We start from the raw sequence: 57,671 nt of genomic DNA, 5'->3' as shown, positions 1-57,671 counted from the left end.
CGTCCTTCCACATCCGGCATTCGAAGCAGTTGCATCCGCAGGCGTCAGCGGCGGCGGCGGTCACTCCCGGCACGAACCGGGTGAGGAGCCGGTCGCTCAACCGATTGATCATCTTGGTCATGACTACTCCTTCTCAGGGCGGATCGCGCCCGTTCGGGTGGGGGGGTGGAACCTTGTTGGAGCGGGCGGGCCGGACGAGATCCTTGAGGTGCGGATCCGTCCGGCCCTGCCCGCCCGGCGGTCGTGGGACCGGGTGCGCCCACGGCTGGTGAGGCGGTTGGCGTCGGCGGGGGCCGGACCGCGCCGTGGTCTCGGCGAGGGTGGGTGGCGGGGGTCAACGCCCGCCGAGATCAGGGACCCGCCCCGCTGGGACGGGGGTCCGGCGGTCACGGGGAGCCTGGCACGGCCGTGCCGGTCCGAGCAGCCTTCGACGCTCGGATGGGCCTGGAGGTATAGACCCGTCCGACGGTCGTTCACCGGAAACGGTCACGGCCATTCCGCGGCCACATCACGCTGCGGGCTCGTCCGGCCGGTGCCGGATGCGGCGATCTCTTGCTCAGATCGGACGGCGGGGACCGCGACACTCACTTCCGGAACGATTGATTCGCTCACCTTGCTGAGGGTCACGATCACGGCTCCTCGCTTTGTAGATCCCCGTCCGACGCCGGGTCGTGTGCGCACCCGGTTGGGGACCAGACTTCCTCCGCGAGCGGCCGGGCGTCATCGCCAATATGCGCCTCACTCTTGAATATCCGCGCAATCCGGTCCGATCGCGACCACCTTTCTGTACTCGCCGGGAGTGACCCCGAACGCCGACTTGAACAGCCGGCTGAAGTGCGGCCCGTCGACGATGCCCCAGCGTGCGGCGATGGCGTGAATGGGGCGGTCGGCCAGCAGGGGATCGGCCAGGTCCCGGCGGCAGCGCTCCAGGCGCTTGCGCCGGATCCAGGCCGACACGCCGACCCCTTCAGCCTGGAAGCTCTTCTGCAGCTGCCGCAGCGAGATGCCGTGCGCGACGGCGACGGTCGCGGGCGAGAGCCCCGGATCGCTCAGCCGCTGAAGCATGAACCGCTTCATCTGCTTGAGCTGGACCCGCTTGCGTGCCTCGGGAGACAGCGGGGCCGGGACGGCGGCGCGCTGCGAGCACGCCACCAGGATGAGGGCCATCACGGCGTCGGCGAGAGCCGCCTCGTCAGCGTCGGCGCACTCCTCCCCGCGGGCGATCAGGGTGGCAAGGTGCTCGGCGAGCAGGGCCGCGCCCCCCTTGGCCGAGGAGAAGGGCCGGCCGACGAGCCGGTCGATGGCCTCACCGGAGAAGGGCAGCCACCGGCGCGGTATCTGCACCAGCAGGGCCGACGCATGGGAGCCGACGGCCGAACGCCAGCCCTGGAGCGGGTAGGAGCTGTCGCACAGCACGAAGTCGCCGCCGGAGAGCGTGACCCGCCGGTCGCGGTGCTCGATCCCGCCGCGCCCCTGGGTGAGGAGGTTGAGCTGGAACACCTCCGGATCGTCCTGCCGGATCAGCTTGGGCGTGCGTTCGACTTGGAGTGAGGGATAGGTGAGCGCCGTCACCACCAGCCCGCCGAAGGTCAGCGAGCGCACGGACGCGACGAAGTCGCGCTCATGCTCGCTGCGGATCCAGCAGCGGACATGGGCTCGTGACGACATCTCCCACCAGAAGGGAAACCTGTTCTCCGGTTCGAGCATCGTCGTGTTGTAGCCGGTCATGTACATTTCGCACCCCGTCGTAGACCGCATTCGTCGCTGAATCGCACCCCTGTGGGAAACGTGACGAATGGGATGGTAGACGGCTGATGCCCCGCTTAGCCGCTGAATTTCCGAATGTGTGATCTAATGAATGGAAACGGCTAGATATCCGAAAAAGCGCACCTCGATCGGCATTACGGCCGGTCGGCGTCCGCCACCACGGTGAGCACGAACTCGCCGGCGAGCGCGGGCACGCGGGACGGCGACAGCGAGCCCGGCGGCGGCTCGCCGTCAAGGTGGGCGAGCCCCGCCCGGATCAGCGGATGCCACCGCGCCGGGAACGTGTCGAGCGCGTACGGCCCCGCCTGCTGTTTGGAGATCACCTCTCCGGTGGCCACCGTGCGGTGCAGCCGAACCGGGGCGAGCAGGCTCGCGAGCGCCACCCGGTGCGGCGGGACCAACGGCTTGCGCGGCGGCCTTGCCGACATCGCCCGCTCCCCCCATCGCCGCCAGTGGCCGTTCAGGTTCTCCAGGTTCCAGGCGCGCAACCGGCCCGGCTCCGGATCGAGCCCGAGATCCGCCGGGACGGGCCCCCTGACCGCGATCCCGCGCTCGGCCAGGATCTTCCACATCACCGGGTTGACGTCGAAGCCATGCCCGCGCCGGTAGCGCCACCCACTGTGCGAGGCCAGCGGCCGGATCCGCGTCACCGGCAGCCCGAGGTCGTGCGCCGCCACGAACACCCCGTTCATCGTCTCCGGGATCGACGGCCGCCGGTGGCGCACGGCCCGCGCGACGGTCGTGAGGTTGCCGAGGACGTGCGTCGCGCGCACCCGCTCGCCGACCCGCCCGTCCACGACGGCGACGAAGTCGATGTCACTCCGCCCCGGCCGCCACGCCCCCAGCGCGGCCGAGCCCACGACGTAGAAGCCGGTGATCCGGCCCGGCAGCACCCGGTCGGCGACGGCCAGATAGCGGGTGACGATCGGCTCTGCGGCGGGATGCAGCGGCATCGGTGGAGTATGCCACGGCCGCACGCCCGGCGATCGAGGCTTTCGGCTGGTTCTGACTGGGTTTGCGGGTCGCTAGCCGCAGTGCTTCCACTTGCCTTCCGGCGTGCCGCCGCGGACGAGGGGCTTGGTGCCGATCCTGACCGCCCCGGAGAACCGCACGCACAGCTTGTCGGCGAACTCCACGAACACCGGCCCCGCGAACCACTTGTACTTCTCGCTGCCGCTGGCCACGCCGGTGTCGGCGGCGTCGTACTTCTTGTTCTTGTTCCGGTCGATGAAGAGATCGGCGTAAAGGTACTTGGTCTTGCCGATGTATTCGGTCGCCACCCGCGAGATGATGCACTTCCGATGGGCCGTGGGGCTCTGGTAGAGGCTGACCGTGCCGAAGGACTTGCCGCCCTTGGCCCCCTCCGTCAACTGGTAGGTGGCCACCTTGCGGTAGGAGCCCCCGCAGGAGCCCTGGGGAAGGGCCTGCGCGGGAGCCGAGGACGAGACGAGGGTGAGGGCGGCCACGGCGGTCAGGGTCATCCCGCTCGCGGCCCAACGCATGGTCTTCATGTGCTCTTCGCCGCCTGACTGCTCGGGGAATTCACGTTAATCATCCGTATTATGCAGTTCTGCGACACCGAAGAGCAGGGCCATATGGCCCTCGGCATACGGATATAGACCTTCGGGGTCAGGGGTCGCGACCGCCGTCCACGGGAAGATCGACGAGTCGGGCCATCAGGTCCGGCCACCAGACCGCGCCGACGTGCGAACCGGGAGACCACCATGGACGGCTCCGCCGAATTCACCCCCGTCGTCATCGACCCCACCGGCCGCGACCTGCACGGCGAGGCCGAGCGCATCCGCGCGCAGGGCCCCGCCGCCCGCGTCGAACTGCCCGGCGGAGTGCCCGCCTGGGCGGTGAGCGGCCAGGCCCTGCTGCGCGACCTGCTCACCGACCCCCGCGTGTCAAAGGACGCCTACCAGCACTGGCCCGCCTGGCGGAACGGCGAGATCACCCCCGACTCGCCGCTGTTCGCGTGGGTCGCCGTGCGCAACATGTTCACCGCCTACGGCCCCGACCACCGGCGGCTGCGCGGGCTCGTCTCCAGCGCGTTCACCGCCCGCCGCACCGCCGAGTTACGCCCGCGCGTCGAGGTGATCGTCGCCGAACTGCTCGCCGGACTGGCGCGGGTACCGGCGGGCGAGGTCGTGGACCTGCGGGAGCACTACGCCTACCCGCTGCCGATCCGGGTGATCTGCGACCTGTTCGGCGTCGCCGACGAGGACACCCGTCAGGAGATCCGCCGCTGCGTGGACGCCTTCTTCCACACCTCGGTGGCCCCCCACGAGGTCGCCACCGCTCTGTCCCGCCTCCAGGCGATCCTGCGCGACCTCGTCACCGACAAGCGCCGGACCCCCGGCGACGACCTTTCGTCGGCCCTGATCGCCGTCCGCGACGAAGCCGAGTCTCCGCTGTCGGAGGACGAACTGGTCGACACGCTGGTGCTGTTCCTCAGCGCCGGCCACGAGACCACGGTCAACCTGCTGGACAACGCGATCCACGCGCTGCTGACCCACCCCGACCAGCTCGCCCTGGTCCGCGCGGGCGAGGCGACCTGGGAGAAAGTGGTGGAGGAGACCCTCCGCAGCCGGTCCCCGATCACGAACCTGCCGCTGCGCTACGCCGTCGAGGACATCGACACCGGCCACGGCGTCACCATCCGCGCCGGGGAGGCGATCCTCGCCTGCTACGGCGCGGCCGGTCGCGACCCCGACGTGCACGGCCCCGACGCCGCCGCCTTCGACCTCACCAGGCGGACCACCGACCACCTGGCCTTCGGCTACGGCGCGCACCACTGCCTGGGCGCCCCGCTGGCCCGCCTGGAGGCGCTGATCGCCCTGCCCGCCCTGTTCGCCGGTTTCCCGGCCATGACCCTGGCCACGCCCCCGGACGGCCCGCCTCCCCTGGAGTCCTTCATCGCCAACGGCCACAGCACCCTTCCGGTCAGACTTCGGTAGCCGAACAATCACCAAGAGTCACCGATCCGCCGTAGAATCCGGGCAGCGAAACGGCGGCGGAGGAATGCCGACAATGCTGCAACCGGACAACCCCCACGAAACGTCAGCCGCGTCGGCATCGGCCGCGGCGGAGGCCGCAGCGGAGGCCGCCCGTTCGCTGGCCGCCGCCCTCCGCCGCCACCGGGGCCTCATGCCGCTGCGGCGGCTGGCGTTGATCGCGCACATCCACCACAGCGCGCTCTGGCGGTTCGAGAAGGGCCTGCGCATCCCGCCCGCCGACACCACCGCCCGGCTCGACCGCGCGCTCCGGGCCGAAGGAGAGCTGATCCGCCGCCGCGAACTCGCGGTCGAACTGAAGATGCGCGCCGAGGAGAGCATCAATCCCGGCGATCCGGGCGATGATGAAGATATGGAGCGCCGCCGTCTCTTCCAGGCCGCCGCCGGTGTGGGGCTGAGCGCGATGGTCTTCGACGACCGCGAGCGGCTGCGCCGCGCGCACACCCGCGACATGGGCGACGACACCCGCAGCGTGGACGACTGGGAACGCACCTGCGAAGACCTGCGGCACATGTTGTGCACCCGCCCGGTCGTCAAGTCCGGCGCCGCCATCGGCGCCGAACTCGCCGCCCTGCAGCGGCAGCGGCAGCGCGTTCCCGCCGCCCGCCGTACCGACCTGCGCCGTATCCAGGCGGCGCTGTCCGCCCTCTACGCCAACGCCCTCGGCCGGGTGGGCGAGCACGAGGCCGCCATCCGCTGGTGGCGCACCGCCCGCCGCGCCGCCGACCTCTCGGGCGACTCCTACCTCGCGGTCGGCATCCGCGCCACCGAGGCCGGCTGCGGCATGTACGGCCAGCGCCCGGTGCCCGCCGTCCTCGACATGACCCGCGAGGCCCGCGCCCTGGCCAAGGACGCCCCCTCATGGGGCCTGGTCTTCGTCCTCTGCGCCCAGGCCCGCGCCGCCAGCGTGCTCAAACACCACGACGAGGCCATCGACGCACTCCGGCAGGCCGAGGCCCTGGTGGCGCCAACACCCTCGTCGCTCAGACCGGTTCTTTCCTGCTCCGCGCCGTTCCCCCGGCATACCGCACCGTCCCGGCCGCCGCCGACCTTCGCTCCCTGCTCGGCCTGCTCACTTGAGGCGTCTCGGCGACCTCCGCCGCGGAACGGAACCTGTGCCGAGATTTCCGACATTCGCCCTGTCGGAGCCGGTGCGGTGCCGGGGAACCTGATCAGCGGACGCATCCGGCCCGACCGAAGAAGGTGCCATGGTTTCCACAACCCGTACGGCCATCGCCGAGCGCCCCACCACGGTCGTGCGCCTGCCGGCGGGCCCGGTGGAGTATCGACTGGAAGGCGACGGTTCCAGAACGGTCCTGGTATTCCACGGCGGTCATATGCGGGCGGGGCTGGCGCTGGGCGAAGAGGTCTACGCCGACGCCGGTTTCACCGTCCTGGCGCCCTCACGCCCGGGTTACGGCCGCACGCCGCTGACCACCGGCACCTCGGCGACCGGCTTCGCCGACGTCGTCGCCGACCTGTGCCGGACCCTGGGCATCGAACGCCTCGCCGCCGCCGTGGGCATCTCGGCGGGCGGACGCACGGCACTGACCATGGCCGCCCGCCATCCGCAACTGGTCGAACGCGTCATCCTGCAGAGCGCGGTCGGCTTCCTGCCCTGGCCCGACCGGATGACCCGGCTGGGCGGCTCGGTGCTGTTCGACCCCCGGGTGGAGGCCGGCACCTGGACGGCCATGCGTGCACTGCTCCGGGCCGCGCCGTCCGTGGCGCTGCGCATGCTGCTCCGCGACCTGTCCGTCCTCCCGGCCGGTCACGTCCTGACGCGCCTGTCGGCCGCCGACCGGGCCACCCTGACCGGGCTGTTCGCGCTGATGCGTTCCGGCGGCGGCTTCGTCGCCGACATGCTCCCCGTACCGGACTGCGCCGCCCAGGTCGGCCAGCCCGCCCTGCTCATCGCCACCCGCAACGACCGCTCGGTGTCCTTCGCCCAGTCCGAGTCGCTGGCGGCGACGATGCCCAACGCCGAACTGCTGGACACCCAGGCCGACAGCCACATGATCTGGTTCGACCCCGGCTACCCGCGCGTCGCCGCCAAGATCCGCGACTTCCTCGGCAAGGACTGAGGCCGCTCCCATCAGTTATCGGGTGAGGATGCTGATTCCCAGCATGCGCGCGCCGATCTCCGTACGCGGACGATGCGTACTGCCCGGAGCGAACACGACATAGCTCCCGGGCCCGAGGCGATGCCCCCGGTCGATGAACTCACCCGAGATCACGTAGTAGCGTTCCTCGCCCTCGTGTACGTCCACCTCGGGCCATTCGGTCCCCGGGGCGAAGTCGTACATCCAGCCGCGCGCCCAGTCCGTGGCGGGCAGCCGCCGCCGGATGATCCCGGGCGCGACCTCGACCGCTTCGACCTCATCCACGTTCAGGATCTGGACGTCATGCGAATCTCGCGTCATGCCCCCATCGTCGCCGTGGGCACACCGCCCGGCCCAGCGTCTGGATTGACGCTTTCAGGTATTTTCCTGCCATGAGCCTCCACCGGGTGGTCGCCCTGGTCATGCCGCCGCAGTCCACGTTCGAGCTGGCCTGCGCCGCCGAGGCCTTCGGCGTCCGCCGCCCCGGCCTGCCCGCCCGCTACGACTTCCGGGTGTGCGCCGAGCGCCCCGGCGCCGTCCCGACCCTGGCCGGATACGACATGGCGGTCACCGAAGGCCTCACGGCGCTCCGCACCGCCGACACGGTGGTGATCCCCGGATGGGAACGTCGCGGCGAAGCCGCGCCACCCGCCGTGATCGACGCGATCCGGCAGGCCCACCGGCGCGGCGCCCGCGTCGTCGCGATCTGCTCGGGCGCCTTCCTGCTCGCCGAGGCCGGACTGCTGGACCACCGCCGGGCCACCACCCACTGGCGGCTCGCCGCCGAACTCGCGACCCGCTTCCCCGACGTCCACGTCGAACCCGACACGCTGTACATCGACCTGGGCGACATCGCCACCAGCGCCGGCACCGCCGCCGGCATCGACCTGTGCCTCCACCTGACCCGCGCCGACCACGGCGCCGCCTACGCCGCGCACATCGCCCGCCATATGGTCATGCCCCCGCACCGCGAGGGCGGCCAACTGCAGTACAGCACCGTGCCCACCACCGACCACCGCCCGGAATCACTCGCGCCGATCCTCGACTGGACCGCCGAACGGCTCCACGAACCCCTCACCATCGACGACCTCGCCGCCCAGGCCAAGCTCTCCCCCCGCACCCTCGCCCGCAGATTCGCCGACCAACTCGGCACCAGCCCCGGCCGCTGGCTACTCCACCAGCGCGTCCGAGCGGCCCAGGCCCTACTGGAGGAAACCGACCTCCCCGTGGAAACCATCGCGACCAAGGTCGGCCTATCCTCAGCCGCCAACCTCCGCCGCCGCTTCCACACCCTCCTCCACACCACCCCCGCCGCCTACCGCCGCTCCTTCACGACCAAGCTCCAGGTAGAGAACGCTGCTCGTTGAAGCAGTGGCGAATATGCAAGTCAGGTTGCCTAGCAGCACGCAGACGGGCGGAGAGACGGGCACGGGCGGGCTGTAGCAGGTCAGGCGCGCGGGAGATGTGTCAGTGGGCGGATTGGAGGCCGGTCAGGGCGGCGCGGGTGCCCTGGTCGCTGCGGGTGATCACGTGGATGTCGAACGGCTCGCCCAGGTACGGGGCCAGGGCGCTCCACAGGTAGTCGAAGGCCGTCCCCGCCTCCAGGCCGCCCCGGCCCGCGCCGAACAGTGGGAAGCAGATCGACCGCATCCCCTCATGTGCCGCGAGTCCGAAGACGTTCCGGACCGCGCGTACCACCGCGACCGGCTGGACGTCGTAGCGGTCGGCGCCCGGTCTGGGGACGACCGTGGCCGCGTGGTAGACGCGGCGGACGCCGTTCCCGGCGAGTTCGCCCGGGGAAGTGGGGACGACGGTGCCCGCGATGACGGTGCCGCCTTCCCTCCCGTGGGCGCGCATCCAGGCGCGCAGTTGCCGGGGCAGCACGTCGTCGACGACGTCCCCGGCCTCGTTCCGCACCGCGGCGGCGTTGCGGAGCGTCGCCGACAGCGAGGACTTGTAGGTCTTCGACATCTCCAGGTAGGTGTTCTCGGAGGAGACGATCACCTCGACGCCCCGCAGCGTCTCCACCGGCCGCCGGTGGAGGGTCACGGCGGTGCCGCCGACCGGGATGCGCCGGGTCGTGCCCAGTGGGAGGCCGGTCCCGGTGTAGCCGTAGCCGTCCACCAGCTTGATGATCTCGTGGGCGAGGTTCTTCAGGATCAGCTCTTCCTGGGACTTGCGGAAGGCGTCGGGGCTGACCCCGTACAGTTTGGCGGCCTGTTTGCGGCGTTCCTGGGCGGGCCAGTCGCGGGTGCCCGCGGCCAGTCCGAAGGTGTAGGCGGTGGCCTGGGCGAGGTTGCCGTCGAGTCCGGCGACGACGCGGTCGAGCAGGTCGTCGATGGGCAGGCCCGCCGCGTCGGCGGCGCCGGTCAGGGCGGGCAGTTCGTGGTCGCGCAGGCGCAGCAGGCCCGCGCGGCGCAGCACCCGGAGTTCCTCCGCGAGCGCGCGTGGGTCGAGGGGAGGCTCTGCCACCTGACCATGGTGACAGTCCACGAGCGGACGGACCTGTCAACGCGCGGGTTCGTATATCACTCGAAACCCATCGGCTCCGGCCGGTTCACCGACGCCCGGAACGGCCGGAGCAGTTCGTTCACCTCCAGGTGACCCTCGGGGCCGTCCAGATCGACGGCGGGCAGGTCGGCGGGTTCGAGACCGAACGCGCGGTCGCCGAACAGCACGACGCTGCGGCGTACCAGGTTGCGGCGCGTGGTCCAGATGATCCCGGCGGCGGCCGGGTCGACGCCGCGCAGCCAGCGCGCCCACTGCCGCGTGTATGCGAAGTCCTTCTCCGCGGAGTGGATCAGCCACTCGTCCTGGCACACCGCGCCGAGCCCGCCCCCGGAGATCAGGTTGACCAGCCGCAGCTCGCCGGTGACGCGTAGCGCGGTCAGCCGCCGTCCCCTGATCGTCTCGTACGGCAGGTACCGATGCCCCCGCCGTTCGAACGGCAGGCTGCGCAGCAGCACCTCGGTCAGCGCGGTCGTCTTGTCGAAGGCCACGTAGAGCGACGGGTAGGGGTCCTCCTCGGTGCAGTCGAACCGTCCCGTGGACAGTTCGACCCTGGCCGGTTTGAACGATCCCGGGGCCCGGGTGGCGCTGTGGACGCGCCACAGCACCGTGTCGGGCGAGAGGAGCATCCCGTGCGGAGCCCCGTCGTAGTCCAGCGGCGGAAGTTCACGCCCCACCTCTCACTCCTCCCCTCGTACGGCACGCGCCGCCGCGACCAGTTCCCCGTCCGGCACGGTGCCGACGAGCCCGGCCGGCACCGCGTCGAGCCAGCTGTTGCCGCACATCCACCAGTCGGCGACCCCCCATGGGTCGGTGTCGGCGCGCAGCAGTTCGTTGATGACCAGGACCACCGCCGGTACCTCGCCCCGCTCCCCGAACTGGAAGGCGGGCAGGCGGTGCCCGCCGCCGGGCAGCGGCAGCCGCAGCAGGCCGGTGCGTTCGGGGTCGCCGCCGAGGTCGCGCACCTCCTGTGGGGTGTAGCCGGGTTCGGCGAGCAGGTCGAGTTCGGCCAGCCGCATGGCCCGGCGGGCGGCGGTCTCGGCGAGCAGCCCGGCCGCGGTGTCCCGGTCCTCGTCGGCGGGGGCGACGGAGCGCTCTCCTTCGCGGATGGCCTGCCGCACGGGGTGGTCGGCGGGCAGCGACTCGCGCAGCAGGCGGATCAGTTTGAGGCGGAGCCGCAACCTGGCCGAGCGTTCGTGAACGCCCGCGAGTTCGGCGGCGAGGTCGTCGAGTTCGGCCGAGCGTTCCGGGCCGACGGCGGCGTGGATGCCGTCCCAGTGGTCGGCGGCGGCTTTCAGTACGGGGTCCACGGTTCACATCCCCTGGTGGGTGAAGGCGGCCCAGGCTCGGATGTCCGCGAGGCCGGCGTCGGCGGCGGACAGGTCCTCGCGCAGGGCGTCGGGCATGGTGGCGGGGTAGACGCGGGCGGGGTCCAGCATCCAGAGCTGGGCGAGCCGCAGCGCGTCGGCGGGCCGTTCGGTGCGCAGGTGGTGGTGGAACATGAAGGTCAGCCCGGCGGCGCGCAGGTCGCCGACCCGCCATCGGCTGCCGACGACGGTGGCGGCTCCTGCGGCGAGGAAGGCGGTGGCGAGGGTCAGCGCCTCATCGTGCGCGCCGGGTGTGCGGTCGGTCTCGCAGGCGGACAGCACGACCAGGCCGCCCGCAGCGCCGGGGTCGCGGCCGAGCGCCTGCCGCAGGATCCTGCCGATGGCCAGATCGGAGTGCCCGCCGCCGTCGAACTCCCCGGCGAGTTCCAGTGCCAGTTCAAGGGCGGAGCGCTCGGGGGTGGCGCCGGTCCTGGCGTGGCAGGCCAGGTGCAGCAGCGACGCCCCGCGCCGGTCGCGGGTGGGCAGGTGGCCGAGCACCTCGCCGGGCGTGCCCGGCCCGGCGGCGAACGGCTGTTCCGGCCCGTAGACGGTGGCCATCGGGTAGAAGGCGGCGTGCAGCGCCTGCACCTCGGGGTCGGCCATGCTCAGCGTGAGCGTCGGGTTGGCGATCATGACGACGTCGGCGTCCAGCGGACGGCCCGGCCGCCGCGCGACCTCGGCGAGCTGCCTGCCGGAGGCGATGAACGAGATCACCGCGTCCTGGCAGGCGTATCGCCCGTCGAGCCGGGCCGCGTGCCAGGGGATCCGCCCGACCGCCTCCATCGGCACGAGCACCAGCCTGGGCGGCCGGTCGCCCGCCCAGGCGCGGGCCGCGCGCAGCAGCGGGGCGAGCACGGTCCGCCCGGCCCACTCGCAGAGCCCGTCCAGGTCGGCGGGGTCGATGCCGGTGCCGGGGTCGTCGCCTTCGGGCTCCACCAGGTGGAACGTCCCGTCGGCGCGGAGCGCGAGCACGGTCTCGACCAGCCGGTCGCCGCCCGGCACCAGGTAGACCAGGGCGTCCATGCCCGCCCGTTTAACCGCCTGGGCGATGGCCGCCGACGACGGTTCGGGCAGCGCCCGGCGTCCGGCTCGGTCGAGCGCGACGAGCACGCGGTGCCGCAGGTCGCTGGGGATCATGACGCCCGCCTGCGTGTAGATCAGGGCGTCCACCATCTCCTCGTACGGCCGGTCGCGCAGGGTCCGCCAGGCCGTCGTCTGGAATCCGCCCGCGGTGTGCCGCCACTGCGCGGCCAGGTCGTCGTGCCCGGCGTCGCGCAGCAGGTCGGGGACGCCCGCGGCGGCGGTGGCGGCGTTGAGCACCAGGCCCCGGCCGCGTTCGAGGGCGGTCAGCGTCCCTTCGTGGTCGCCGCGGGCGAGGCACCATCCGGCGACCCGGCGGGCGAACTCGGCGGCGCCGCCCGCGACGGCCAGGCCGTACTCGACGTCGGTCTGCATGAGCACGTCCTGTTCCAGGGCGGCGAGCGCGGCGAGACCGGATCCGACGGCCCGGTCCCGGTCGCCGGGGCCGTCGCGCCGCATGAGCGCCTCGGCGAGGTCGCGGTGCAGCGCGGCGGTGACGGGGTGCGTCCCGTCGTCCCCCAGCAGGCCCACTGCCCGGCTCAGGTACTCCACGCCCTCGCCGAGGTACCGCTCGGTCCCGGTTTCGCGGTACTGGGTGAGCAGCAGGCCGCCCATGGTGTGCAGCATCCGGATCTGGTCGCCGGGCAGCGCGATGCCGTCGTCCTCGGTGGCCTCGCGTACCATCTCCAGTCCGCGTTCCACCTGGCCGATGTCCTCGGCGACGGTTCCGGCCACCATCATGCCCATGCCGCCCATGGCGCGCAGTTTGAGGCCGAGGCCGAAGACCGTCGTCTCGATCTCGGCGGCCTCGATGGCCAGGCGCGCGCCCTCCTTGATCTGCTCAAGGTCGCCGTCGCGCATGCCGCGCCGGAGCAGGGCGGCGCCGAGCCCGGAGGTGACCATGGCGCGCAGCGGGTAGCCGCCGGGGATCCGCTCCAGGAGATCGGTCAGCTCGGTGACCGCCTGGTCGAGGATCTCCGGCCCGTCGTTGAGGTCGCCGCGGACGGCCCGCAGCAGCCCGGAGACCGCCCGCATGATCAGCAGGTCGAGCCCCCCGGACGGCGTGCCCTCGGCGATCTCCCGCATGTGCTCCCTGGCGACCTTGAGGTAGACGTCCGCGGCCTCGGCGTCCTCCATCCCGCCCCGCCGCAGCCATTCGCCGCTGAGGCTGGCGCCGAGCATGGCGAGCGTGGCGGGCCACATCGCGTCGTCGGGTGTGACGCCGCTCATGGCGCGGGCGAGCGCGTCCACGGCCTTGCCGTAGCGCTCCTCGTCGCCGTCCCGGTAGGCGAGCAGGAGCCGGGCGACGCCGTTCATGAACCAGTCGCCGGCGACCTCGCCGGGTTCGCCGTCGGGCAGGGCCGCGACCTGCTCGGCGAGCCGCCAGCCCTCCTCACCCTTGTCCAGGCCGGGGGTGAGGGCGGAGTTCATGATGGTCAGTCCGGCGTTCCTGCGCAGCGCGTGCGACCAGAGAGGATGGTCGCGGTGCGGGATCATCTCGCGCCAGGCGCGGGACATCAGGTCGCCCGCGACGCTCAGCCCCTGTTCAATCTCGGTGAGGTCGGACCTGCGGGTTATCCCGACCGCCAGTTCGGCCAGCAGCATGGGGCGGAGCAGGTGGGCCTCGCCGAGCGCGTCGGCGGCCCGCTCGGCCTCGCGGACGGCCACGTCGGCGGGTTCACCGGCCGCGAGCGCCTCGGATGCCTTGGACCAGGCCAGGATGGCCTGCATCTCGGCCTGTCCGGGGCCGGGCTCGACGTCGCCGAGCGCGCGTTCCAGCAGGCCGCCGAGCGAGCCGATGTTGAGGTCGGCGGCGGCGTCGAGCAGTCCGGATGCCCCGGAGAGCAGCGCGGCGGTGCTGCGCACGTTCGGCGGGATCTCGGCGGACTCGGAGATGCGGCCCAGCAGGGTCCGCGCCCGGTCCAGGTCGGCGATGATCTCGGAGTCGGTCAGGTCCGCGAGCGGCGGCGGGCTGGCGAACACCCCGGCCACGGTGGTCTGAGGGCCGAGCGGCACCTGCACGACGCGCAGCATGAGCATCAGCCCGAGCAGGCATTCGGCGGCCGAGACCCGCTGCGGCGACAAACCACCGGCGGCGAGGACCTCCTCCAGGACGGCGATCAGCCGTTCGCGTTCCTCGGGGGCGCCGCCCTCGGTGACGAACCGGCGGCCGAGTTCCAGTTGCTCGTTGAGCCGTTCTTCTGGGGTCATCGGCTCATTCCCCGGGATCGATGGTGATCTGCGCGGAGAGCTGGGACGACAGCCGCAGCAGCGAGCCGTTGGGCAGCGGCGCGGAGCGTCCGGGCTCGACGCGGTGGCCGTCCAGGTAGGTGCCGTTGGCGGTGCCCTCCTCGGGGAGGATCCAGGCGGTGCCGTTGGCGCGCAGGCCGACGGTGGCGTGGCGGCGCGAGACGCGCGGGAAGGCGCTCAGCCATCCGGCCCGCTCAGACCAGTCGGGGTCGCGGCCGAGGCGCACCTCCTCGCCCGCCGGGACCTCGACCACCGTCCCGTCGTGGAAGGCCAGCCGCAGCGTCCCGGACGGCGCGGCGGCGAGCGGGGCGAAGTGGGTCGGGCACAGTTCGATCGTGTGGTCGTCGGTGACGAAGCCGCAGAAGGCGCATCTCCGGGTCATCGGACCTCCAGGGAGACGGTTCCCGCGCCGTCCTGCCGGACGGCGGTGACGTGAACGGTCGCGCCGGACGGCGTGCCGGCGTCGAACAGCACCCGGGCGAGCGGGTTGACGAAGCGGGTCTCCAGCGCCATGCCGATCCCGCGCCCGCCGTTGACCAGGCTGTCCGGGGCGACGCACCACTCGCGCAGCCGTTCCCGGACGGCGGGCGCCACCCCCACCGTGATCTGCTGCGCGTCGTGCACCCGCCGCACGATGTTCCCGAGGGTCAGGTCGAAGATCTCCCCCGCCGTGGCCTCATCGATGTAGCGGAACACCACGATGTTGTCGCCGAACCGGTTGAGCAGTTCGGGACGGCCCAGCTCCATGGTGAAGTGGTCGGCGACCGCCCGGCGGACCTTGCGGGCCAGCTCCGGGTACGGGTCCGTGCGGGCGGCGCTCTCGATCTTGCGACGGCCGTGCGGGTCGGCGGGGTCGGTGACCATGATCCCGAGGTTGGAGGTGAAGACGAGCACGCACTCGGAGAAGTAGGTGGTGACGCCCTGGCCGTCGGTGAGCCTGCCGTCCTCCAGGATCTGCAGGAACTTGTCGAGGATCTTGGGGTGGGCCTTCTCGATCTCGTCGAACAGCACCACCTGGAAGGGGTTGCGGCGGATCGCCCCGGTCAGCTCGCCGCCCTCCTCATATCCGACATATCCGGGCGGTGCGCCGATCAGCCGGTCCGCCGCCTGCTCGGCGGAGAACTCGCTCATGTCGAACCGCACCAGCTTGGCCGACGCCCCGAACAGGACCGCGCTGATCGCCTTGGCCAGCTCGGTCTTGCCCACCCCGGTCGGCCCGGCGAAGAACAGCACGCCGCGCGGGCGGGTGGCCGACGAGGTCGCCTGCGCGCCGGACAGGCCGAGCGCGGCCCGCTTGAGGATGTCCATGGTCTTGGTGATGGCCTCCGGCTGGCCCTTCACCCGGTCGGCCACCGCGCGCTCGCCGTCCTTGATCCGCTTGCGCACGTGGTCGCTCTGCCAGGGGTTGTTCTCGATGCCGAACTTGTAGACCCGTACGGCGTGCGGCAGCCCGGTGAAGTCCACGCCCCGGTCGGCGGCCAGTACGCCCACCTCGTGCATGGCCCGCAGCGTCATGCCGTCGGTCTGGTCGGCGAAGTGCCTCACCACCTCCTCGGCCTGCGGCGCGCCCGGACCGAGCCCGAGGCGGCCCGCCTCCAGCTCGGCGGCGGCGGTGCGCAGTTCCAGGTCGGGCAGCGGGATCCCGATCGGCCGGATCCGCTCGTTGCCCTTCACCATGCCGGTCGGCAGGTCCCGCTCCCCCTCCACCAGCCAGATCACCGGGTTGAACAGCCGCTCCGGCCGTTCGGGCGGGCCCGCGATCGGCTCGGCGACCTGGGAGAGCTTCTCCGCGAACCGGAACAGCACCCGCTCCTCCTCGCGCATCTGCGAGGCGCTGACCGCGATCCGGGAGGCGTAGTCGATGACGAACGCGGCCCGGCGCCGCGCCCCGCCGCCGGCCACCGCCGTGAGCACCGGCTCCAGTTCCTTCAGGGTGTGCGGGTGGTCCCACCTGATCCCCGGCAGCAGCTCCTCGGCCGCCTTGCGGACGGTCTCCGGGTTCGCCCCGAACGCGGGAGCGGTCAGCAGCCGGTCCACCGGGTCGTAGACGACCAGGCAGTCGTAGCCGTGGGCGCGCAGCGTGACCCACAGCGACGGCACCAACGGCAGCAGCCCCGGGCGGGCGGCCCCCTCGGGGGTGACCAGGAACCGGTCCCTGATGTTCCCGTAAAGAATGAACTGGGAGTGGACCGGCAACGTGGCGCACAGCTCCCGCAGGAAATGCGGCATCACAGGCATCTCAGGAGACGGCACCTGGGGTGCCTCGACACGGACCGTCACGGCATCCTCCTGGCCTTCGGCCGCTCGGCGGCGGGCGCCGACTCCTCTTCCGGCACGCCGAAGGGCTCGGCGGTGGGTTCGGCGACGGGCTCCAGGTTGACGTCCACGCCGACCAGGGCCTGCTCCATCTCCGCGCACAGCGCGCGCCACGCCTGGATGTGCTCGGGATCGGAGGACACCGCGCCGGAGGTCGTGCGCAGCTTGGCCGACATGGTGAGCCGGTCGTCCAGCTCCAGATGGACGGCATGCCCGCGCCAGTCCCGGTGCCCCGCCCGCAGATCGCCGGACGCGGTGACGTCCACGTCCAGGCCCAGCTCGGTGAGCGCGGACGCCACCGCCTCCATCGCGTAACGCCGCTCGCGCTCCCTGGTCTGCGCGGCGAGCGCGGCCTCCGCCTCCCCGGCGAGCCGGTCGTCCATCCGGGCGTTCCCGGCGCGGACCGCGCGCAGGCGGGCCACCAGGTGGTCGGGGCCGCCGTCCGGCGCGTCCAGCGCGGTCAGGTAGGCCGCCGCCACGTGCGCCTCCGCGACCGCCCGGTTCGCCTGCTCGACCCGGTCGTGCAGCTCGATCAGCCAGGTGGTGGCCTCCCCCTGCCTCACCCTGACCTGGGCGGCGGTCCACATGACGCGGGCGACGTCGCGGGCGCTCGCCTCCGGCGCCAGCAGGCTCAGCTCGGCGGCGATCTCGTCCTCGGCGCTTCCCCGAACCCGGGCCGGCGCCGGGGCGACCGTCTCTTCCAGTTCCTCAGGGGCCTCCAGCCACTCCTGCGGCACGTCCGTCCCCTGCGGCAGCAGGGCCAAGGCCGCGCGGCGGCGGAGCCTGGCGACCTCGGGGACGGCCGCCGCCAGCGCCCGGTCGGCGTCCTGGCACCAGGCCAGCAGGTCCGCGACGGTCTTGCCGTCCACCCGGCAGGGCGGCGGCAGGTCCGGCGGCGTCACGTCGTCCGGCAGCGAGGCCCGCAGGGTGGCGATCCGCGCGTTTCGGCGGGTCACCTCGGCCACCGCGTCCCGCCACAGCTCGTCGGCCTGCGACCAGTCGAGCATCCGGTCCCGGTCGCGGGCGGTCTGCTCGGCCAGTTCGGCGAGGCGGTCCACGCCGGCCCCGGCCAGGCGGGCGGCGGCATAGGTGACGAGCAGGGCGGCGGCGCCGACCGCGATTGGCGCGGCGACCGTTGCGGCCACGCTGATGCCGGAGTGGGCGCCGAGCGCGCCCGCCGTCCCGGCGGCGGTCTGGACGCCCGCCACGCCCATGGCGTTGGACGCGGCGGTGGCGCTCAGCGTCGCCATGTGGCTCGCGTGCGCGGCGGCCTGCGCCGCCGCTTGGGCCGCCGCCTGGGCGGCGGCGCCCGCCGCCGACGACGAGGTGGCCGCCACCATGCTCCCCAGGGACAGGAACCCCAGCTTGGCCCCACTCATGATCCGCTCCTCACGTGTTCGACGGCGGTCAAGCCCGCCGGGTCGGGTGACTCCGGCCGGGCCCGCCACCGGCGTGCCCGGAGCACCAGCCAGACCAGGTGCGCCACGATCGCCGCCACCGGCAGGACGACCGGCAGCAGCGACAGCGCCAGCCCGAGCAGTCCGGCCACCACGACGATCACCAGCAGCGACAGCCAGCGCCGCCCGCGCAACGGCCGTACGGCCCGGCCGCCCGCGGTGATCATGGTCGCCGCCAGCGAATGCCTCGGGTGGTACCGGCGGCCCAGCCAGGCGGCGAACGGGATCTCGGTGACCGCCATGATCAGCACGCACAGCGCCGCCCACAGCCAGGAGTGGCCGACGACCGCCGCCGGGGCGATGTCGATCAGGTCGCTGACCGTCAGCGCCACCACCCACAGCACCGCCGGGACGGCCACCGCCAGCGCCGCCCAGCCCAGCGCGGTGGATCGCTGGGTCCGGTCCAGCCACTCGCGCAGCGCCGCCCGCCGCCGCGCGTCGAGGTACTGCCGCCACACCTCGTGCCGCTCCAGCGCGTAGTCGATCGCCGCCGGGCCGAGCAGCGCCGCCGCGAGCAGGCTCACCTCGTCGTCGTCGGCGGCGGCGATCGCGTCGAACCAGGGCGGCGACACCCGCATCTCGGCCAGTGTGCGGCGCGTGGCCGCGACGGTCCGGCGCAGCTCGGCGGCCCGGCCCCGCGCGCAGGCCAGCAGCAGCAGTTCGGCCAGCACGACCGGGTGGTCCAGCTCGTTCATCGGCGCGCCCGCCGCCCGCAGGGTCGCGGCCACCTCGCGCCAACGCCGCCCGTGGTCCCGCCAGGCGTCGTCGAAACCGGCCAGGCCCGCGCCGCCCTCCGCCTGGTCGAGCACCTTGAGCAGGCGGTAGCGCCACAGGTCGCCGACGAGCCGGGTGGGCACGCCGAAGTGGTCGGCGGCGCGCCTGGCGATGGCGGGCAGGCTCTCCGGCGTCACCAGCACCGCGAGGTAACGGGGCGGGCTGCCGGGGCTCAGCGCCCGGATCAGGTGGAGCTGCCGCACGTCGAGCGAGTCGTGGTGGCGGCGCAGCGGGGTCTGGTCGATGTGCGGGAAGCGGTCCAGCCAGGCGGGCAGGGCCCTCCAGTTGGCCTCGGCCCAGGTGATGCCGGCCGTCCAGTCGCGGGAGAGCGCCACGGCGAGGTCGCGCGGCGTGCCGTAGGCGACGCCACCGAACGGCGGCGCGCCGGGGACGGCCTCCTCGGTGGTCTCGGGCTCGACGGGCGGCGGGTCGCCGTCCAGCCAGGCCCGCACCTGGCGGTGCCGCCAGCGGCGGTCCGGGTCGCGGCGCAGCAGCCCCTGGCACAGCAGCCGCAGGTCTGCGGGCTCGACCGCGCTCACGTCGATCGGGTGCGCGATCACGTGCGCGCTGTAGGCGGCGTCGCCGACCGGCAGCGGGTGATGCCCGAGCGCCAGTTCGGCGATGGTGACGCCGAACGACCAGTAGTCGTCGTCGGTGGACACCAGCCGCGCCACCGCCTGCGGAGACATGTAGCAGAGCGTGCCCGCGCCGCTCATCGTGCGGCGCACGGCGCCCGGACGATCCGCACGCGCGGCGGCCTCGGCGGCCCCGCCCCTGGCGATGCCGAAGTCGGTGAGCCCGATCACCAGCGGGTCCCGTTCGTGCACCAGGATGTTGTCCGGCTTGATGTCGCGGTGCTTGACGCCGCCCGCGTGCAGCTCGGCCAGCGCCCGCGCGCACTGCTCGACGACCACCCGGATCAGCGGGTACGGCAGGCGCCCGCCGTACTCGGCCATCAGGTCGCGCAGGCTGCCCCCCGACAGGTACTCGCTCACCTCGTACGGCGGGTCCTCGTCCGGCGCCGCCTCGATCGGCTTGACCACGTAGGGGCTGGTGATCTCACGCAGCGCCGCGTAGACCTCCGCGCGGTCCTTCGACCGCGACCGGTAGACCTTGATCACGACGGTTCGGCCGTCGCCGCCGCGCTCCTCGGCCAGGTAGAGGCGCGCCTCCCCGGACTCCGCGAACGGCCGGGGCGGGCCGAACCGCCCGGCGAGCGCGGGCGGCAGCGGTTCGGTGGCGAGACCGCCCGGCTCGTCCGCCACGGTGGGCGGCGGCGGTGGCGGATCGGGCACGGTGGGTGGCACTGGTCGGCTCACGTCCCCGATTGTCAGGGGGCCGCCCGCCGGTACGCACGACCCGGAATTTAGCCGCCCCGTCATAAATCACGGCGTGCGACGGAACCTCGCCGATAGGCATTCTTGAGCGTGTGGCGGTGTTCACCGCACACGTTTTCGGCCTACGGACCGCACAAATGCAGGCAGGCAGGGAATGGCCACAAGTGACTCTGTCCGGAGCGATGTCCGACGCGCGAGCCTCTCGATTCTCCAGCGCCTTTCCGCCTTCGTGAACGGGCGCGCGGACGGCTGGCGGAGGATACCCTCCGTCACCGCCACCGCCGGAGGCGTCCCGGTGACCGGCTACTCGCGGCAGCTCGAAAGCCGCGCCTACCGGGCCTCCACCCAGTTACAGGCCCGGGTCCGGCGCAAGGGGGTCGGCAAGCTGCCGGCCGTCTACTGCCTGGCCGAGACCGTCCTGGTCAGCCACTCGACGCGCGGCCGGATCAGCCGGGGGGAGCGCGGCCGGTTCCTGGCCGCGTTCAGCGAGTGGACGGCGCTCGTCGAGGAGTACCGCAGCCGCGCCGAGGCCACCGTCTACCAGGCCGACCTGCAGCAGCGGACGTACTGGACCCACGTGGTCAGGGCGCACCGGGACGCGGCGGAGCTGCCCGGCAGCGGACCGGCCGAGATCACTCTTGACCCCATCTGGGATAAGCCGGACATCCTCTTCTTCCTCCGCCCGCACCACGAGGACGATCCGGCCGCCACCCGGATGATCCGCGTCGTCACCCGCGCGCTCGAACTCCTCACCGACCCCTGATCACACCGGAGCCGACATGATCACCTCCCTCCGGCGGGCGGCGTTCGCGCCGGTCGCCGGCACGCTGCTCACCGGCCTGCTCACCGGCCTGCTCGCCGGATGCGCAGACGAGCCCGTCGCCCTCTCCGCGCCCTGCGCCGTCGTGCTGGACGGCTCCGGCTCGGGCACCGAACTCGACGTCGAGAAGCTGATGAAGAAGCACCTCGCCACCTACCTGAGCGAACAGGGGTGCGGAACGCTCACCTACTCCCCGATCACCGGCTCCTCGGCCTCGTCGCGGTGCAATGAGCCGACCGCCGACCTCAGCCCCCCGTCGCCGCCGGGCGGCAACGTCGGGGAGATCCGCCGCCGGGCGCTGGTGACCGCGCTGAGGTCGGCCGCCGGGATGCTGGAATGCGCCAAGGCGGAGGAGAAGCGGGCCAGCCAGGGCTCGGACGTCCTCGGCGGCATCAGCCGCGCGGTCGGCGTCATGCCGGGCGGCCAGGGCCCCCGCAGGATCCTGGTCATCAGCGACTTCGCGCAGACCGACAGCACCATGAACCTCTACCGGGACAAGCGGCTCGGCGACCGGGAGCACCGGGCCGAGCTGATCGCCCGGCTCAACGCCGACGCCCGCGTCCCCGACCTGTCCGGGTCCCAGGTCGTCGCCTACGGGTTCGGCGCGGGGTTCTCCCCCAACCCGGACCGGGTGGACCTGCTGCGGGCCTTCTGGAACGAACTGCTCACCGGCCCGGCCAAGGGCACGCCGCTGGAGACGAGGGCCTGAGGGAGGCACGGTGTTCGGCATCGGAAACCGGCGGCCGGGAGACCCCCGGTCGCTGACCAGGAGGGCCCGCTGGGCGGGCCGTTCGGCGGGGCGGTCCCGCATGTTCGACGAATGGTCGCTCGTGGACGACCACGAGCTGCCCTACCTGCGGATGCTCGCGGGCGAGCGGGAGGGCGCGCTGTCCCGCGCGCGGGGCGAGGCCGTCGTGGCCGCGCAGATGCACCACGAGCGCGCGACGGCCACGCGCACGCGGGCGGAGGCCGCCCGGGAGGAGATCGAGCACGCCGAGCGGCGCATCACCGCCGCGCGGTCGTTCATGGACCGCGCGCTGGCCCAGATGGACCGGATCGCGGCCCGCGAGGCGATGGTCCGCGACGACCTCGAAGGCGGACGGCGCGGCAGGCGGCGTAAAGGACCCAAACGACCGGACGACATGCCGCCGGAGATGGAGTCCGGCACGTCCGCCGTCACCGTGCACAACGAGCTGACCGGCCAGGCGATCGGCGCCGAACGGGCGGCGTCCGCGCAGGGAGGCCCGGCCGCCCCCTGGGAGGGCCCGTTCGGCGCGCGGATGCCGGACTGGGTGAAGTACACGCTGATCACCCTGCTGATCGCGATCGAGCTGCCGGTGCAGTGGCAGATCTTCAACTACATGGACCCCGACTGGCGGGTGGCGCTGCCGTTCGCGGTCTCGGTGGCGTTCCTGATGGGGTTCCTGCCGCACCTGGCCGGGGTCTTCTACCGCCGCAGGGCGGCCACCGGCACCGAGCGGATGAGCGGTCCGCTGGCGCTCGTCGTGCTGGTGCCGTGGCTGGTGCTCGCCGTCTTCTTCGGCGACCTGCGCCGCCGGGTGCTGATGCCGCCGGGAGAACCGCCGCCTGTCCAGGACGACGGGTGGTCGCTGCCCGCCGAGTACGGCGACACCCCGATGCGGGTGGACCTGCTGGACCTCGACCCGCTCACGGTCAGCGTCATGTTCGCGGCCCTGCTGCTGCTCGCGGGGGCGCTGGCGTTCCTGCTCGGCATGGCCGAGGACCACCCGATGGTCGCCGCCTACCGGGGCGCGGCGCACCGTCAGGCGGCCGACGAGGCCGTGGTCCGGGCGGGGCGCGGCGGCGTCGAGGCCGCCGAGCAGCAGCTCGCCCGGCTCGACGAGCGCCTGCGAGCCGAGGAGGAACGGCAGGCGCACCGCCAGGAGGAGGTGCGCGCCGCGTACGAGGCGGCCTGCGCCGCCTACCTGGACTCCGTCGCCCGGACGATGCGCAAGCCCGGCGCGACCGAGGCGGCGAGCCGTCCCGTGCCCGAACAGCCGCACACAGCCGATAAAGCGGGCAGGGCGTCATGACGGAACTGCGGATCCGCAGGGCCCACTTCCCGGTGACCGCGCTCGGGCCGGGGACCAGGCTCGGCATCTGGGTACAGGGCTGCTCGCTCGCCTGCCGGGGGTGCATGTCGCGCGACACCTGGGACCCTAACGGCGGGCGCGCCGTCCGGGCCTCGGCTCTGGCCGGCCTGTGGCGCGACGCGCTGGCCGCGGGGGCGGAGGGGCTCACCGTCTCGGGCGGTGAGCCCCTCCAGCAGCCCGCCCTCGCGTCGTTCCTGACCCGCGCGGCGGCCGTCCGCGACGAGCGCGCGCCCGGCGCCGACATCCTCCTCTACACCGGCTACGAGCCGGAGGAACTGGACGAGGACCGGTGGAGCCTGCTGGCGGGCGCGGACACCGTGGTCACCGGCCGGTACGTCGCGTCCCGCCCGACCAGGCTGCTGTGGCGCGGCTCGGCGAACCAGCGGATGATCCCGCTCACCCCGCTCGGCCGCGACCGCTACGCGCCCTACCTGGCGGCCACCGCCGACCACCCCCCGGTCCAGGTGGACCTGGACCGGGACGGCGACCTCCTGGTCATCGGCGTGCCCCCGCCGGGCACCCTGAGCCGCCTCGAACACGCCCTCCGCGCCCAGGGCACCCGCCTCCGCAGCCCCTCCTGGCGCACCCCCGGCTAGTGGCCGGGCGGCGCGCAGAGGCGGCGGAGGCGGGTCATCTCCTCGCTGACCTCCAGTTCGGGGTCGAGGGGCCAGTGGCGGGACCGGGGCAGGGTGTCGAGGAGCCCGGCGGCCCGGGTGTGGTCGCGGGACTTGCGGGCGAGGCGGACGAGGCCGAGGACGGCGGCGACGCGCACCGGGTGGACGAGGTCGAGGACCGGGTTCTCGGCGATCCAGGTGTAGTGGGCGGCGGCCTCGTCGTCGAGGTCGCCCGCCTCGGCGCACTCGGCGAACTCCAGGCGGGTCACGGCCACGGCGGGGTGCCGGTCGAACAGCTCGCCGGAGGCGATCCGGCGGGCCTGCGCGTCCCTGACCCGGCCCAGTTCGGCCACCGCCCCGGCGAGGTCGAGCCGCGCGCGCAGCGTCTGGGCCATGGCCCAGCCGAACTCGTCGAAGACCTGGTCGTCGCGCCCGATGCCGGGCCAGGACTCGGCCTGGCCCCGGTAGTAGGCCAGCTTGTCGGGCGAGCCCGCGGCCAGCGCGGACAGGATGAGCAGTTCGAAGGTGACGCGGGCGGAGATCCTCCTGGCGTGCCAGCGCCAGTTGGCGACGAAGGGCCGCGTCTCGGCGACGGCCTGCTCGGGGCGCACCAGGGACAGGGCGCACCGCGCCCGTTCCACGCCGATCTCCAGCCGTTCGGACACGGCCATGCCGTCGTCTCCGGCGGTGGTCGCCCGCTCGGCGGTGGTGAGGCACTGGAGGGCGACGGTGGGACGGCCCGCCTGGCGCAGGACCCGCGCGCGGGCGATCAGATCGCGAACCGGAGGGTCGGGGTCCTTGGCCGGGACGTCGGGGTCGGTGTCCTTGACGGATGTGTCGACGGATGTGTCGTGATCGGGGCAGTCCGGGGCGGGGCCCTGGCGGACGCCGGAGGCCAGGGCGACGTGGCCGTGTTCGGCCAGGGCGATCATCCGGATCCGCTCGGCGCAGCCCGTCCAGCCGTTCGGCCGGGCGATGGCCCTGGCCCGGCGGATCTCGCTGAGCGCGCGGTCCGGACGGCCGCTCCTGGCCAGCAGTTCGGCCCGGTGGACGGCGGCCCTGGCGTCGCGGCAGCCGTCCTCACCGAGGTGGAGGCGCGCGACGCGGCCGGACTCGGCGAGCAGCGCCTCCGCGCGCCGCCAGTCGCCGAACCGCACCGCCGTGACACCCGCGACCCCGAGGGAGTCGGCCGCGGCGTGCCAGTCCTCTTCCTTGGCGGACTCTCCGGCCGCCCGGACGAACATGTCGATGGTGGCCGGGAAGTCCTGGCAGCCGGCGAGCATGCTGCGGGCCAGCCGCACGGTGGGGGATCCGGCGGACTGGCCGGTGCGGACCTCGTGCTCGGCGCGTTCGCGCTCCTCGGCCTGCGGTCCGGCCCGGCCGACCACGCACTGCTGGAACCAGAAGCCCCACAGCGCGTCGGCCCGGACCGGCAGGCCGTCGCCGGAGTGCACGGAGGTGCGGATCACCAGGTCCGACAGCAGGTCGGCGTCGTTGCGCAGCTCGCGGGCGCTGAGCGCCTGGACCGGGCTGTGCGCGGCGACCACGACGGGGACGAGCCAGTCGGAGAAGACCCCGCACCAGCCGTGGCGGGCGGCGTGGATGATCGGTCTGATGGTGTCGTCGCGGTGCAGGGGGCCGACCTTCGCCGCGGCGGCGTCGGGCACGGCGAAGAGGATCTCGCGGAACAGCGCCGTCTCGGTGCGCAGGAAGCCCAGCAGGTGGCCGATCGCGCCGGTGAGCAGCTCCCTGGAATCGATCACCGAGCACAGCGAGTCTGGGACCCGCCGGCCGTTCTCACCGTCGGTGAACGGCCGGAAGGACGCCCAGCCGGCGAGCAGCGCGGCGCAGGACTTGGAACCGACGCGGTTGCGCACCCACGCGTGACTGCGGCCGGTGCCGTCGGCGGGCCGTCCGATGTGCCGGGGCAGGTCAAGTCTCCGCCCGATTTCTATGAAATCAGTGTTCTTGTAGCCTTTTTCACGAAATGCGGATGCCGACGCCTTTCCGAGTGCCATTAGCAAATTGTCCATTATTACGCCTTTGTACTACCGGGTGCCGATTGGTGGGCGGTCCGCGGTTCCGCCGTACTGACATATGACGGCAAGCGGATCGGCATAGTTGGCGTCGGGAGCGAGATTTCCGGGATCTCTCCAGAACTCACCCAGATCCCGCCCGGCACTGCGTCACTCTGTTCACATCTGTCACTTTGGTCACACCCCGCCGGAGGGGTGGGCGGCACGCCGTCCAGAGCGTCCAAAGCCGCCCGCCGCCATGTTGCCCGATCGGGGATAGCAGTTTTCCATCACACCGTGCTATCCCCGTCGTCCCGACTCGGACACCCGTACGAACACCCGGTCTGAGCTGGGATTACGAGAGGGCCCAATAATAAATTTCAGCGATATTCGAAATGTCCGGACATGCCCCACATACCCCTCCCGGCCGGGCACGTTCCAATGGCCCGCTGAGCAGTTCAAGCGACGTTTCGGTCACGATTAGAAGGGAATCCGGGACGTCCGGAACGCGGTTGCGATGGCTGAGATCCGCATGTTTTCCTCTTGCTGCTTCTGGTTCAGCGAACCCCTCGCTGCCAGTTCTCAACGGGGGTTGAGTGCATGCTCATTTTGAAACGATTACGGCTTCGCCGTGCCCGCGTTGTGTCCATGCTGACCCTCTCCGTGCTCACCGCCTCGGTGCTGATGCCGTACGACACGGCCACCGCGGCGGAGCTCGGCCCGGTGCCGCAGGCGGTTCCGGGACAGGGTCCGGCCCAGCGGCCATTGCCGCCGGGAGTGCGGCCGTCCGACGCGGTGAAGCCCGGTCAGCGTCCGCCGGTGGTGCCGCTGGGCGCGCGGGCCGAGGGCAAGCCGGTCAAGGTCGCCGAAGGCCGCTGGACCGCGCTGACCCGCAAGGCGGCCCGGCCGGCCGCCGAGGACGGCTTCACCGCCGTGACCCTGCGGCCGGGCTACGTGCTCGCCGACACCTCGCTGGTGACCTACTTCGACAACGGCGGGGCGGGCGCGACGTGGACCGGGGCGCGGGTCCGGCTGTACGACGCGGAGTCGCAGACCGAACAGGCGTCCAGCCTGGTCACCAAGGAGGACCTGGCCCTCTCGCGGTGTGGCACGGGCGGCCAGTTCTGCCGGTCGTTCGGCGCTGCCGACGGCTGGGTCCTGGACACCGGCAAGCAGTACTTCGTCACCGTCGCGGCCGTCTACGACGACGGTCGTGAGGTCGTCTCCGACCCCTCGGAGCACGCCAACCCGCGCCAGACCTACGACCCGCCGCCGGTGCCCAACGAGCAGGCCGCCGGGTGCGGCTGCGGCAACGCGCTGGCGCTGACCGCGGCCGGGCAGGCGTCCCGCGCGCTGGGCGTCAACACCGGCACCGGCGCGTACGTGCGCACCGAGCAGGACTTCGGCCTGGCGTCCTTCGGCCCGAGGTTCGCGACGACCCGCACCTACTCCTCGATGAACCGGGCCCCCGGGCCGTTCGGGCCGGGCTGGGCCTGGTCGTACGGCATGCGGGTGACCCCCGCCGAGGACGGCGGCGCCAAGGTCCTGGCCGAGGACGGCGCGCAGGCGACCTACGCCGCCGGCGAGGACGGCGCCTACAAGCGTCCGCCCGGCGTGCGGTCCACCCTGCGCAAGACCGACGGCGGCTGGGTGCTCACCACCCCGCGCCAGGCCCGCTACGTCTTCGACTCCCAGGGCCGCCTGACCTCGGTCCTCAACGCCCGTGGAGTCGGGGTCAAGCTGGCCTACGAGGGCTTGGGCGTCAACATCACCGACGCCTCCGGCCGCAAGGTCGAGGTGCGCATCGAGGGCGGCCTGATCCGCGAGATCAAGCTGCCCGACGGCCGTAACGTCAACTACTCCTACAACGCCGCCGGCCTGCTCTCGCAGGCGCTGGACGCGCGCGGCTTCCAGTGGCGGTACACCTACCACGCCAACGGCCTGCTCTCTCAGGTCGTGGACCCGCACCGGGTGGCCGTGGTGTCCAACGAGTACGGCGCCGACGGCCGGATGACCGCCCAGCGCGACGGCCTCGGCAAGCGGACCACGTTCGCCTGGGACGCCGCCAAGCAGGAAGCCACGACGACCGACCCGGACGGCGTGGTGACCTGGGACGGTTACCGGGGCAACACGCTGGTCTACACCCAGCGCGGCACCGGCGACTCCGACAACCACCGCTACGACCGCGCGCTCAACCGCGATCTGGTGGTCAACGGCAACCAGTACCAGCACGAGGCGATCTTCGACGGCAACGGGAACCGGGTGGAGGTCAAGGCCCCCCAGCCGATGAAGTTCTCCGAGAAGGCGAAGTTCGACGAGCGCAACAACCCGACCGAGCACGTCGACGCCAACGGCCAGGTCTGGAAGGACACCTACAACGAGTTCAACGAGCTGGTCCGCAGTGAGGACCCCGAGGGCAACGCGATCACGCACGAGTACGACTCGCGCGGCCTGCGGACCTCCACCACCGACCAGCGCGGCAAGGTCACCCGTTACGAGTACCTGCCGCAGGGCGGCCCGAACGCGGGCCTGCTGTCGGCGCGCGTCTCTCCCGAGGGCCGCAGGACCGAGCAGACCTACGACCTGACCGGCCGCAGGATCACGACGACCGACCCGCGCGGCACGGTGACCGGCGGCAACCGCGCCGCCTACACCACCAAGTACGCCTACGACGCCCAGGACCGGCTGCTCAGCACGCTGGACCCGGGCAAGATCGGGGCGTGGCGGAGCGGGTTCGACGAGACCGGCCGCCTGGTCCGGCAGCAGACCCCGACGGGCGGCACGAAGAACTTCACCTATCTCGCCAACGGCCTGCTGCAGAAGGTGGACGACGAGCGCCGGACCACCCTCTACACCTACACCGACGGCGGCCGCCAGGCGACGTCCGCGGCGCAGTTGCGGACCCGCGCGCCGATCGTCACGTCCTATACCTACGACGGCAAGGGCCTGCTGAAGACGGTCACCTCGCCCCGGGGCAACGAGGCGGGCGCGAACAAGGCCGACTTCACCACCACCTACTTCTACGACGCCAACGACAACCCCGTCAGGGTGCGTCACCCCTACCCCGGGGGCGGCTTCGTGGACAGGGACATCAAGGTGGACCCGCTGGACCGGACCACGAGCCGGACCGACGAACTGGGCAAGCAGTCGTCCTTCGCGCGTGACAACGCGGGCGACCTGACCAGCACGACGGACACGCTGGGCCGTACGACGAAGATGGAGTACGACCGCAGCGGACGGCAGACCGGCATCACCGACTCGGGCGGCAAGACCACCAAGACCGAGTACGACAAGGCGGGCAACCGGATCAAGGAGACCGGCGCCGAGGGCGGGGTCACCACCTGGAAGTACGACGACGACGGCCTGCTGGTCGCGGTGACCGAGCCGCGCGGCAACGTCGAGGGCGCCGACCCGGACAGGTACACCACCCGGTACGAGTACGACCGGGCGGGCAACCAGGTCAAGTCCACCGACCCGCTGGGCAACGCGTCCACCGCGACGTACGACGGCGTCAACCGGCTGATCGCCACGACCGACGCCAAGGGCCGCACCTCGCACACGACCTACCGCGAGGACGACCTGCTGGCGACGGTGCACACGCCGGAGACGCCGTACAACCCGAACGACCCGACGGTCCGCTCCACCGTCTACTCCTACGCCCCCGACGGGATGCTGGAGTCGGTGCGCGACCCGCTGGGCCGCTACACCCGGATGGCGTACGACGACGCCGGACGTCTGATCACCCGGGCCGACCCGCTGTCCCGCCGGGTGGAGATCACGTACGACGCGGAGAACAACCCGCTGGCCGCGATCACCATCAACGGTCCTGAGTGGGTGTCGCCGGAGGAGCGCGCCAAGCGCACGGTGACCAGCACCTACGACATCCTCAACCGCCGGACGAAGACCGCCCTCGGCTCGCAGGGCCCGGCCTATACGTTCGGTTACGACGGCAAGGACCGCACCACCGCCTACGGTGACCCCACCGGTGTGCGGAACGTGGTCTACGACGACGAGGACCAGATCAAGACGATCACCCGCAAGACCCAGGGCAGGGCAGACGAGACCTTCACCTACGGTTACGACGAGCGGGGCAACATCACCTCCCGTACGTATCCGGACGGCACGAAGGTCACCGGGGCCTACGACGGCGACAGCCGACTGACCGAGCAGTCGGTCGCGGGCGGCGTGGCGGGCGACGGCGCGCGCGAGTGGAAGTTCGGCTACGACGTGGCCGGCCGCCGCACGACGACCACCCTGCCCACCGGCGGGCTGACCGAGAAGCGGGCCTACGACGACGCGGGACGGCTGACCTCCATCCGCACCGCGGACGGCGACGCGGACCCGGTGTCGGCGTTCAACCTGACGCTGGACCAGGTCGGCAACCCCACCAAGGTCGTCACCCGCCGGGGTGACCGAACCGAGGACGTCGCCTACGCCTACGACCTGGCCAACCGGGTCACGTCGGCGTGCTACTCGGCCACCGAGTGCGGCACCGGCACGCAGGCCGCCGGCCGGATCGACTACACCTACGACCTGATGGGCAACCGCCTGTCGCAGAAGCGGACCGGCACCGCGGGCAACGACACCACCACCTACACCTACGACGTCGCCGACCAGCTCCTGAAGGAGACCGTCGCCAAGCCGGGCAGCACGGTGTCCAAGGACTTCGCCTACGACGTCAACGGCAATCAGATCCGGTCGGGTTCCGACCGGTTCGAGTACAACCTGGACAACAGCCTGGCCAAGGCGACCGTCGGCAACAACACGGCGACGTTCACCTACGACGCCACCGGGCTGCGGCTGTCCGCCGCCACGACCGCGACGACCTCGACGGGTGCGGGCACCCAGAAGAGCGCCAGGGTCTCCGGCACCCAGTGGTGGAGCTGGGACGTCAACGGCAATCTCCCGCAGATCGCCCTGGACACCACCACCAACTCCGCGGGCACCGTCATCGAGAGCCGGGGCTTCGCCTTCGGTCCCGACGACGAGCCGCTGGCCCTGCTGACCGGCGGCGCCGCGCACGCCTACACACACGACTGGCTGGGCGGCGTGGCCAACATGCTCTCCCCGACCGGCCAGGTCGAGGCGGGCTACGACTACGACCCGTTCGGCAACCCGCGCACCGGGACCACGCTCAGCCCGGCCACGGCGAACAAGCCAGGGGCGCCCACGGCCAACCAGGCCGATGAGTCAGCCGAGCCCGCCGAACAGGCCGCGCCGGAGAACCCGCTGCGCTACACCGGGGCCTACCAGGACGAGACCACCGGCGCCGGCAACTACTACCTGCGGGACCGCAACTACAACCCGGGCACCGGCCGGTTCAGCTCCGTCGACCCGATGCCCAGCGGCACCAGCGCCACCTCGGCGTACACCTACGCGTCCAACAACCCGCTGGTCTACACCGACCCGACGGGGATGCGGCCCGACGAAGGCCCCACGACCACGGGCGAGACCGCGCCCGGCCAGGAGGCCGAGCAGGGCCCGAGCGCGGAGGACGTGGCCAAGGCCCAGCAGCTCCAGAACAAGTCCGTGCTGGACGTGATCCTGGAGGCCGGCGGCCAGATCCTGATGGAGATCCTGGGCATCAACGACATCGTCAACTGCCTGCAGGGCGACCTCGGCGCGTGTGTGTCCGCCGTGGTCGGGGCGCTGCCCTGGGGCAAGATCTTCAAGGCTCCGAAGATCATCGCCGCCATCTGGCGCGCGGGCAAGGCCGTCATCACCTTCTTCCAGGAACTCAAGTGGGCCAAGGCCATCTTGAGAGGCGCGGAGAAGGCGGCCGAAGCGGCCAAGGCCGCGGCGGCCAAGGCGGCGAAGGCGGCGGCCGACAAGGCGGCGGCGGCGAAGGCCGCGGCCGAGGCACAGGCCAAGAAGCTGGCGGCGGAGGCCGCGGAGAGAGCCAAGGCCTTGGCGGCCAAGGCCAAGGCGAAGACGAAACCGAAGTCCACCGCCAAACCGCAGCGCAAGCCGAAGGACTGCCCGAACAGCTTCGCGCCCGGCACGCTCGTGCTGATGGCCAACGGCACCACCAAGGCCATCGAGCGGGTCGGACTCGGCGAGAAGGTGGTCGCGACCGACCCGGAGACCGGGAAGACGGCGGCCAAGCCCGTGGTCCGGCAGATCCTCGGCGAGGGCGCCAAGGACCTGGTCCGCGTCACCGTGGACGGCGGCAAGGGCAAGGCGCCGCAGAAGCTGGTGGCCACCGACGGGCACCCGTTCTGGGTCCAGAGCGAGCGCGCCTGGCTGGAGGCCGACCAGCTCAAGGCGGGCATGTGGCTGCGGACCAGTGCCGGGACGCACGTCCAGGTGACCGCGGTGGAGCAGTGGACCGCCCGCGAGCGCGTCTACAACTTCACCATCGCCGACATCCACACGTACTACGTGGTCGCGGGCGGTACCTCCGTCCTCGTCCACAACTGCGAGGACGAGCCGGTCAAGCTGTACCGCTCGCCCCAGCGTGGTAACAGGGCCTCCGAATCGCAGGGTCTCAACCCGGCGAACCACCCCGTGTCCGACGGCTACGGCGGCACCGCGTATCTCGGCGACTCCGAGGCGGTGGCGCGGCAGTACGCCGGCAAGGGGGTTTATGAGGACGGTTACCATGAGTACACGATGAAGCCGGGCTTCACCAACGAGTTCCATCCCAGCGCGTACCGCCGATTCCATGACAAGGAAGGCGGGCTGCAATGGATCATCGACGTGGAGGACATCCCGTTGTTCAACGAATACGTCGAAAGCGTTCGCTGGATTCCATGGAAGCGAGGCGTCCATTTCTAGGATGACGGCCGGTGGCCGGTAGCGAACCAGAGTGGCCGCGCAGCGGACTCCACCGATTCCAGGTGGTCCGCTGCGTGGTCACCGCGCATCGGGGGCGCTTCGGCGTCGAGGTCAGGCTCACCGAACCGCCGGTCGACGTACCGGCGTTCATCGACTTCGTGATGCTGACCGACGCCGACGAGCACCTCACACCTGACGAGTTCCCGCCGGTCGGAACCGTCCTTTCGGCGGCGGCCATCGATTTCATGCCTTCGGGCGAACTGCGGTTGTCGGCGCGTCCGTCGGACGTCGAGAGCGGCTAAAGTCCGAAAAATGCGTATAGCGGCGGCTCAAGTCCGCAGTGCCTGGCTCGACCCCGCCGCAGGTACCGAGAAGGTTCTCGACTACCTGCGGCGGGCGGCCGGCCAGAACATCGATCTCGTGGCCTTCCCCGAGACGTTCCTGTCCGGATATCCCTACTGGCTGAGCGTCACCGGCGGCGCGGCGTTCGACGACCCCCGCCAGAAGACGGCGTACTCCTATTACCTGGACGCCGCCGTCGAACTCGACGGCCCGCAGCTCAGGACCATCACCGAGGCCGTCCGCGACCTGAAGGTCTTCACCTACCTGGGGGTCAGCGAGCGCGCGGGAGGCACCGTCTACTGCACCCTCGTCGCGATCTCCCCCGAGCACGGCATCGCCGGCGCGCACCGCAAGCTGATGCCCACCTACGAGGAACGCCTGGTCTGGGGCGCCGGCGACGGCCACGGCCTGCGCACCCACGACGTCGGCGGTGTCAGGGTGAGCGGGCTGAACTGCTGGGAGAACTGGATGCCGCTGGCCAGGCAGTCCCTGTACGCGCAGGGCACGCAGGTCCACGTCTCCGTATGGCCCGGCTCCACCAAGCTGACCACCGACATCACCCGGTTCATCGCCCGCGAGGGCCGCGTCTATTCGCTGGCCGCCGGGGCGATCATCTCCTACGACGACGTACCCACCGGGTTCCCGTTCAAGGAGGAACTGGCCGCGCACACGTCCGGTTACGACGGCGGCTCGGCGATCGCCGGGCCCGACGGGCGGTGGATAGCCGAGCCGGTGTCCGGCGAGGAACGGCTGGTGGTCGCCGACATCGACCTCGCCACGCTGCGTGGCGAACGGCAGAACTTCGACCCGGCGGGCCACTACAACCGCCCCGACGTCTTCCACCTCGACGTGGACCGCCGCCGCCAAGCCGGCGCCGCCTTCCGCGACTGACCCGGATCCACGGCCTCGGGACCTCGGGCCCTCGAACCTTGGACCGCAGGGCTCCCGCCCCCTCGACGGGAGCCGAGCGGCCATGCCCCACCGCCCGCGAGGGGAGCGGCGGGAACACGGACCCAAGGTGGTGAAAGGGCGCCGGGTCAGGCGGCGTGCCGGGCGTCGCGTTCCGTGCGGCGAGGGACGAAGTCACGCTCGACGTCCGCCGCGTAGACGGCGCGGCGGCAGCGTGCGCAGCGGTAGATCACCGGCCCCTCGTCCAGGGCCGTACGGCAGCGCGGGCATCTCTGGTCTCGCATCTCTCTGTCCCCCAAGCGGTTTCCTCGTCCGGGAACATGAGACCGCGATCACCTTGCGTGTTCCCTTCAAACCGCTTTACCCGGGCCGACTCACAGTGGTGCCGCCGGCGGCGTCGACGCCCAGGCCCTGCTGCCGCCCCGCCGCTTCTTCGGAGCGGCCCGCAACGTACGCGAGGGCGGGTCGCTGACGATCCTCGCGACCGCCCTGGTGGAGACCGGGTCGCGGATGGACGACAACTTCTACGAGGAGTTCAAGGGCACCGGGAACATGGAGCTGCGGCTCCGCCGGGCGCTCGCCGACCGTCGTCTCTACCCGGCCGTCGATCTGGACGCGTCGAGCACCCGCCGGGAGGAGATCCTGATCCCTCCGGGCGAGCGGGAGCTGGTGTGGCGGCTGCGCCGTACGCTGGCCGGGCTGGACAAGCCGCAGGCCCTGGAACTCCTCATCGACCGGCTCGGCGACACCCCGTCCAACGCGGCCTTCCTGCGCCAGGTGGTCGCCCAGGCGGCGTGACCCGGCCGCAGGGGAGATGATGGGGGGATGCTGGGGGATGTTCTCGACGTACTCGCGTGCCCGGTCTGCGGCGGCGGTCTCGCCGTCGCGGGGCAGGTGGTGCGCTGCGCCCAGCGGCACAGCTTCGACGTGGCCCGGCAGGGCTATGTGAGCCTGCTGTCCGGCTCGCGGTCGCCCGGCACGGCCGACACGGCGGCGATGGTGGCGGCCCGCGACGACTTCCTGTCGGCCGGGCACTACGCCCCGCTGGCCGCGCGCCTGGCCGAGCTGGCCGCCGCGCCGTCCGGCGGCGTGGTGCTCGACGCGGGTGCGGGCACCGGCTACTACCTGGCGGCGGTGCTCGGCGAGACGGGGGCGCGCGGGGTCGCGCTCGACATCTCCAAGCACGCGATCAGGCGGGCCGCCCGCGCGCATCCGCTGGCCGGCGCGGTCGTGGCCGACGTGTGGCACGGGCTGCCGGTCAAGGACGCCTCGGCCGACGTGGTGATCAACGTGTTCGCGCCGCGCAACGGCGCGGAGTTCGCCCGCGTGCTGCGTCCGGGCGGACGGCTGGTCGTGGTCACCCCGGCTGCGGGCCATCTGGCGTCGCTGGTCGAGCGCCTCGGGCTGCTGTCCGTGGATGAGCACAAGGAGCGCCGGGTCGAGGAGCGCCTGGGCCGGTGGTTCACCGAGGTGTCCGGCGAGCGCCTGGAGTTCGGCATGACCCTCGACGCCGACGCGGTGGCGGCGGTCGTGGGAATGGGGCCGAGCGCGTGGCATCGCGACCGTGCGGATGCACCAGAGGCGTCGGGGGTGTCAGGGGCGCCGGCCGAGACGGTCACGGCGTCGTTCGTCCTGACGACCTATTCTCCATGTCTATCCTCGAAAGCCATTCACGATCAAGCCAGTTATTTGACTGACTGACGCGAAAGATGGTACTGAAGGGACATTTAGTCCCAAATTCCACCACATTCCTTGAACATTCCGCGTCCTCGCGCGACATACTGGACCACAACCGCCAACCCGGGGCAGGGAACGCGTAAGGGTCACCGTCCGCGTCGGAGACCCTGATAGGGGAGGGACGCGCCGTATGAGGGCGGAGGAACGCTGGCAGTCCAGGTTCCGCGCGCCGCGGATGACGCTGCCCGTTTGTGCGGGAAGGGCGCCTCACCGAGCGGTCTATCAGAGCAACGCGTCCGGCTCCTGGGAGATCTACGCCTGGGATCGCAGCACCGGGGCGAGCAGGCAGGTGACCGCCCGGCCCAACGGCACGAGAACCGCCGTCCTCGACCCGACCGGCCAGTGGATCTGGTGGTTCGCCGACACGGACGGTGACGAGTGGGGCGAGTGGATGCGCCAGCCGTTCGGCGGCGGCCCAGACGAGCCGGCCGTCGCGGCGCCCGCCGGGGACGGCATCCCGTACGGCCACCCCGCCGGGATCGGCCTGTCGGCCGTGGGCACCGCCGCCATCGGCCTGGCCAGGCCCGGCCGGGGCTTCCAGATCCTGCACGTGTCCCCCGGCGAGGCCCCCACGGTCATCTACGAGCACGCCGAGGCCGCCTACGTCACCGCCATGTCGCCGGACGGCTCGCTCATCTCGATCAACCACAGCGAGCACGGCGACGCGCTGCACCCGGCCCTGCGGGTGGTCCGCCCGAACGGCTCCACCGTCGGCGACCTGCGCGACGCCCCCGGCAAGGGCCTGATCGGCGCCCGCTTCTCCCCCGTCCACGGCGACCGCCGCCTGCTCGTCCTGCACGAGCGGCGGGGCAGGCGCGAACCGCTGCTGTGGGACCCGGTGACCGGCGACCAGCGCGAGGTCTACCTGCGCGACCCCGGCGAGGTCGGCGCCGAGTGGTTCGAGGACGCCAGGTCGCTGCTGATCATCCGGCAGGACCGCGGACGCACCCGGCTGCACCGCTACGACCTGGGCGGGGGCGGCATGACGCCGATCGACACCCCGCACGGCGTGATCGAGGCCGCCGCCGCGCGGCACGACGGCGCGGTGGAGTACGCGTGGTCGAGCTCCTCCCACCCGCCCGTGATCCGCTCCAGCGCCGGGAACGTGGTGATGAACCCGCCGGGGCCGTCCGCTCCGCCGTCGGTGCCGGTCGAGGACTTCGACGTGGAGGGTCCCGGCGGGCGCGTGCACGCGCTGGTCTCGCGGCCCGAGCGCGGCGCGGGGCCGTACCCGACGGTGTTCATGCTGCACGGCGGGCCGACCTCGCAGGACAACGACTCGTTCTTACCCGGCGTCGCCGCGTGGGTGGACTACGGCTTCGCCGTCGTCCGCGTCAACTACCGGGGCTCCACCGGGTACGGCTCGGCCTGGCGTGACGCGCTGCGCGGCGACGTCGGCCACATCGAGCTGGCCGACGTCACGGCGGTGCGCGAGCACCTGGTCGCCCACGGCGTCGCCGACCCCGCGCGCCTGGTCGTCGCGGGCAGGTCGTGGGGCGGCTACCTGACCCTGCTGGCGCTGGGCGTGCAGCCGAAGGTCTGGGCCGCCGGGATCGCCGCCGTGCCGATCGCCGACCACGTCGCCACCTACGAGGACGAGACCGAGGGACTGCGCGCCTACCAGCGGGCCCTGCTCGGCGGCTCGCCGGACGACGTGCCCGAGCGCTACGCCTCCTGCTCACCGATCACCTACGTGGACCAGGTGGAGGCGCCGGTCCTCATCCTGGCCGGGGAGAACGACCCGCGCTGCCCGATCCGGCAGGTGACCAACTACATCGACCGGCTGGCCGGGCGCGAGCACGACCACGAGGTCTACCGCTACGACGCCGGGCACGGCACGCTCGTGGTCGCGGAGCAGATCGAGCAGATGGCGGCCCAGCTCGACTTCGCCAGGAAGCGGCTGGGCCTGTCGGGTTGAGGGATCCGGGCTCAGGGGGCGCGCAGCACCAGGATCGCCAGGTCGTCGGCGCTCGGCTCGGGCGCGAAGTCCTGCACGCGGCGGCGGATCCGCTCGGCCACCGCCTGGGCCGACAGCCCCACGCACTCGGCCAGCAGCCGGGCCAGCCCGCCGTTGTCGTCGAGCAGCCGCCCGCCCGAGCGCCGCTCGGTCACGCCGTCCGTCACCGCGAGCAGCACGTCGCCGTGGTTGAGCTGGACGATGTCCTCCTCGAAGGTCACCTCGGCGAAGACGCCGAGCAGCGACTGCGGCGTGGCCACGACCTCCACGGCCCCGCTCGGGCGCAGCCGCAGCGCCTCGGGATGGCCCGCCGACACCAGCCGCGCCTCCATGCCCCTGGTGGTCGGGGTGATCTCACCGTGCAGCAGGGTCAGGAACCGGGCCCGCTCGCCCTCCTCCAGGATGGCCTCGTTGAGTCGTCCGAGCACGTGCGCGACCTTGTGGCCCTCGCGGGCCAGCAGCCGCAGGGTGTGCCTGGCCAGCCCGGTGACGGCCGCCGCCTCCGGACCGGTGCCGCAGACGTCGCCGATCGCGAACCGCCAGGCGCCGCCGTCCCCGGCCCGGAACAGGTCGTAGAAGTCGCCGCCGACCTCGTTGGTCTCGCCCGCGGGCTCGTAGACCACGCCGTAGTCGATCTCGGGGACCTCCGGGTTGTCCGGCGGCAGCAGGCTGCGCTGCAGCGCGCGGTTCGCGGCGGCCTGCTGCGCGTACAGCCGGGCGTTGTCCATCGCCAGCGCGGCCCGGCGGCCGATGTCCTCGGCGAACTGGATGATGTCGTCGGGGAACCGGTCGGTGCGGCCGAGCAGCATCACTCCGAGCCCGCGTCCCCTGGCCAGCAGCGGCACGGCGAGCACGTGGGAGTCACCGATGGTGAGCGAGACGGTCTGCGGGCGCTCGGGAGGCGGCACGCGGATCGCGCCCAGTTCCTCGCGCAGCGAGTCGATCCGCGCCTCGTCGGCGTGCCACAGGTAGGCCAGGCGCAACGGCCCGAGGCCGGAGTCGGAGGTGTAGACGGCGCACCAGGACGACAGCCTGGGCACCACGATCTGCGCGACGATGGCCGGGACCATGTCGGGGTCGAGGGTGCCGGCCAGCAGGTCGCTCGCGTCGGCCAGGAAGCCCAGCCAGAACGACCCACGGGAGGACTCCTGCGACCATTCCGCGGCCGCCCGCGTCGCCGAGCCCGGTAGCCCGATCTTGGCCCACTGCACGCGGACCTGGCCGGAGAAGGTCACCCCCCACTCCTCGACGGGCACCCCCGGAGCGTTCATATACTCACCGGGAACGTCCTTCTGCCGGACCTCGACCTGGACGGCATCGCCCTGGTGGGTCCACACCACCTCGAAGGGAGCCCGCTCGGCCTGCCGGGCGAGCTCCTCTGCGACCTGCTCGGCCTCGGGCAGGACGGCACCGGCGGCCCACGCGGTCATGACCTCGCGTGTGAACCGTCGGGTGGCGGGAACGGCCGTGTCACCGGGCGCGAACGTGGCGGCGAGGACGGCTCGTGGAGATTCGGTCACTGCCTCGTGCTTACCACACTCTCCACTGACATGGGGTAATTCGAGGGCAGGACTGCAGGCTACCCATCGTGACAGACTGGCATCACTCACGGCTGCCCACCGGGAGTGGAGGAGGGTCGCATGAACACCGCCGACACCGTGTCGGGTAACGAGGAACGGTGTTACACGGAATCGGAGCTCAAGCCGGTTCTGCAGGCACTGATGTCATGGCGCGACGGCGATTTCCGCCGCCGCGTCCCCACGGTGTCCACCGGGGCGCTCGGTGAGGTACAGACCGTGCTCAACGAGATCGCCGACCGTCAGGAGCACGTCGCGACGGAACTCCAGCGGGTGAAGAAGGCGGTGGTCAAGGAGGGCCGTTTCGGCGAACGGCTCGCGCACGGCAACGGCTCCGGGGCATGGTCCGACGGCGTCGATTCGATGAACATGCTCATCGACACCCTGGTCAGCCCGGTCAGCGGCGCGGCCGACGTGATCGACGCTGTCGCCAAGGGCGACCTCACCCGCCGTATCGAGCTCGACCGCTCGGCGCGCGGCGAGGTCAGGCGGCTGGGCAAGGCGATCAACGGCATGGTCGACCAGCTCTCCCTGTTCAACTCCGAGGTGACCAGGGTGGCTCGGGAGGCGGGCACCGAGGGCCGCCTGGGCGGCCGGGCCAACACCCGGGGCATGTCGGGAAGCTGGCGCGACCTCACCGACGCGGTGAACACCATGTCGAGCCGGGTCTCCGCGCAGGTCCGCGACATCGCCGAGGTCACCACCGCGGTCGCCAAGGGCGACCTCTCCCGCAAGGTCACGGTCGAGGCCGTCGGCGAGATGTTCGAGCTGAAGAACACCGTCAACACGATGGTCGACCAGCTCTCGTCGTTCGCCGAGGAGGTCACCCGGGTCGCCCGCGAGGTGGGCACCGAAGGGCAGCTCGGCGGGCAGGCGCAGGTGCGGGGCGTGTCCGGGGTCTGGAAGGACCTCACGGACAACGTCAACTTCATGGCGGGAAACCTGACCATCCAGGTGCGCGCCATCGCCACCGTGGCCACCGCCGTGGCCCAGGGCGACCTCTCACAAAAGATCACCGCCGACGCGCAGGGTGAGATCCTCCAGCTCAAGGACACCCTGAACACGATGGTCGACCAGCTCTCCTCGTTCGCCGACGAGGTCACCCGCGTGGCCAGGGAGGTCGGCACCGAGGGCAAGCTGGGCGGCCAGGCCAGGGTGCGGGGCGTGTCCGGGGTCTGGAAGGACCTCACGGACAACGTCAACTTCATGGCCAACAACCTCACCCTCCAGGTCCGCAACATCGCCGAGGTCACCACGGCGGTCGCCACCGGTGACCTCACCCGCAAGATCGACGTAGACGCCCAGGGCGAGATCCTGGCCCTGAAGACGACCATGAACCGCATGGTCGACCAGCTCTCCTCCTTCGCCTCCGAGGTGAGCCGGGTCGCCCGCGAGGTGGGCACGGAGGGTCAGCTCGGCGGGCAGGCGCAGGTGCGGGGTGTGTCGGGGGTCTGGAAGGACCTCACCGACAACGTCAACGTGATGGCCAACAACCTGACCACCCAGGTCCGCGCCATCGCCACCGTGGCCACCGCCGTCGCGCAGGGCAACCTGTCCAAGAAGATCACCGCCGACGCGCAGGGTGAGATCCTCCAGCTCAAGGACACCCTGAACACGATGGTCGACCAGCTCTCGTCGTTCGCCGACGAGGTCACCCGCGTCTCGCGCGAGGTGGGCACCGAGGGCCAGCTCGGCGGGCAGGCGAGAGTGCGGGGCGTGTCCGGAGTCTGGAAGGACCTCACCGACAACGTCAACTTCATGGCCAACAACCTCACCCTCCAGGTCCGCAACATCGCCGAGGTCACCACGGCGGTCGCCACCGGCGACCTCACCCGCAAGATCGACGTAGACGCCCAGGGCGAGATCCTCGCTCTCAAGACGACCATGAACCGCATGGTCGACCAGCTCTCCTCCTTCGCCTCCGAGGTCACCCGTGTGGCCCGCGAGGTGGGATCGGAGGGACAGCTCGGCGGCCAGGCCCGCGTCGAGGGCGTGGAGGGCACCTGGAAGCGCCTCACCGAGAGCGTGAACGAGCTGGCGGGCAACCTGACCACCCAGGTCCGCGCGATCGCCGGGGTCACCGGCGCGGTCGCCAAGGGCGACCTCACCCGCAAGATCGACGTCGACGCCCAGGGCGAGCTGGCCGACCTGAAGGACAACATCAACACGATGGTGTCCAACCTGCGCGACACCACCAAGGCCAACCAGGAACAAGACTGGCTGAAGTCGAACCTGGCCCGCATCCAGCGGCTCATGCAGGGCCACCGCGACCTGATCGAGGTCGCCACGCTGATCATGAGCGAACTGACCCCGCTGGTGTCGGCCCGCTACGGCGCCTTCTACGGCGTGGAGCCGCAGAGCGGTCAGGACCTCCTGCTCATCGCCGGCTACGGCGTGCGCCCCGGCGCCAGCCCGCGCGGCCGGTTCGGCATGGGCGAGGGCATCGTCGGCCAGGCCGCCCTTGAGGGCAAGCACGTCGTGCTCGACGACGTGCCCGCCGGCTACATCACCGTGGACACCGGGCTCAGCCAGTCGCCGCCCGCACAGATCGTGGTCATGCCGATCCTGTTCGAGAGCAAGGTGCTCGGCGTGCTGGAGCTGGCCTCGTTCGAGGACTTCAGCGAGGTCCACCTCGACTTCCTGGCCCAGCTCGTCGAGACCATCGGCGTCACGATGAACACCATCATCGCCAACTCCCGCACCGAGGACCTGCTGACCGAGTCCCAGCGCCTCACCCGCGAACTACAGGAGCGCTCCGACGAGCTGCAGCGCCAGCAGGAGGAGCTGCGCCGCTCCAACGCCGAACTGGAGGACAAGGCGGCGCTGCTGGCCAAGCAGAACCGCGCGATCGAGATCCAGAACTTCCAGATCGAGCAGGCCAGGCGCACCCTGGAGGAGCGGGCCGAGCAGCTCGCGGTCTCCTCGCGCTACAAGTCGGAGTTCCTGGCGAACATGTCGCACGAGCTGCGCACGCCGCTGAACAGCCTGCTGGTACTGGCCAAGCTGCTCACCGAGAACGCCGAGGGCAACCTGACTCCACAGCAGGTCGAGTTCGCCCGGACCATCCACGGCGCGGGCTCGGCGCTGCTGCAACTGATCAACGACATCCTCGACCTCTCCAAGGTCGAGGCCGGCCGGATGGACATCCACCCGCAGCAGCTCCTGCTGCCCAAGCTGGTGGAGTACGTCGAGGCCACGTTCGCGCCGCTGGCCCAGGACAAGGGCCTGGCCTTCACCATCGAGGTGGACGAATCGGTGCCGCAGGAGCTGCGCACCGACGAGCAGCGGCTCCAGCAGGTGCTCCGCAACCTGCTGTCCAACGCGGTGAAGTTCACCCCCAAGGGCGAGGTGCGCCTGCGCGTGGTCCCCGCCCCCGGTGACGTCGACTTCGACGACGAGACGCTGCGCAACGCCGACGGCGTGCTCGGCTTCCAGGTCTGCGACAGCGGCATCGGCATCGCGCCCGACAAGCTGGAGGTCATCTTCGAGGCGTTCCGCCAGGCCGACGGCACCACCAGCCGCAAGTACGGCGGCACCGGCCTCGGCCTGTCGATCTGCCGCGAGATCGCCCGCCTGCTCGGCGGCGAGATCCACGTGGACAGCGAGCCCGGCAAGGGCAGCACCTTCACCCTCTACCTGCCGCCCACCTACGCCGGGCCGCTGGCCGCCCGCGACGGCGGCGCGTCCGCCCGGCAGCGCACCCCCGCCGAGAGCGAGGTGCTGTCCTTCCAGCGCGAGCCCGACGACGATGACGTGCTGACCGGCGTGCCGTTCCCCGAGACGCTGGCCATACCGCAGCTCGCCACCGCCGAGCCACAGGGCTGGCAGGGCGAGGACCCGCTGGTCGGCTCGAAGATCCTGATCGTCGACGACGACATCCGCAACGTGTTCGCGCTGACGAGCGTGCTGGAGCGGCACGGCTCGACGGTCGTCTACGCGGAGAACGGCCGGGAGGGCATCGAACAGCTCGAACGCAACGAGGACGTGGCGCTCGTGCTGATGGACATCATGATGCCGGAGATGGACGGTTGGGCGACGACTTCGGCGATCCGCAGAATGCCGCAGTTCGCGGATCTTCCGATCATCGCGCTGACGGCTAAGGTCATGAGAGGAGACCGGGAGAAGAGCATCGCCTCCGGGGCCTCCGACTATGTACCGAAGCCGGTGGACGTCGACCGCCTGCTCGAACGCCTACGGGGCTGGCTGTCGAGGGGCAAGGTCGCGCCCGCCGAGTCGAACGAAGGGTCGTGAGTCATGCCTGATCGAGCCAAGATCCTGCTTGTCGACGACCGGGAGGAGAACCTGATCGCCCTGGAGGCGATCCTGAGTTCACTCGACATCGTGCCGGTGCGGGCGCGCTCCGGCGAGGAGGCGCTGAAGGCGCTGCTGAGCACCGAGTTCGCGCTGATCCTGCTCGACGTGCGGATGCCCGGCATGGACGGCTTCGAGACGGCGGCCCACATCAAGCGCCGCGAGCGCACCAGGAACATCCCGATCATCTTCCTGACCGTCGTGGACAGCGCCCCCGACTACGCCTTCCGCGGCTACGCGGCGGGCGCTGTGGACTACCTGACCAAGCCCTTCGACCCATGGGTGCTACGGGCCAAGGTCTCCGTCTTCGTCGAGCTGTACAACATGAACCGCCGGATGACCGAGCAGGCCGCGCTCCTGCGCGAGCGCCTCACCTCCGAGCTCCCCCCGGGCGAGCCCGGTCAGCAGGCGTCGGTGCTCCCCGAGCTCTCCCGCCGCCTGACCTCCGTGGAAGACGAACTGGCCCGAGTACGCGAACTGGCCCGCAAGGCCAACGACTCCACCATCAACGGCCCCCTCACCGACCTGACCGAACGCGTCACCCACCTCCGAGCAGGCTTCGACGCCCTCAGCTGACCCCATGGACCCCCGGGCCCGCCGTCGCGGGCACGCTCCAAAAGGGGGTCAGCGGCGGGCACGCTCCAATGCGTCCCAGAAGCCGCGGCGGAGGGCGTGGCGGACCTCGTCGTGGAGGAGGAAGTCGATCGGGAGCGACGAACCCTGCAGGAGGCGTGCCTCAAGGTCGGAGGGCATGCGGGGCTTGCGGGCCAGCACGGCCTCCAGCCACAGCGCCGGAGCGTCGCGGGCGACTGACTCCCCGAAGTCGTGGCCCTCCTTGTGGGCGGCCTTGACCGCCTCCGCGAGGGTGGTGGTGCCGCCCGGCGCGCTCTGCGGGGGCACCGGGGCTGCCTGCGGGCCGGTGTAAGAGCCGGTCTGCGAGGTGGGCGGGTAGCCGCCGGTGGTGGTCGGGGAATAGGCGCCGGGGCCCGGCTGCTGTGTTGGCTGCTGGGCCGGTTGCTGGGCGGGCGGGCTCTGCGGGGCCGCCGCCTGCGGCGGCTCCGGCGGCGGGTAGCCCGGATAGGTCGAGGACGAGGACGGCAAGGCCGTCTGCCCGCTGTGCTGCCCGCCTGACTGCCCGCCTGACTGCCCACTGTGGTGGCCGCCTGACTGGCCGCCGGTCTGGCTGCTGTGTTGTGCGCCGTGCTGGCCCGTGTGCTGCCCGCCGTGTTGACCGCTGTGTTGACCGCTCGGCTGGCTCGCGTGCTGGCCGCTGGAGGCCTGCTTCTGCCCCCGCCCCGGATGCTGTGTGGGCGTGGACCCCGCCGAGGCGCCCGCCGGGGAGTTGCCGTTCTGGGTGTTGCCGATCGTGGGCGGGGCGGCGTGGCCACCCGTGGGCCCGCCGTTCACCGAGGGGGCGCTGTGCGCGCCGGTGGACCCCGTGTTCGTGGTGGTGAGCGGTGCGGAGTGCAGGCCCGACGACGTGAGCCCAGATGATGTGAGCCCAGATGATGTGAGACCGGTCGGGGTCAGCGCGCCCGTGGTGGCCGCGGCCGCGTTCTGGGTGCCGAGGCCGAGCGTCTGCTGCCCGCCCGGCAGCGCCGCCTGCCCGCCCTGCGACTGGCCAGGCTGGGACTGCGCCGGCTGGGGCGGCCCGTTGCCCGACGGCGTGGCCGGGTGGTGCCCGTTGGCCTGCGCGTTGCCCCCGTCGAGCATGGAGACGTAGGAGCGCAGGTGACCCGCGCCCATCTCGATCAGGTCGTCGCACTCCTGGCGCAGGGTGCGGGACACCGCCCAGTTGCCGTCGGCCGCGATGTGCACCACCGTGACCCGGATGCCGAGGTCCTGCGCGTCGCACACGACCTGGGCGAGGTCTTCGTCGCCGCTGACCACCACGGCGTCGCAGATCGCCGAGTTGCGGGCCAGCGTCATCAGGTCGCGGTGGACCTGGGCGTCGACGCCCTCGCGGCGGCCCGGCCTGATCCGGGACAGCCGGAGCTTCAGGCCCGGGATATCGGCCAACGTGTCGTGCTCGGGGGTGCGGCGGCCCTCGACGGTGGCCTCGTACCAGTAGCAGCGCAGCATGGGCAGGCCGGTGCGCTCGCGCGAGAGGGCGGTGAGGAGCTGCAGGAGGCCGGGGTAGTCCCAGGAGACGGCCTCACGATGGCGGGTCCCATGAACTGCCATCGCGCCGTCGGCCAGCAGATAGCCAGCGTCCACGAACAGCGCGCAGCGATCCACGCGACACCGCCTTCCTACGTGGCTGGACCTTCTGTGCTCTGGCCACCCCGACAGCCGACAGTCGGCCCATCCCCAGGTTAGTGAAGCCGCTGATCGTACGAGGCTGAATCCCGACGATTCAGCCCGCGCCCGACCATATGCGAGGGCGTTCACGCCGACCGTACCAGTTTGTCCTAATATTGGAACCCGCTATTAGGAGCGGGCATGCACGCTCACCACGGCCACCCCGAAAAGCACCACATCCTTCCCAGTGGACAGATGCAGCACCGGTTTGGCGCCGAGTGTCGGGCGATAAGTATCAATGTCCACACCAAAGGTGTTCTTCCAGCCCAACGCGCCATTGGCCGAGCCGTCAAAGCCGTTGGACGCCTGCCGCAGCCCGCCCTCCGGCCGTAGCGTGGCCTCGCCCGCCGTCACCTTCTCCCCCGCGAGACCGGCGTCGCCCTCCCAGGTCACCAGGTCGATCCTGGCGGGCGCGGCGGCCGGGGTCAGCCCGGCGAGCGGCATCCGCAGCCGCTCGCGCCCGTCCACCACGGTCGCGGTGTCCAGCACCACCACCTGGCTGTACGGCCGGCGCGGATCGGTCGCCACCACCGCGAGGCTCCACCCCCCGTGCCGGGACACCCCCGGCCGCAGCCGGGCGTCGGCCGCCCACCACTCCCCGTCGGCCTTCTCCCCCACCAGCCGGGTGACGTCGGCGAACGCGTGGTAGCCGTGCCCGGCGGGCAGTTCGCGGTCGATCACGTCGGTGGCCCTGATCGTCTCGTAGCGCTTGGCCCCCGGCGGCTTGAGCCGGATGCCGGTGCCAGACGCCCTGGCCTTCCCGCCGCCCGACCAGTACAGCCCCGCCCACACGATCTCGCCGCCCGGCGGCAGCGTCAGCCGCGCCGCGCTGGAGCTCTTGGTGGACTTGTCGTCGTCGGCGTCGACCGGCTCCATCTCCCACAGGTCGTTGTCGGTGCGCTCGCCCTTGCCACGCCGGGCGTCGGCGCAGCCCCGGGTCTTCTCCGGGCAGCTCAGCAGCGTGTTGCCGATGGCCTTGGCGGACACCCGGCCGTCGGTGGCGAACCGGGCGGCCACGCCGCTGGTGCTCACCCCGGAGGCGCCGCGCGCGGCCACGCTCTGGTTCCCCGCCGCCACGCGCACGGTGGGCGGCATGCCCGCCGGGGCCTCGGGGGCCACATTGACGCGCATGAACACGGCCGTCATCCGGCCCGCCGGGAGCGGCCCGCGCGTGCAGCGCGCGCCTCCGGCGGCGGGACGGCACGACCAGCCGTCCACCGTGCCGACCGGGGCGATCAGCCCGGCGCCCATCGCGCGCGGGCCGCCCCTGCCGGCGGGCTGCAGGGTCACCCCGGCGGGGAGTTCCACGGTCGCGGCCAGCTCGCCGCTCGGCCGCCGGCCCTCGTTGCGCAGCCGCATGCCGACGATCCCCGGGTGCGAGGGCACCAGGGCGCCCAGCGGCTCGATGCTCGCCACCAGCCGCGCCCTGCCCTTGGCCGCCGGGGGCGGCTCCGCGGGTGCGGGCACCGGAACCGGCTGTGGGGTCGGCTTGGGCTCCGGGCGTGGCGTGGGCCGCATCGCGGGACGCTCGTGGGAGATGATCGGGGCCGCCTGGCTCGGGGCCGGGGCGGCGACCGGCGCGGTCGGCGCCAGGTGGAACGCCAGGACCGCCACCGCCGCCGTGGTGGCGGCCCCCGCCACCGCGAGCCGGTGCCTGCGAGGGACCCGGCGCATCCGCCCGAACAGCGCGCCCAGCCCGCCGCCCGCCGCCGCGCCGCCGCCCTTGGACAGCGCGGTGAGGTAGCCGAGCAGCACCGGCCCGGCGACCAGCGGCCCGACCACCAGCCGCATGCCCTCGTTGACGTCGTTCAGCTCGATGAAGATGGCGTGGCAGTCGGCGCACCCGGCGACGTGGTCGTCCACGATCCGGCTCTCCCGCTTGGGCAGACCGCCGCGCACGTAGGCGCCCATCTTGGCGACCACCGGGCGGCAGCCCTGCCGGGGGATGTCGCTCAGGTGCATCTGCAGATACGCCTGACGCAGGCCCTCCCTGGCGCGGTAGGCGAGCGCGGCCACCGCGTTGGGGGTCAGCCCCAGCATCGGGGCGAGGTCGGCGGCCCGCGCGCTCTCTACCTCGGTGTGCCACAGCACCATCCGCCAGCGGTCGGGCAGCGACATGAACGCCCTGGCCACCAGCGAGCGCTCCAGCCCCGCCAGCGCCGGATCGACGAAGGGCACCCCCGGATCGTGCGAGTCGAGGTCGTCGGTGGGCACCTGTCTGCTCTCGCCCCTGGCACGGTCGTAGATCGTGCGCCGCAGGGCGGTGAGCAGGTAGGGGCGCAGCGCGATCTCCGGGCCGCCGCCCCTGCGCACCAGATCGAGGATCTTGGCGAACGTCTCCGCGACGGCGTCTTCCGCCTCGGCGTGGCTGGACACGAGCTGCCTGGCCAGGCACCGGGCCGCCGAGACGTGCCGCTGGTAGAGGATGCCGTAGGCAGCCGCCTTGCCGGTGCGCACCGACTCCAGCAGTTCGGCATCACTTTGCCGGGATTCCGCACTCATTGTTACCTCGTAACTACACAGGGTTGCCCGCCAAATGATTCCGCATACTGCGTCGTGCCTAAACCGAAGTCGTGTCTTTACTAGTCAGCGGCGCGTCGCGGCCCCGATAAGCTCTTGCCATGAGCGATCGCGAGGAGCTGCTGGCCGAGATCAAGGCAAAGGGCGTGGTGCACGGCAAGGTCGTGCTCAGCTCGGGCCGGGAGGCCGACTTCTACGTCGACCTGCGCAGGGTCACCCTGGACGGCACGGCCGCCCCGCTGGTCGGCCGCGTCCTGCTGGACGAAACCGCCGACCTCGGCTACGACGCGGTGGGCGGGCTCACCCTGGGCGCCGACCCGGTGGCCACGGCCATGCTGCACGCGGCGGCGGCGCGCGGGCAGCGGCTCGACGCGTTCGTGGTGCGCAAGGAGGGCAAGGCCCACGGGCTGCAGCGGCGGGTCGAGGGGCCCGACATCGCCGGGCGCCGGGTGCTCGCGGTGGAGGACACCTCGACCACGGGCGGCTCGGTGCTCACCGCCGTGGAGGCGCTGCGCGAGGCGGGGGCCGAGGTCGTGGGGGTGGCCACGATCGTGGATCGCGGCGCCCGGGAGACGATCGTGGCGGCCGGCCTGCCGTACCGCACCGTGTTCACCACCGCCGACCTGGGGCTCGGCACGTCGGCCTGACCGCTCCCGGTCAGGGCGTCCGCTTCGCGGTGAACGCGACGCGCTCGCCGGGTTCGCCCGGCGGGCGGGCTCTGCCGTTGACCTCGACGACGACGGCCGAGCCGTCCGACAGCACCACGTCGAGTTCCTCTTCGCCGAAGACCGCGCGCTCACCGTCGGTCAGCTCGCGGTCGAGCAGCACGTCGCCGCCCGGCACCCGCACGAACACGGTGCCGCACGTCTCACGGCGGCACTCGATGTAGACGGTCGGCGGCGCCGAGGGCCTCACGGAGGCGCTGGGCGGCGGAGTGGGCGTGGCCGTCTCAGTGGCCGTCTCACTCGAAGAGCCGATCAGGGCGCGGACACCGAGAACGGCGAGCGCCAGCACGGTGAGTACGGCCAGGCCGATGATGACCGACCTGACGACACCCCGCGCCGACCTGTGGCGTCCCACATTTCGGAGGGTAGCCGCCGTTCGCCGCGCGCACGCTCAGCGGCGCCGTACCGACCTGAACGGATCAGTAAGGGTGCTGCCCGGGGCCGTCGGCCCGAGTGGTGTCGGTCGGGGCGGCGGACGCGCGGTGGTGCTTGCCGCTGGGATAGGCCGCGGCGACGCCCTCGCGGCGGCCCTTCATGATCTCCCTGATGATCGGGATGATCGAGAGCAGGATGATCACCGCCGCGCCCGGCAGGATGTACCGGTCTACGTTGGGGATCCGCGAGCCGATCAGGTAGCCGAACACGAGCAGGCCGTCGGTCCACAGGATGCCGCCGACGATGTTCCACAGCAGGAACTTGCCCCGGTTCATGCCCAGCATGCCCGCCACCGGATTGAGGAAGGTGCGGACGATGGGGATGAACCTCGCCAGCACCACCGCCTTGGCGGGACCGAACTTGCCGAAGTAATACTGCGCCTTGTCCACATATTCCTGTTTGAACAAGCGCGAATCAGGTCTTGAGAACAGGCGCGGGCCGGTGGAGGCCCCGATGAGATGGCCCAGTTGCGCCCCCGCGATGGCGCAGATCGGCGCGCCGATCAGCAGCACCGGCAGCGGAAACGGCTCGTCGAGACCGACGCTCGCGGCCACCGCGGTGGACGCGCCCATGCCCGCGACGACGAGCAGCGAGTCACCGGGCAGGAAGAAGCCGATGAGCAGCCCGGTCTCGGCGAAGATGATGGCGAGGATGCCGATCAGCCCGAAGGTGACGATCCACCACTCGGCGTCGAGCAGGTTGGTGAGGTTCATCAGGCCACGAGCCTACCGGCAGCCCGCCGTCCGGAGGTGGAATCGCGCGACACGCCCGGTGTTCGTCCCCAAGTGGGCGGGGCGCGCTTACCCGCTGGTGCGACTACCCGGGATACTGGCCAGACAGGCATAAAGCCACCGGCGCGCTTTATGCTTCGAGATCGACCGGCGGCATGGCCGTCGCCGAGCCCAGTACAGCCGTCTCCAGGGAGATGACCGATGCCTATCGCAACGCCCGAGGTCTACGCCGAGATGCTCGACCGGGCCAAGGCGGGCGGATTCGCCTACCCGGCGATCAACGTGACCTCGTCGCAGACTCTGAACGCCGCACTGCGCGGTTTCGCCGAGGCCGAGAGTGACGGCATCGTCCAGGTCTCCACCGGTGGCGCGGAGTTCCTCTCCGGCACCACCGTCAAGGACATGGTGACCGGCGCGGTGGCGCTCGCCGAATACGCGCGGGTGGTCGCCGCGAAGTACCCGGTGACGATCGCCCTGCACACCGACCACTGTCCCAAGAACAAGCTCGACGGGTTCATGCGGCCGCTGGTGGACATCTCGGCGGAGCGCGTCGCCAAGGGCCAGGACCCGCTGTTCCAGTCCCACATGTGGGACGGCTCGGCCGTCCCGCTTGAGGAGAACCTGCAGATCGCCGCCGAGCTGCTGGAGAAGTGCGCCGCCGCCCGGATCATCATGGAGATGGAGATCGGCGTCGTCGGCGGCGAGGAGGACGGCGTCGTCGGCGAGATCAACGAGAAGCTCTACACCACCCCGGAGGACGCCCTGGCGACCGCCGAGGCGGTGGGCGTCGGCGACCGCGGGCGCTACATGCTGGCCGCGACCTTCGGCAACGTGCACGGCGTCTACAAGCCGGGCCACGTCAAGCTGCGTCCCGGCGTGCTCAAGGAGATCCAGGACGCCGTGGGCGCCAAGTACGGCCGGGAGAAGCCGTTCGACCTGGTCTTCCACGGTGGCTCCGGCTCGCTGCTGAGCGAGATCCACGAGGCGATCTCCTACGGCGTGGTGAAGATGAACATCGACACCGACACGCAGTACGCCTTCACCCGCCCGATCGCCGACCACATGTTCAAGAACTACGACGGCGTGCTGAAGGTGGACGGCGAGGTCGGCAACAAGAAGGCGTACGACCCGCGCTCCTATGGCAAGTCCGCCGAGACCGCGATGGCCGCCCGCGTGGCCGAGGCCTGCCAGCACCTGAAGTCGGCGGGCACCAAGCTCACCTGACCACTTCCATCGACGGGGATCCGACCCGTCTTGACAGATCAGCGCCCCGCGAATCCGGTGTTCCGGTCGCGGGGCGCACGCATTCCGGACCTTGATCCCTTAGAGCGTTCTCCCAGGTCGGATGTGACCACCTGGAACGACGTGACCCGGCGGCCCCCCGGCAGGCTCCCAGCGAACTCACAGTAGGGATCGCCTTGCCATCCGTTTTACATCTCATATCCTCTCGGAGTGGAAAGGATCCGTTTACCCGCTCCAACCACCCGGCAACTACTCCTCACCTCCACTCTGGTCGGCGGTCTCCTGATCATCGGCCTGGCCCTGCTCTCGGTCTCGGGAGCCGTCCAGTGGCCGGACGCGATCCAGCTCGCGCTCACCGCGGTGTGCCTGGCCGGGGTTGCGGTGGCGGTGCTCACGGTGCGCCGGGCGGACGGCAAGGCACTGCGCATCGACCAGCGGGTCAAGAAGCACGACGCGGCGTTCGGGGAGCTGCGTGATGGCGTACGGGCGCTCAAGGCCCAGGTGGACGAGGTGAAGTCCGCGCAGCGCGCGGGCGTCGGGACAGTGGTGACCGCACTCGGCGAGGATCGCGCCGAGCTGGCCGGGCACACCGCGCTGCTTCGGGAGCAGGCAGCGCGGCTCGACGCCCAGCGGACCGTGCTGGACGCGCACGCCTCCGCCCTGTCCGGGCTCGGGAAGACCGGCGACAAGCTCGCCGAACAGCTCGCCGAGCAGACCAGGCGTGCACGTGCGCGCACCGAGTACCACCAGGTCGAGGCGATGATCGACCTGCGCCTGCTGCTCGCGCCACGGGCCCCGCTGCCCCGGCTGCGCGGCTGGGCCGCCTCGCCCGACGTGCTGCGACTGCTGGTGGAACGGATCGCGGCCGAACGGCCCAAGCTGGTCATCGAGTGCGGCAGCGGCTCGTCGTCGGTGTGGCTGGGCTACGCGATGGAGCGGTTCGGCGGCGGCCGGATCGTCGCGCTCGAACACGAGGAGCGCTTTGCCCGCGCGTCCCGTGACCTGGTCACCGCGCACGGGCTCGAATCCGTCGTGGAGGTGCGCCACGCGCCGCTCACCGACTGGCAGGGCCACCAGTGGTACGACCCGGCCGCGTTCGACGACCTCGGCGACGCCGGGCTCGTCTTCGTGGACGGTCCCCCCGGCAACCTCGGGCCCGGGGCCCGCTACCCGGCGGTGCCGCTGCTGCTGCCGCACTGCGCGCCCGGCGCCTGGCTCGTGCTCGACGACACCGTGCGTGAGGACGAACGCGACGTCGCCGAACGCTGGCTGCGCGAGTATCCCGAACTGACCGCGACGCCGTTCGCCGCGGAGAAGGGCGCGATGGTGTTCGAGCGGGGCGCGCTGTGACCCCCGGCCCCATGGCCCCCGGCGGCTTCGTCAGCGCCGGGTCGAAGGTCAGCGCCGTCGTCGCGGGCGTCGAGGACGCCGAAGACGTGCTGACCGCGCTGCTGCCCAAGGCGGCGGTCTCCTGGACCACCGCCGACGACGCCGGGCAGAAGCCCTGGCCGGTCGCCGAACCCGACGCCGTGGTCGTCCTCGCCCGCACGCCGACCGACCTGCGACGGCTGGCGTCGCTGCGAGCGGTGCTGCCGGAGGCGAAGCGCTTCGTGGTGGCCATCACCGCCACACCGTCCTGGTACGACACCCCGCACGTCGCGCTCGCGCGCGGGATCGGCCAGCGCTGGCTGCGCGAGTCGCACGTGACCCGGTGGCGCACCTCCGGATGGCTGATCGCCGCGCGGTTCGGCAAGGAGGTGCCCGCCGGAGACATCGTGGCGGCGGTCGTATCGGGCGGGACGGGGTTCCACCTGGGGTCCTACCCCCTTCCCGCGTCGAGCCTGGGCGATCCGGGGCTGGCCGACTGGCGTCCGGGCGATCCCGATGCCGCGTGGGGCGGCGAACCGGAGAAGTCCGGCATTCCCTCCGGCGAGCTGGCGATCCGGCGGCCGGGCACGGAGTGGCCCGACGAACGGGTGCCCACCTTCGAGCGGATCTCCTGGCGGGAGACCTCGTGGGCGGAGGTCGGCCGTCCCGGCGGGTATGCGACGCTGCGCGCCGTCACGCGGGCCACCCTCGACGACCTGCCTCCCGTGGACGAACGGTCGGTCAACCCGCGCGGCTTCCTGCGCACCCCGACACAGGACATCGCCGACCTGACCGCGCGCGACGGCCGCTGGGCGGTCCGGTCCGAGGGCAGGGAACTGGTGACCTTCGACGAGTCGGGGCTGGTCACCGATGCCGACGTGGACCGTCTGCGACGGCTGCGCGGCCTGCGCGTGACCTGGCGCCCCGCCCACACCGGGCCCGTGGCCGCCGCCCGGGTCGTCGCGGGACTCGCCGCCGCCGGCGTCCCGCTGGCGTCCGCCGTGCCCGTCCCTCTCTGGGCCGAGTCGCTGCTCGGGGCCGAGTTGCTCGGCCACCTGGCCCGCCCGGCCGATCTCGCCGACGACCTGCGCCGGGAGGAGCTGAGCGTACGGCTGCGCCGGCACGCGCTGCGGACGCACGGCACCACCGCCCGCTGGCGGGCCCTCGCCGCCACCGCCGGGCTCCACATCCCCCCCGACCCCGCGATCAGCGTCGTGATGAGCACCAGAAGGGCGGACTTCGTTCCCTTCGCACTGGCGCAGATCGCCCGGCAGCGCGCAGTGGACGCCGAGGTCGTCCTCGCCCTGCACGGCGTCCCGCGCGCCGAGGTGGCCGCCGCCGTCGCGGACTTCCCCCTGCCGCTGACCGTCGTCGAGGCCGGTGCGGACACGCCGTTCGGCGAGGTGCTGAACCGCGCGGTGGACCACGCCTCCGGCGACCACGTCAGCAAGTGGGACGACGACGACTGGTACGGCCCCGACCACCTGTCCGACCTCGTCCTCGCCCACCGCTACAGCGGGTCCGACCTGGTCGGCGTCGCCTCCGAGTTCTTCTACCTGGAGCAGATCGACCTCACCATCCGCCGCCGGTGGACCAGTGAGGTGATGTCCGACCACGTCGCGGGCGGCACGTTCCTCATCTCCCGTGAGACGCTGCGCGCCCTCGGCGGCTTCCGCCCGGTCACCCGGTCGGTGGACGTCGAGCTGTTCCAGGCCCTCCTGCACGCGGGGGGCAGCATCTACCGGACCCACGGCCTGGGCTTCATGGCCCGCAGATCGGCCAGGGGACGCCACACCTGGCAGGAGCCGATCGGCTACTTCCTGCACAGGGCCAAGGACCAGTGGCGGGGCTTTCGCCCCACCAAGATCATGGAGCAGGCGTGACTTCCCCACGTATCCGCCACAACGACTACTCCGTCCTTTCTCCTCCGGGTATTGGCGAGTGGGAACCGTACCTGCCGGTCAGCGTGGTCATCGCGGCCTACGGCCACCAGGACAAACTGGACCTCACGCTGGCCGCGCTCGCCGCCCAGAGCTACCCCGGCCACCTGCTCGAAGTGATCGTCGTGGACGACGGCACCGCCCCCGCGCTGCGGCTCGGTGAGATCCGGCCGGAGAACACCCGCCTGCTGCGCACCGAACCCGGCTCCCGTGGCCGCTCCAACGCCCGCAACGCCGGGCTGGAGGTGGCCGGCGGCGACGTGATCCACTGGCTGGACGCCGACATGGTCACCCACCACGACGAGGTCGAGGCGCACATGCGCTGGCACCACCTCGCCGACTATCTGGTGGTGATGGGCTACGTCCGATACGTGGACGAGGACTGGCCCGCCCCCGCCGAGGTCCACGCGGCCGTCTCCGCCGGAGCCGGGGAGAAACTGTTCGACCTGGCCGCCAGCGAGCCCCACCAGTGGGTCGTCGAACTGGCCGAACGCACCGACGGCATGCGCACCGCCAAGGACACGGCCTACCGGGTGCACATCACCAACGCGGCCTCCGTCAACGCCCGCCTGCTGCGCGAGGCCGGCCCGCTGTCCACCGACCTGGTCCTCGGCGAGGACACCGAACTGGGCTTCCGCCTGGCCCAGCACGGCGCCGCCTTCGTCCTGGAGCCCGCCGCGCGGAGCTGGCACCTGGGCAGGTCCATGATGATGCGGGAGGGTGAGGCGGTGAGCCGGTACAACCGGGTGTTCGTCCCCGACCGGGTCCCGCACATGCGCTGGCAGCGCACCCACCCGCGACGGCAGTACCTGGTGCCCTACCTGGACGTGGTGGTCGAGGCGGCGGGCGCCGACTACGAGGACGTCCGGGCGACCGTGGACGGCGTGCTCGCGAGCGACCTACCCGACCTGCGGGTCACCCTGGTCGGCCCATGGGAGTCACTGGCCGAGGACCGCCGCTCGCCGCAGCACAGCGCCAACCTGGACCTGCTGCTCGTCAGCGGGCTCTACCGGAACGACGGGCGTGTCCGCTACGTCGAACTCGCACCGAGGACGGCGGCGCCGGTGCCGTACCGGCTGGTCTGCCCACCCGGCTGGGTCCCCGGCCGCGAGACCCTCCGCCGCCTGGTCGCCCTCGCCGCCGAACACGGCTACGGCCTGGTCAGCGTCGCCCTCGACGAGACCGACACAGTGCTCTCCGCCCGCCTGGAGCACACCGGCGCCTTCGCCCGCGCCCGCCTGCTGGCCGCCCCCGGCGAGACGATCGACGATGTCGTGGAACAGATCGCGGGCACCTACTGGCTGGACGGCGCCACCTGGGGCTTCCTCCCCGCCGCCGACGCCCCCGCCCTCCGCCTGACCGGCGCCGACCGTGCCGAGGCCACCCGCCTGAAGGCCGCCAACCAACGCCTGGAACTACGCGTGGCCCAGCTCACCGAGGAAGTCGACCGCCTGCGGTCCGAAACCACCTCGCCGCTACGCCCGCGCCGACTGTTTCGCCCACAGCGAAACTTGCTCACGTAAAGTAATTGCAACGTAACGTTCGGCGACATGCCTTCCCTTGAGCATGACTCACTAAACCAGCTCTTCCAGGACAGACCCGAGTTCGCCGTCGAGCTCCTGCGCGACCAACTTGGCGTCAAACTGCCCGACGACCTGCCCGCCACCCTGGCGCCCAACGAGTTCAACGACCGGCCGTCCCGCGACATCCGCGCCGACACAGTGATCACCCTCGGCCGCCCCGCCGAGCCCGACCACGCCTTGATCATCGAAATCCAACGCCGCCGCGAACACAACAAACGCGAAACCCTCGCCCGCTACGCCGCCGCCCTGTGGCTCCGCCTCGACTGCCCCATCACCGTCATGGTCATGTGCACCGACACGGCCGTCGCCACCTGGGCCGCCGACCCCGTGGTCACCACCCTCCGCGACTACATCCTCCCCCCGGCCGTCCTCGGCCCCGACCAGATCCCCGCCATCACCGACCCCACCTACGCCAGCCACCACCCCGAACTGGCGGCCCTCTCCCTCATGGCCCACGGCACCCACCGCCGCGTCCTCGACGCCTACACGGAGGGTGGAATGATGCTCACGGAGAGCGAGATGCCGCTGTATTATGAACGGGGTTTCAACCTCGCCTCAGACCAAACTCGCGCGATCTTGGGAGCCATCATGTCGTCCACCAGTTGGCCCGTCTACAGCCCCCTCGCCCGCGAACACTTCGGCAAAGGCCTCAAACAAGGCCACGAGCAAGGCATCGAGCAAGGCATCGAGCAAGGCATCGAGCAGGGCATCGAGCAGGGCAGAACGCAGGGCGTCGGAGAGGGCACCGCCCGAGCCGTGATCACCATCCTCACCGACCGCGGCATCCACATCCCCGACACCGCCCGACAGCGCATCACCACATGCGACGACCAGACCCAACTCGACACCTGGCTCCACCGCAGCCTGACGGCGACCACCACCGACGACCTCTTCACCAACGGCTGATATCGCATCCGAGGGTCCCACCGTCGGATCGGTGGGACCCTCCTGTGTGTCAGCCTCGAAGGAACACATCCATGTCGTCCAGCAAATGGCCCGTCTACAGCCCCCTCGCCCGCGAACACTTCGGCAAAGGCCTCAAACAAGGCCACGAGCAAGGCATCGAGCAGGGCAGAACGCAGGGCGTCGGAGAGGGCACCGCCCGAGCCGTGATCACCATCCTCACCGACCGCGGCATCCACATCCCCGACACCGCCCGACAGCGCATCACCACATGCGACGACCAGACCCAACTCGACACCTGGCTCCACCGCAGCCTGACGGCGACCACCACCAACGACCTCTTCACCAACAACTAACAACGCTTGTCGCCCAATGAGGCCAACGGCATCGTCCTGTCGGTGCTCCGTCGTGCCGCCTTCTTGGCCTCCCCCTCTCGTTCCTCGGCCATCCCGCGCTGTCGCGCGGCAAATGGTCCTCGCTGCGCTCGGCCTGTTCTTCCTCATGTCGGGCTTCGCCCGACGCTCGCGCCACAAGTCGGCCGTCTGGATAGCCCGATCAGGAGAACGCCGACCGAATCCAGCCCCTGCCTGGCGCGCACCAACGCCCCGGAACAGCACGCACCATGGCGGACTGCCGTTGATCTCCTTCTGGTGGTTGCTGAGGCATGTACACGGGTGTCATGCGGCCCAGGCCCTTCTCGGGGGTATCACTCTAAGTGTGGAAATGATCACCATGGGTAAACGACTTAGGTGGATCACCTTAACGCTTCGGGGGG

43 protein-coding genes and 1 pseudogene (1 of these 44 running past the window's edge) are annotated in these 57,671 nt (G+C 71.7%); 22 read left to right on the top strand and 22 right to left on the bottom strand.

What is annotated here, in order from left to right:
- The 5 genes from P3X83_RS33405 to P3X83_RS33385 form a co-directional block, all read right to left on the bottom strand.
- Window positions 1-121 carry the 5' portion of a hypothetical protein gene (locus P3X83_RS33405; RefSeq protein ID WP_277309314.1) on the bottom strand. The gene continues 68 nt to the left of window position 1, outside the view, so 121 of the gene's 189 nt are visible here — the first part of the coding sequence; the start codon lies at window positions 119-121; its stop codon lies off the left edge, out of view.
- Window positions 122-486: 365 nt separating this feature from the next.
- Window positions 487-627: a hypothetical protein gene (locus tag P3X83_RS33400; RefSeq protein WP_277309313.1), complete on the bottom strand. Its 141-nt coding sequence runs from the start codon at window positions 625-627 to the stop codon at window positions 487-489.
- Between the two features lie 111 nt (window positions 628-738).
- A complete protein-coding gene (locus P3X83_RS33395; RefSeq protein ID WP_277309311.1) occupies window positions 739-1,728 on the bottom strand; it encodes a helix-turn-helix domain-containing protein in 990 nt (329 codons plus the stop codon).
- 173 nt (window positions 1,729-1,901) lie between these two features.
- Window positions 1,902-2,720 carry an aminoglycoside adenylyltransferase domain-containing protein gene (locus tag P3X83_RS33390; protein WP_277309310.1) on the bottom strand — a complete coding sequence of 273 codons (819 nt, stop codon included), beginning with the start codon at window positions 2,718-2,720 and terminating at the stop codon, window positions 1,902-1,904.
- A gap of 72 nt (window positions 2,721-2,792) precedes the next feature.
- On the bottom strand, window positions 2,793-3,278 hold the full coding sequence (locus P3X83_RS33385) for a hypothetical protein (protein WP_277309309.1): 486 nt from the start codon (window positions 3,276-3,278) through the stop codon (window positions 2,793-2,795).
- A 213-nt stretch (window positions 3,279-3,491) separates the two neighbouring features.
- Between P3X83_RS33385 and P3X83_RS33380 the strand changes: the two genes are divergently transcribed.
- Window positions 3,492-4,727, top strand: coding sequence for a cytochrome P450 (locus tag P3X83_RS33380; RefSeq protein WP_277309308.1), 1,236 nt, complete (start codon window positions 3,492-3,494; stop codon window positions 4,725-4,727).
- Window positions 4,728-4,830: 103 nt separating this feature from the next.
- On the opposite strand, the gene P3X83_RS33375 is transcribed toward P3X83_RS33380, so the two are convergent.
- The gene (locus P3X83_RS33375; protein ID WP_277309307.1) at window positions 4,831-5,466 is read right to left on the bottom strand and encodes a hypothetical protein; all 636 of its coding nucleotides are present in this window, start codon (window positions 5,464-5,466) and stop codon (window positions 4,831-4,833) included.
- 526 nt (window positions 5,467-5,992) lie between these two features.
- On the opposite strand from P3X83_RS33375, the gene P3X83_RS33370 reads away from it, so the two are divergent.
- Window positions 5,993-6,868, top strand: a complete 876-nt coding sequence (locus tag P3X83_RS33370) for an alpha/beta hydrolase (protein ID WP_277309306.1) — start codon at window positions 5,993-5,995, stop codon at window positions 6,866-6,868.
- Between the two features lie 15 nt (window positions 6,869-6,883).
- Here P3X83_RS33370 and P3X83_RS33365 read toward each other — a convergent pair whose 3' ends face one another.
- Window positions 6,884-7,207 (bottom strand): cupin domain-containing protein, encoded by a 324-nt coding sequence (locus P3X83_RS33365; protein WP_277309304.1) that lies wholly within the window; start codon window positions 7,205-7,207, stop codon window positions 6,884-6,886.
- A 71-nt stretch (window positions 7,208-7,278) separates the two neighbouring features.
- Between P3X83_RS33365 and P3X83_RS33360 the strand changes: the two genes are divergently transcribed.
- Entirely contained in the window at window positions 7,279-8,253 is a 975-nt protein-coding gene (locus P3X83_RS33360) for a helix-turn-helix domain-containing protein (protein WP_277309303.1), read from the top strand.
- A 100-nt stretch (window positions 8,254-8,353) separates the two neighbouring features.
- Here the strand turns inward: P3X83_RS33360 and P3X83_RS33355 are convergent, their stop codons facing one another.
- From P3X83_RS33355 to P3X83_RS33320, 8 genes are read right to left on the bottom strand one after another with little or no spacing between them, the layout of a single operon-like run.
- The gene (locus P3X83_RS33355) at window positions 8,354-9,358 is read right to left on the bottom strand and encodes a macro domain-containing protein (RefSeq protein ID WP_277309301.1); all 1,005 of its coding nucleotides are present in this window, start codon (window positions 9,356-9,358) and stop codon (window positions 8,354-8,356) included.
- 56 nt (window positions 9,359-9,414) lie between these two features.
- Window positions 9,415-10,071, bottom strand: a complete 657-nt coding sequence (locus P3X83_RS33350) for an RES family NAD+ phosphorylase (RefSeq protein ID WP_277309300.1) — start codon at window positions 10,069-10,071, stop codon at window positions 9,415-9,417.
- Window positions 10,072-10,074: 3 nt separating this feature from the next.
- Window positions 10,075-10,704 carry a hypothetical protein gene (locus P3X83_RS33345; RefSeq protein WP_277309299.1) on the bottom strand — a complete coding sequence of 210 codons (630 nt, stop codon included), beginning with the start codon at window positions 10,702-10,704 and terminating at the stop codon, window positions 10,075-10,077.
- 3 nt (window positions 10,705-10,707) lie between these two features.
- The gene (locus tag P3X83_RS33340) at window positions 10,708-14,052 is read right to left on the bottom strand and encodes a CHAT domain-containing protein (RefSeq protein WP_277309298.1); all 3,345 of its coding nucleotides are present in this window, start codon (window positions 14,050-14,052) and stop codon (window positions 10,708-10,710) included.
- 4 nt (window positions 14,053-14,056) lie between these two features.
- Window positions 14,057-14,473: an FHA domain-containing protein gene (locus P3X83_RS33335; RefSeq protein WP_277309297.1), complete on the bottom strand. Its 417-nt coding sequence runs from the start codon at window positions 14,471-14,473 to the stop codon at window positions 14,057-14,059.
- Window positions 14,470-16,371 (bottom strand): AAA family ATPase, encoded by a 1,902-nt coding sequence (locus P3X83_RS33330; protein WP_277309296.1) that lies wholly within the window; start codon window positions 16,369-16,371, stop codon window positions 14,470-14,472. Before P3X83_RS33330 ends, P3X83_RS33335 begins: the two co-directional genes overlap by 4 nt.
- On the bottom strand, window positions 16,368-17,786 hold the full coding sequence (locus P3X83_RS33325; RefSeq protein ID WP_277309295.1) for a hypothetical protein: 1,419 nt from the start codon (window positions 17,784-17,786) through the stop codon (window positions 16,368-16,370). Before P3X83_RS33325 ends, P3X83_RS33330 begins: the two co-directional genes overlap by 4 nt.
- Window positions 17,783-19,957 (bottom strand): protein kinase, encoded by a 2,175-nt coding sequence (locus P3X83_RS33320; protein WP_277309294.1) that lies wholly within the window; start codon window positions 19,955-19,957, stop codon window positions 17,783-17,785. The genes P3X83_RS33325 and P3X83_RS33320 overlap by 4 nt, the downstream gene beginning before the upstream one ends.
- Window positions 19,958-20,270: 313 nt before the next feature.
- Between P3X83_RS33320 and P3X83_RS33315 the strand changes: the two genes are divergently transcribed.
- The 4 genes from P3X83_RS33315 to P3X83_RS33300 are packed head-to-tail and all read left to right on the top strand — an operon-like array spanning window position 20,271 to window position 23,505.
- The gene (locus P3X83_RS33315; RefSeq protein ID WP_277309293.1) at window positions 20,271-20,738 is read left to right on the top strand and encodes a hypothetical protein; all 468 of its coding nucleotides are present in this window, start codon (window positions 20,271-20,273) and stop codon (window positions 20,736-20,738) included.
- A 16-nt stretch (window positions 20,739-20,754) separates the two neighbouring features.
- Entirely contained in the window at window positions 20,755-21,504 is a 750-nt protein-coding gene (locus P3X83_RS33310; RefSeq protein ID WP_277309292.1) for a hypothetical protein, read from the top strand.
- 10 nt (window positions 21,505-21,514) lie between these two features.
- Window positions 21,515-22,849 carry a hypothetical protein gene (locus tag P3X83_RS33305; protein WP_277309291.1) on the top strand — a complete coding sequence of 445 codons (1,335 nt, stop codon included), beginning with the start codon at window positions 21,515-21,517 and terminating at the stop codon, window positions 22,847-22,849.
- The gene (locus P3X83_RS33300) at window positions 22,846-23,505 is read left to right on the top strand and encodes a 4Fe-4S single cluster domain-containing protein (protein WP_277309290.1); all 660 of its coding nucleotides are present in this window, start codon (window positions 22,846-22,848) and stop codon (window positions 23,503-23,505) included. The genes P3X83_RS33305 and P3X83_RS33300 overlap by 4 nt, the downstream gene beginning before the upstream one ends.
- Here P3X83_RS33300 and P3X83_RS33295 read toward each other — a convergent pair.
- A complete protein-coding gene (locus tag P3X83_RS33295) occupies window positions 23,502-25,400 on the bottom strand; it encodes a hypothetical protein (protein ID WP_277309289.1) in 1,899 nt (632 codons plus the stop codon). The two genes, P3X83_RS33300 and P3X83_RS33295, sit on opposite strands and share 4 nt — an antisense overlap.
- Window positions 25,401-26,186: 786 nt before the next feature.
- Here P3X83_RS33295 and P3X83_RS33290 point away from each other — a divergent pair.
- Genes P3X83_RS33290 through P3X83_RS33280 form a run of 3 tightly spaced genes read left to right on the top strand, consistent with a single transcriptional unit; the run spans window position 26,187 to window position 33,548 of the window.
- Complete coding sequence (locus tag P3X83_RS33290) at window positions 26,187-32,315, top strand: polymorphic toxin-type HINT domain-containing protein (RefSeq protein ID WP_277309288.1); 6,129 nt, start codon at window positions 26,187-26,189, stop codon at window positions 32,313-32,315.
- 11 nt (window positions 32,316-32,326) lie between these two features.
- Entirely contained in the window at window positions 32,327-32,617 is a 291-nt protein-coding gene (locus tag P3X83_RS33285; protein ID WP_277309287.1) for a hypothetical protein, read from the top strand.
- Window positions 32,618-32,627: 10 nt separating this feature from the next.
- Window positions 32,628-33,548, top strand: coding sequence for a carbon-nitrogen hydrolase family protein (locus tag P3X83_RS33280; protein ID WP_277309286.1), 921 nt, complete (start codon window positions 32,628-32,630; stop codon window positions 33,546-33,548).
- 146 nt (window positions 33,549-33,694) lie between these two features.
- Here the strand turns inward: P3X83_RS33280 and P3X83_RS33275 are convergent, their stop codons facing one another.
- Complete coding sequence (locus tag P3X83_RS33275) at window positions 33,695-33,850, bottom strand: hypothetical protein (protein ID WP_277309285.1); 156 nt, start codon at window positions 33,848-33,850, stop codon at window positions 33,695-33,697.
- 106 nt (window positions 33,851-33,956) lie between these two features.
- On the opposite strand from P3X83_RS33275, the pseudogene P3X83_RS33270 reads away from it, so the two are divergent.
- From P3X83_RS33270 to P3X83_RS33260, 3 genes and pseudogenes are all read left to right on the top strand, one after another.
- Window positions 33,957-34,364: pseudogene (locus tag P3X83_RS33270) on the top strand (transcription termination factor Rho); the annotation flags it as partial.
- A gap of 27 nt (window positions 34,365-34,391) precedes the next feature.
- Window positions 34,392-35,267, top strand: a complete 876-nt coding sequence (locus P3X83_RS33265; RefSeq protein WP_277309284.1) for a putative RNA methyltransferase — start codon at window positions 34,392-34,394, stop codon at window positions 35,265-35,267.
- Window positions 35,268-35,433: 166 nt separating this feature from the next.
- Window positions 35,434-37,221: a prolyl oligopeptidase family serine peptidase gene (locus P3X83_RS33260; RefSeq protein ID WP_277309283.1), complete on the top strand. Its 1,788-nt coding sequence runs from the start codon at window positions 35,434-35,436 to the stop codon at window positions 37,219-37,221.
- An 11-nt stretch (window positions 37,222-37,232) separates the two neighbouring features.
- Here the strand turns inward: P3X83_RS33260 and P3X83_RS33255 are convergent, their stop codons facing one another.
- A complete protein-coding gene (locus P3X83_RS33255) occupies window positions 37,233-38,780 on the bottom strand; it encodes a SpoIIE family protein phosphatase (RefSeq protein WP_277309282.1) in 1,548 nt (515 codons plus the stop codon).
- Window positions 38,781-38,900: 120 nt separating this feature from the next.
- On the opposite strand from P3X83_RS33255, the gene P3X83_RS33250 reads away from it, so the two are divergent.
- Complete coding sequence (locus P3X83_RS33250) at window positions 38,901-43,088, top strand: HAMP domain-containing protein (protein WP_277309280.1); 4,188 nt, start codon at window positions 38,901-38,903, stop codon at window positions 43,086-43,088.
- Window positions 43,089-43,091: 3 nt separating this feature from the next.
- Window positions 43,092-43,724: a response regulator gene (locus tag P3X83_RS33245; RefSeq protein ID WP_277309279.1), complete on the top strand. Its 633-nt coding sequence runs from the start codon at window positions 43,092-43,094 to the stop codon at window positions 43,722-43,724.
- A 48-nt stretch (window positions 43,725-43,772) separates the two neighbouring features.
- Here P3X83_RS33245 and P3X83_RS33240 read toward each other — a convergent pair whose 3' ends face one another.
- On the bottom strand, window positions 43,773-45,386 hold the full coding sequence (locus tag P3X83_RS33240) for an NYN domain-containing protein (protein WP_277309278.1): 1,614 nt from the start codon (window positions 45,384-45,386) through the stop codon (window positions 43,773-43,775).
- 192 nt (window positions 45,387-45,578) lie between these two features.
- Entirely contained in the window at window positions 45,579-47,951 is a 2,373-nt protein-coding gene (locus P3X83_RS33235) for a sigma-70 family RNA polymerase sigma factor (protein ID WP_277309277.1), read from the bottom strand.
- Window positions 47,952-48,070: 119 nt separating this feature from the next.
- On the opposite strand from P3X83_RS33235, the gene pyrE reads away from it, so the two are divergent.
- Window positions 48,071-48,616, top strand: coding sequence for an orotate phosphoribosyltransferase (pyrE, locus tag P3X83_RS33230; RefSeq protein ID WP_277309276.1), 546 nt, complete (start codon window positions 48,071-48,073; stop codon window positions 48,614-48,616).
- 10 nt (window positions 48,617-48,626) lie between these two features.
- On the opposite strand, the gene P3X83_RS33225 is transcribed toward pyrE, so the two are convergent.
- Window positions 48,627-49,049 carry a hypothetical protein gene (locus P3X83_RS33225; protein ID WP_277309275.1) on the bottom strand — a complete coding sequence of 141 codons (423 nt, stop codon included), beginning with the start codon at window positions 49,047-49,049 and terminating at the stop codon, window positions 48,627-48,629.
- Between the two features lie 64 nt (window positions 49,050-49,113).
- Window positions 49,114-49,842: a VTT domain-containing protein gene (locus P3X83_RS33220; protein ID WP_277309274.1), complete on the bottom strand. Its 729-nt coding sequence runs from the start codon at window positions 49,840-49,842 to the stop codon at window positions 49,114-49,116.
- A gap of 219 nt (window positions 49,843-50,061) precedes the next feature.
- Here P3X83_RS33220 and fbaA point away from each other — a divergent pair, with 219 nt between their 5' ends.
- The 6 genes from fbaA (at window position 50,062) to P3X83_RS33190 (ending at window position 57,252) form a co-directional block, all read left to right on the top strand.
- A complete protein-coding gene (gene fbaA / locus P3X83_RS33215) occupies window positions 50,062-51,084 on the top strand; it encodes a class II fructose-bisphosphate aldolase (RefSeq protein ID WP_277309273.1) in 1,023 nt (340 codons plus the stop codon).
- 228 nt (window positions 51,085-51,312) lie between these two features.
- Window positions 51,313-52,452: a class I SAM-dependent methyltransferase gene (locus tag P3X83_RS33210; protein ID WP_277309272.1), complete on the top strand. Its 1,140-nt coding sequence runs from the start codon at window positions 51,313-51,315 to the stop codon at window positions 52,450-52,452.
- Window positions 52,449-54,353, top strand: a complete 1,905-nt coding sequence (locus P3X83_RS33205; RefSeq protein ID WP_277309271.1) for a glycosyltransferase — start codon at window positions 52,449-52,451, stop codon at window positions 54,351-54,353. The genes P3X83_RS33210 and P3X83_RS33205 overlap by 4 nt, the downstream gene beginning before the upstream one ends.
- Complete coding sequence (locus P3X83_RS33200) at window positions 54,350-55,933, top strand: glycosyltransferase family 2 protein (protein WP_277309270.1); 1,584 nt, start codon at window positions 54,350-54,352, stop codon at window positions 55,931-55,933. Before P3X83_RS33205 ends, P3X83_RS33200 begins: the two co-directional genes overlap by 4 nt.
- A 27-nt stretch (window positions 55,934-55,960) precedes the next feature.
- Complete coding sequence (locus P3X83_RS33195; RefSeq protein ID WP_277309269.1) at window positions 55,961-56,899, top strand: hypothetical protein; 939 nt, start codon at window positions 55,961-55,963, stop codon at window positions 56,897-56,899.
- 71 nt (window positions 56,900-56,970) lie between these two features.
- Window positions 56,971-57,252 carry a hypothetical protein gene (locus P3X83_RS33190; RefSeq protein WP_277309268.1) on the top strand — a complete coding sequence of 94 codons (282 nt, stop codon included), beginning with the start codon at window positions 56,971-56,973 and terminating at the stop codon, window positions 57,250-57,252.
- Window positions 57,253-57,671: the final 419 nt, after the last annotated feature.

The sequence above is a fragment of the Spongiactinospora sp. TRM90649 genome (assembly GCF_029382225.1).
Lineage (GTDB): Bacteria > Actinomycetota > Actinomycetes > Streptosporangiales > Streptosporangiaceae > Spongiactinospora.
The sequence above is the reverse complement of the archived record's forward strand: the minus strand, read 5'-3'. Positions and strand labels throughout refer to the sequence as shown.

Bases quoted from the DNA above. Each gene is read 5' to 3' on its own strand.
- P3X83_RS33390 (WP_277309310.1), bottom strand. From the start codon at position 2,720: ATGCCGCTGCATCCCGCCGCAGAGCCGATCGTCACCCGCTATCTGGCC.
- P3X83_RS33290 (WP_277309288.1), top strand. From the start codon at position 26,187: ATGCTGACCCTCTCCGTGCTCACCGCCTCGGTGCTGATGCCGTACGAC.
- P3X83_RS33370 (WP_277309306.1), top strand. From the start codon at position 5,993: ATGGTTTCCACAACCCGTACGGCCATCGCCGAGCGCCCCACCACGGTC.
- P3X83_RS33195 (WP_277309269.1), top strand. From the start codon at position 55,961: ATGCCTTCCCTTGAGCATGACTCACTAAACCAGCTCTTCCAGGACAGA.
- P3X83_RS33235 (WP_277309277.1), bottom strand. From the start codon at position 47,951: ATGAGTGCGGAATCCCGGCAAAGTGATGCCGAACTGCTGGAGTCGGTG.
- P3X83_RS33335 (WP_277309297.1), bottom strand. From the start codon at position 14,473: ATGACCCGGAGATGCGCCTTCTGCGGCTTCGTCACCGACGACCACACG.
- P3X83_RS33245 (WP_277309279.1), top strand. From the start codon at position 43,092: ATGCCTGATCGAGCCAAGATCCTGCTTGTCGACGACCGGGAGGAGAAC.
- P3X83_RS33275 (WP_277309285.1), bottom strand. From the start codon at position 33,850: ATGCGAGACCAGAGATGCCCGCGCTGCCGTACGGCCCTGGACGAGGGG.
- P3X83_RS33325 (WP_277309295.1), bottom strand. From the start codon at position 17,786: ATGAGTGGGGCCAAGCTGGGGTTCCTGTCCCTGGGGAGCATGGTGGCG.
- P3X83_RS33220 (WP_277309274.1), bottom strand. From the start codon at position 49,842: ATGAACCTCACCAACCTGCTCGACGCCGAGTGGTGGATCGTCACCTTC.
- pyrE (WP_277309276.1), top strand. From the start codon at position 48,071: ATGAGCGATCGCGAGGAGCTGCTGGCCGAGATCAAGGCAAAGGGCGTG.
- P3X83_RS33340 (WP_277309298.1), bottom strand. From the start codon at position 14,052: ATGACCCCAGAAGAACGGCTCAACGAGCAACTGGAACTCGGCCGCCGG.
- P3X83_RS33280 (WP_277309286.1), top strand. From the start codon at position 32,628: ATGCGTATAGCGGCGGCTCAAGTCCGCAGTGCCTGGCTCGACCCCGCC.
- P3X83_RS33265 (WP_277309284.1), top strand. From the start codon at position 34,392: ATGCTGGGGGATGTTCTCGACGTACTCGCGTGCCCGGTCTGCGGCGGC.
- P3X83_RS33385 (WP_277309309.1), bottom strand. From the start codon at position 3,278: ATGAAGACCATGCGTTGGGCCGCGAGCGGGATGACCCTGACCGCCGTG.
- P3X83_RS33380 (WP_277309308.1), top strand. From the start codon at position 3,492: ATGGACGGCTCCGCCGAATTCACCCCCGTCGTCATCGACCCCACCGGC.
- P3X83_RS33190 (WP_277309268.1), top strand. From the start codon at position 56,971: ATGTCGTCCAGCAAATGGCCCGTCTACAGCCCCCTCGCCCGCGAACAC.
- P3X83_RS33250 (WP_277309280.1), top strand. From the start codon at position 38,901: ATGAACACCGCCGACACCGTGTCGGGTAACGAGGAACGGTGTTACACG.
- P3X83_RS33310 (WP_277309292.1), top strand. From the start codon at position 20,755: ATGATCACCTCCCTCCGGCGGGCGGCGTTCGCGCCGGTCGCCGGCACG.
- P3X83_RS33365 (WP_277309304.1), bottom strand. From the start codon at position 7,207: ATGACGCGAGATTCGCATGACGTCCAGATCCTGAACGTGGATGAGGTC.
- P3X83_RS33360 (WP_277309303.1), top strand. From the start codon at position 7,279: ATGAGCCTCCACCGGGTGGTCGCCCTGGTCATGCCGCCGCAGTCCACG.
- fbaA (WP_277309273.1), top strand. From the start codon at position 50,062: ATGCCTATCGCAACGCCCGAGGTCTACGCCGAGATGCTCGACCGGGCC.
- P3X83_RS33300 (WP_277309290.1), top strand. From the start codon at position 22,846: ATGACGGAACTGCGGATCCGCAGGGCCCACTTCCCGGTGACCGCGCTC.
- P3X83_RS33260 (WP_277309283.1), top strand. From the start codon at position 35,434: ATGAGGGCGGAGGAACGCTGGCAGTCCAGGTTCCGCGCGCCGCGGATG.
- P3X83_RS33395 (WP_277309311.1), bottom strand. From the start codon at position 1,728: ATGACCGGCTACAACACGACGATGCTCGAACCGGAGAACAGGTTTCCC.